At 65.5% G+C, this 55,750-nt stretch carries 53 protein-coding genes, 1 tRNA gene and 2 pseudogenes (2 of these 56 only partly in view); 29 read left to right on the top strand and 27 right to left on the bottom strand.

What is annotated here, in order from left to right; genetic code table 11:
• From J3489_RS09225 to J3489_RS09245, 5 genes are all read right to left on the bottom strand, one after another.
• Positions 1-1,015: the 5' portion of a DEAD/DEAH box helicase gene (locus J3489_RS09225; RefSeq protein ID WP_206997416.1), read on the bottom strand. 614 nt of this gene lie to the left of the window's left edge; the window shows 1,015 of its 1,629 coding nt (coding positions 1-1,015); it begins with the start codon at positions 1,013-1,015; its stop codon lies off the left edge, out of view.
• Between the two features lie 189 nt (positions 1,016-1,204).
• On the bottom strand, positions 1,205-1,825 hold the full coding sequence (trhA, locus tag J3489_RS09230) for a PAQR family membrane homeostasis protein TrhA (protein WP_206997417.1): 621 nt from the start codon (positions 1,823-1,825) through the stop codon (positions 1,205-1,207).
• 140 nt (positions 1,826-1,965) lie between these two features.
• The gene (locus J3489_RS09235) at positions 1,966-3,264 is read right to left on the bottom strand and encodes a c-type cytochrome (RefSeq protein WP_206997418.1); all 1,299 of its coding nucleotides are present in this window, start codon (positions 3,262-3,264) and stop codon (positions 1,966-1,968) included.
• 21 nt (positions 3,265-3,285) lie between these two features.
• Entirely contained in the window at positions 3,286-4,020 is a 735-nt protein-coding gene (locus J3489_RS09240) for a c-type cytochrome (RefSeq protein ID WP_206997419.1), read from the bottom strand.
• A 219-nt stretch (positions 4,021-4,239) separates the two neighbouring features.
• Positions 4,240-4,497, bottom strand: coding sequence for a BufA1 family periplasmic bufferin-type metallophore (locus tag J3489_RS09245; RefSeq protein WP_206997420.1), 258 nt, complete (start codon positions 4,495-4,497; stop codon positions 4,240-4,242).
• Positions 4,498-4,875: 378 nt separating this feature from the next.
• On the opposite strand from J3489_RS09245, the gene J3489_RS09250 reads away from it, so the two are divergent.
• Positions 4,876-5,808, top strand: a complete 933-nt coding sequence (locus J3489_RS09250; protein ID WP_206997421.1) for a CopD family protein — start codon at positions 4,876-4,878, stop codon at positions 5,806-5,808.
• Here the strand turns inward: J3489_RS09250 and J3489_RS38550 are convergent.
• The 3 genes from J3489_RS38550 to dgoD form a co-directional block, all read right to left on the bottom strand.
• Positions 5,753-6,139 (bottom strand): YodC family protein, encoded by a 387-nt coding sequence (locus J3489_RS38550; protein ID WP_206997422.1) that lies wholly within the window; start codon positions 6,137-6,139, stop codon positions 5,753-5,755. The genes J3489_RS09250 and J3489_RS38550 overlap by 56 nt on opposite strands.
• Before the next feature lie 58 nt (positions 6,140-6,197).
• A complete protein-coding gene (locus J3489_RS09260; protein ID WP_206997423.1) occupies positions 6,198-6,500 on the bottom strand; it encodes a hypothetical protein in 303 nt (100 codons plus the stop codon).
• A gap of 221 nt (positions 6,501-6,721) precedes the next feature.
• The gene (gene dgoD, locus J3489_RS09265; protein WP_206997424.1) at positions 6,722-7,870 is read right to left on the bottom strand and encodes a galactonate dehydratase; all 1,149 of its coding nucleotides are present in this window, start codon (positions 7,868-7,870) and stop codon (positions 6,722-6,724) included.
• 216 nt (positions 7,871-8,086) lie between these two features.
• Between dgoD and J3489_RS09270 the strand changes: the two genes are divergently transcribed.
• Complete coding sequence (locus tag J3489_RS09270; protein ID WP_206997585.1) at positions 8,087-8,764, top strand: FadR/GntR family transcriptional regulator; 678 nt, start codon at positions 8,087-8,089, stop codon at positions 8,762-8,764.
• Positions 8,764-8,937, top strand: coding sequence for a hypothetical protein (locus tag J3489_RS09275; protein ID WP_206997425.1), 174 nt, complete (start codon positions 8,764-8,766; stop codon positions 8,935-8,937). The genes J3489_RS09270 and J3489_RS09275 overlap by 1 nt, the downstream gene beginning before the upstream one ends.
• A 372-nt stretch (positions 8,938-9,309) precedes the next feature.
• Here the strand turns inward: J3489_RS09275 and J3489_RS09280 are convergent, their stop codons facing one another.
• The 7 genes from J3489_RS09280 to J3489_RS09310 form a co-directional block, all read right to left on the bottom strand.
• Complete coding sequence (locus J3489_RS09280) at positions 9,310-9,837, bottom strand: hypothetical protein (protein WP_206997426.1); 528 nt, start codon at positions 9,835-9,837, stop codon at positions 9,310-9,312.
• Positions 9,838-9,996: 159 nt separating this feature from the next.
• Positions 9,997-10,434: a hypothetical protein gene (locus J3489_RS09285; RefSeq protein ID WP_206997427.1), complete on the bottom strand. Its 438-nt coding sequence runs from the start codon at positions 10,432-10,434 to the stop codon at positions 9,997-9,999.
• A gap of 29 nt (positions 10,435-10,463) precedes the next feature.
• Positions 10,464-11,246, bottom strand: coding sequence for a COG4705 family protein (locus J3489_RS09290; RefSeq protein WP_206997428.1), 783 nt, complete (start codon positions 11,244-11,246; stop codon positions 10,464-10,466).
• Between the two features lie 259 nt (positions 11,247-11,505).
• A tRNA-Met gene (locus J3489_RS09295) sits at positions 11,506-11,582 on the bottom strand.
• Between the two features lie 110 nt (positions 11,583-11,692).
• Positions 11,693-13,351 carry an MFS transporter gene (locus J3489_RS09300; protein WP_206997429.1) on the bottom strand — a complete coding sequence of 553 codons (1,659 nt, stop codon included), beginning with the start codon at positions 13,349-13,351 and terminating at the stop codon, positions 11,693-11,695.
• A 226-nt stretch (positions 13,352-13,577) separates the two neighbouring features.
• Positions 13,578-15,218 carry a sensor histidine kinase gene (locus tag J3489_RS09305; protein WP_206997430.1) on the bottom strand — a complete coding sequence of 547 codons (1,641 nt, stop codon included), beginning with the start codon at positions 15,216-15,218 and terminating at the stop codon, positions 13,578-13,580.
• A gap of 9 nt (positions 15,219-15,227) precedes the next feature.
• Complete coding sequence (locus J3489_RS09310; protein ID WP_206997431.1) at positions 15,228-15,980, bottom strand: response regulator transcription factor; 753 nt, start codon at positions 15,978-15,980, stop codon at positions 15,228-15,230.
• A gap of 273 nt (positions 15,981-16,253) precedes the next feature.
• On the opposite strand from J3489_RS09310, the gene recA reads away from it, so the two are divergent.
• From recA to J3489_RS09350, 8 genes are all read left to right on the top strand, one after another.
• Positions 16,254-17,327 (top strand): recombinase RecA, encoded by a 1,074-nt coding sequence (gene recA / locus J3489_RS09315; RefSeq protein ID WP_206997432.1) that lies wholly within the window; start codon positions 16,254-16,256, stop codon positions 17,325-17,327.
• A 10-nt stretch (positions 17,328-17,337) separates the two neighbouring features.
• Complete coding sequence (gene recX / locus J3489_RS09320; RefSeq protein ID WP_206997586.1) at positions 17,338-17,997, top strand: recombination regulator RecX; 660 nt, start codon at positions 17,338-17,340, stop codon at positions 17,995-17,997.
• A gap of 226 nt (positions 17,998-18,223) precedes the next feature.
• Entirely contained in the window at positions 18,224-18,898 is a 675-nt protein-coding gene (locus J3489_RS09325; RefSeq protein ID WP_206997433.1) for a DUF2889 domain-containing protein, read from the top strand.
• A 50-nt stretch (positions 18,899-18,948) separates the two neighbouring features.
• The gene (gene sucC / locus J3489_RS09330) at positions 18,949-20,115 is read left to right on the top strand and encodes an ADP-forming succinate--CoA ligase subunit beta (RefSeq protein WP_206997434.1); all 1,167 of its coding nucleotides are present in this window, start codon (positions 18,949-18,951) and stop codon (positions 20,113-20,115) included.
• A 214-nt stretch (positions 20,116-20,329) separates the two neighbouring features.
• Positions 20,330-21,211: a succinate--CoA ligase subunit alpha gene (gene sucD / locus J3489_RS09335; RefSeq protein ID WP_136894786.1), complete on the top strand. Its 882-nt coding sequence runs from the start codon at positions 20,330-20,332 to the stop codon at positions 21,209-21,211.
• A 187-nt stretch (positions 21,212-21,398) separates the two neighbouring features.
• Positions 21,399-22,136, top strand: coding sequence for a TerC family protein (locus J3489_RS09340; protein ID WP_206997435.1), 738 nt, complete (start codon positions 21,399-21,401; stop codon positions 22,134-22,136).
• Between the two features lie 154 nt (positions 22,137-22,290).
• Complete coding sequence (locus J3489_RS09345; RefSeq protein WP_206997587.1) at positions 22,291-22,857, top strand: pilin; 567 nt, start codon at positions 22,291-22,293, stop codon at positions 22,855-22,857.
• Positions 22,858-23,079: 222 nt separating this feature from the next.
• A complete protein-coding gene (locus J3489_RS09350) occupies positions 23,080-24,867 on the top strand; it encodes a Wzy polymerase domain-containing protein (protein WP_206997436.1) in 1,788 nt (595 codons plus the stop codon).
• A gap of 189 nt (positions 24,868-25,056) precedes the next feature.
• On the opposite strand, the gene moaC is transcribed toward J3489_RS09350, so the two are convergent.
• The 7 genes from moaC to J3489_RS09385 all read right to left on the bottom strand — a co-directional run bounded on the left by moaC (position 25,057) and on the right by J3489_RS09385 (position 30,193).
• Positions 25,057-25,533 carry a cyclic pyranopterin monophosphate synthase MoaC gene (gene moaC, locus J3489_RS09355; RefSeq protein WP_206997437.1) on the bottom strand — a complete coding sequence of 159 codons (477 nt, stop codon included), beginning with the start codon at positions 25,531-25,533 and terminating at the stop codon, positions 25,057-25,059.
• Positions 25,534-25,650: 117 nt separating this feature from the next.
• The gene (locus J3489_RS09360; protein ID WP_206997438.1) at positions 25,651-26,223 is read right to left on the bottom strand and encodes a DUF2946 family protein; all 573 of its coding nucleotides are present in this window, start codon (positions 26,221-26,223) and stop codon (positions 25,651-25,653) included.
• Positions 26,216-27,268 carry a YheT family hydrolase gene (locus tag J3489_RS09365; RefSeq protein WP_206997439.1) on the bottom strand — a complete coding sequence of 351 codons (1,053 nt, stop codon included), beginning with the start codon at positions 27,266-27,268 and terminating at the stop codon, positions 26,216-26,218. Before J3489_RS09365 ends, J3489_RS09360 begins: the two co-directional genes overlap by 8 nt.
• 59 nt (positions 27,269-27,327) lie before the next feature.
• Complete coding sequence (locus J3489_RS09370; RefSeq protein ID WP_206997440.1) at positions 27,328-27,780, bottom strand: nuclear transport factor 2 family protein; 453 nt, start codon at positions 27,778-27,780, stop codon at positions 27,328-27,330.
• A gap of 82 nt (positions 27,781-27,862) precedes the next feature.
• Positions 27,863-28,897: a lipopolysaccharide heptosyltransferase II gene (waaF, locus tag J3489_RS09375; protein WP_206997441.1), complete on the bottom strand. Its 1,035-nt coding sequence runs from the start codon at positions 28,895-28,897 to the stop codon at positions 27,863-27,865.
• 121 nt (positions 28,898-29,018) lie between these two features.
• Positions 29,019-29,213, bottom strand: coding sequence for a zinc-finger domain-containing protein (locus J3489_RS09380; protein ID WP_206997442.1), 195 nt, complete (start codon positions 29,211-29,213; stop codon positions 29,019-29,021).
• A 59-nt stretch (positions 29,214-29,272) separates the two neighbouring features.
• Positions 29,273-30,193: a branched-chain amino acid transaminase gene (locus J3489_RS09385; protein ID WP_206997443.1), complete on the bottom strand. Its 921-nt coding sequence runs from the start codon at positions 30,191-30,193 to the stop codon at positions 29,273-29,275.
• A 212-nt stretch (positions 30,194-30,405) separates the two neighbouring features.
• On the opposite strand from J3489_RS09385, the gene J3489_RS09390 reads away from it, so the two are divergent.
• The 9 genes from J3489_RS09390 (at position 30,406) to J3489_RS09430 (ending at position 40,325) form a co-directional block, all read left to right on the top strand.
• Positions 30,406-31,194, top strand: coding sequence for an AzlC family ABC transporter permease (locus J3489_RS09390; RefSeq protein ID WP_206997588.1), 789 nt, complete (start codon positions 30,406-30,408; stop codon positions 31,192-31,194).
• Complete coding sequence (locus tag J3489_RS09395) at positions 31,191-31,514, top strand: AzlD domain-containing protein (RefSeq protein WP_206997444.1); 324 nt, start codon at positions 31,191-31,193, stop codon at positions 31,512-31,514. The genes J3489_RS09390 and J3489_RS09395 overlap by 4 nt, the downstream gene beginning before the upstream one ends.
• A 307-nt stretch (positions 31,515-31,821) precedes the next feature.
• Positions 31,822-33,015: a phosphoglycerate kinase gene (locus J3489_RS09400; protein ID WP_206997445.1), complete on the top strand. Its 1,194-nt coding sequence runs from the start codon at positions 31,822-31,824 to the stop codon at positions 33,013-33,015.
• Between the two features lie 446 nt (positions 33,016-33,461).
• On the top strand, positions 33,462-34,898 hold the full coding sequence (pyk, locus tag J3489_RS09405) for a pyruvate kinase (protein ID WP_206997446.1): 1,437 nt from the start codon (positions 33,462-33,464) through the stop codon (positions 34,896-34,898).
• A 194-nt stretch (positions 34,899-35,092) separates the two neighbouring features.
• Complete coding sequence (gene fba / locus J3489_RS09410; protein ID WP_206997447.1) at positions 35,093-36,157, top strand: class II fructose-bisphosphate aldolase; 1,065 nt, start codon at positions 35,093-35,095, stop codon at positions 36,155-36,157.
• A 204-nt stretch (positions 36,158-36,361) separates the two neighbouring features.
• Positions 36,362-37,252 carry a phosphoribosylaminoimidazolesuccinocarboxamide synthase gene (locus J3489_RS09415; protein ID WP_206997448.1) on the top strand — a complete coding sequence of 297 codons (891 nt, stop codon included), beginning with the start codon at positions 36,362-36,364 and terminating at the stop codon, positions 37,250-37,252.
• Positions 37,253-37,355: 103 nt separating this feature from the next.
• Entirely contained in the window at positions 37,356-37,877 is a 522-nt protein-coding gene (purE, locus tag J3489_RS09420; RefSeq protein WP_206997449.1) for a 5-(carboxyamino)imidazole ribonucleotide mutase, read from the top strand.
• Positions 37,878-38,035: 158 nt separating this feature from the next.
• Positions 38,036-39,256, top strand: a complete 1,221-nt coding sequence (locus tag J3489_RS09425; RefSeq protein WP_206997450.1) for a 5-(carboxyamino)imidazole ribonucleotide synthase — start codon at positions 38,036-38,038, stop codon at positions 39,254-39,256.
• 16 nt (positions 39,257-39,272) lie between these two features.
• A complete protein-coding gene (locus tag J3489_RS09430) occupies positions 39,273-40,325 on the top strand; it encodes an L-threonylcarbamoyladenylate synthase (RefSeq protein ID WP_206997451.1) in 1,053 nt (350 codons plus the stop codon).
• 89 nt (positions 40,326-40,414) lie between these two features.
• Here J3489_RS09430 and J3489_RS09435 read toward each other — a convergent pair whose 3' ends face one another.
• The 3 genes and pseudogenes from J3489_RS09435 to dacB all read right to left on the bottom strand — a co-directional run bounded on the left by J3489_RS09435 (position 40,415) and on the right by dacB (position 43,850).
• Complete coding sequence (locus tag J3489_RS09435) at positions 40,415-41,563, bottom strand: SGNH/GDSL hydrolase family protein (RefSeq protein WP_206997452.1); 1,149 nt, start codon at positions 41,561-41,563, stop codon at positions 40,415-40,417.
• Between the two features lie 199 nt (positions 41,564-41,762).
• A pseudogene (locus tag J3489_RS09440) lies at positions 41,763-41,966 on the bottom strand (sterol desaturase family protein); the annotation flags it as partial.
• A 282-nt stretch (positions 41,967-42,248) separates the two neighbouring features.
• On the bottom strand, positions 42,249-43,850 hold the full coding sequence (gene dacB / locus J3489_RS09445; protein ID WP_206997453.1) for a D-alanyl-D-alanine carboxypeptidase/D-alanyl-D-alanine endopeptidase: 1,602 nt from the start codon (positions 43,848-43,850) through the stop codon (positions 42,249-42,251).
• 274 nt (positions 43,851-44,124) lie between these two features.
• Here dacB and J3489_RS09450 point away from each other — a divergent pair, with 274 nt between their 5' ends.
• The 6 genes from J3489_RS09450 (at position 44,125) to J3489_RS09475 (ending at position 49,739) form a co-directional block, all read left to right on the top strand.
• Positions 44,125-44,787 (top strand): response regulator, encoded by a 663-nt coding sequence (locus J3489_RS09450; RefSeq protein WP_206997454.1) that lies wholly within the window; start codon positions 44,125-44,127, stop codon positions 44,785-44,787.
• A 13-nt stretch (positions 44,788-44,800) separates the two neighbouring features.
• On the top strand, positions 44,801-46,099 hold the full coding sequence (locus J3489_RS09455) for an ATP-binding protein (RefSeq protein WP_206997455.1): 1,299 nt from the start codon (positions 44,801-44,803) through the stop codon (positions 46,097-46,099).
• A 174-nt stretch (positions 46,100-46,273) separates the two neighbouring features.
• Positions 46,274-47,761, top strand: coding sequence for a DegQ family serine endoprotease (locus J3489_RS09460; RefSeq protein ID WP_206997456.1), 1,488 nt, complete (start codon positions 46,274-46,276; stop codon positions 47,759-47,761).
• Between the two features lie 115 nt (positions 47,762-47,876).
• The gene (locus J3489_RS09465; RefSeq protein ID WP_206997457.1) at positions 47,877-48,365 is read left to right on the top strand and encodes a carboxypeptidase-like regulatory domain-containing protein; all 489 of its coding nucleotides are present in this window, start codon (positions 47,877-47,879) and stop codon (positions 48,363-48,365) included.
• Between the two features lie 215 nt (positions 48,366-48,580).
• Complete coding sequence (locus J3489_RS09470; RefSeq protein WP_206997589.1) at positions 48,581-48,940, top strand: DUF427 domain-containing protein; 360 nt, start codon at positions 48,581-48,583, stop codon at positions 48,938-48,940.
• Positions 48,941-48,974: 34 nt separating this feature from the next.
• On the top strand, positions 48,975-49,739 hold the full coding sequence (locus tag J3489_RS09475; protein ID WP_206997458.1) for an SRPBCC family protein: 765 nt from the start codon (positions 48,975-48,977) through the stop codon (positions 49,737-49,739).
• Between the two features lie 61 nt (positions 49,740-49,800).
• On the opposite strand, the pseudogene J3489_RS37520 reads toward J3489_RS09475, so the two are convergent.
• Together J3489_RS37520 and J3489_RS09485 are read right to left on the bottom strand one after the other, a co-directional pair.
• Positions 49,801-49,962 (bottom strand): annotated as a pseudogene (locus J3489_RS37520) (helix-turn-helix domain-containing protein); the annotation flags it as partial.
• A 4-nt stretch (positions 49,963-49,966) separates the two neighbouring features.
• The gene (locus tag J3489_RS09485; RefSeq protein WP_206997459.1) at positions 49,967-50,632 is read right to left on the bottom strand and encodes a TetR family transcriptional regulator; all 666 of its coding nucleotides are present in this window, start codon (positions 50,630-50,632) and stop codon (positions 49,967-49,969) included.
• Positions 50,633-51,046: 414 nt separating this feature from the next.
• On the opposite strand from J3489_RS09485, the gene J3489_RS09490 reads away from it, so the two are divergent.
• The 3 genes in view from J3489_RS09490 to J3489_RS09500 are tightly spaced (at most 18 nt apart) and all read left to right on the top strand, a layout consistent with a single transcriptional unit that may run on beyond the window.
• Entirely contained in the window at positions 51,047-52,267 is a 1,221-nt protein-coding gene (locus tag J3489_RS09490) for an efflux RND transporter periplasmic adaptor subunit (RefSeq protein WP_206997460.1), read from the top strand.
• An 18-nt stretch (positions 52,268-52,285) separates the two neighbouring features.
• On the top strand, positions 52,286-55,483 hold the full coding sequence (locus J3489_RS09495) for an efflux RND transporter permease subunit (protein WP_206997461.1): 3,198 nt from the start codon (positions 52,286-52,288) through the stop codon (positions 55,481-55,483).
• 1 nt (position 55,484) lies between these two features.
• Positions 55,485-55,750, top strand: partial view of an efflux transporter outer membrane subunit gene (locus J3489_RS09500; protein WP_206997462.1) — the start only. It continues 1,354 nt past the right edge of the window; only the first 266 of its 1,620 coding nucleotides appear in the window; the start codon lies at positions 55,485-55,487; the stop codon falls past the right edge of the window.

Genomic DNA, 55,750 nt, shown 5'->3' on the forward strand with positions numbered 1-55,750 from the left:
CTGTGCGGCCGATCCGGTGCACGTAGTCTTCGGGCACGTTCGGCAAGTCGTAGTTGACGACGTGCGGGAGCTGATCGATGTCGATGCCGCGCGCGGCGATGTCGGTCGCGACGAGCACTTGCAGCGTGTTGTTCTTGAACTCCGCGAGCGCGCGCGTCCGCGCCGACTGGCTCTTGTTGCCGTGGATCGCGAGCGCGCTGATGCCGTCTTTCGTCAATTGCTCGGCGAGCCGGTTCGCACCGTGCTTCGTGCGCGTGAAGACGAGCACCTGAAACCAGTTGTGCTGATGGATCAGATGCGTGAGCAGCTCGCGCTTGCGGTCGCGATCGACCGGATAGATTTTCTGCGCGACCGTTTCCGCTGTCGTATTGCGGCGCGCGACTTCGATCAGCGCGGGCGAGTCGAGCAGGCTGTCGGCGAGCGTCTTGATCTCGTCGGAGAAGGTCGCCGAAAAGAGCAGGTTCTGCCGCTTCGGCGGGAGCTTCGCGAGCACGCGCTTGATGTCGTGAATGAAGCCCATGTCGAGCATGCGGTCGGCTTCGTCGAGCACGAGGATTTCGAGCTGCGACACGTCGATCGTCTTTTGCTGCATGTGATCGAGCAGCCGCCCCGGCGTCGCGACGACGATATCGACACCGCGCTTCAACGCATCGATTTGCGGATTGATGCCGACGCCGCCGAACATCACCGTCGACTTCAGCTTCAGATACTTGCCGTACGCACGCACGCTTTCTTCGACTTGCGCGGCGAGCTCGCGGGTCGGCGTGAGGATCAGCGCGCGCACCGCCACGCGCTTCGCGTGCTGCGCGCCGGCTGGCATCGAAGCCAGGCGCTGCAGGATCGGGAGCGTGAAGCCGGCCGTCTTGCCGGTGCCGGTCTGCGCGCCGGCGAGCAGGTCGCCGCCGTTGAGCACGGCAGGGATCGCTTGTTTCTGGATCGGAGTGGGGGACGTGTAGCCGAGTTCATGAACGGCTCGCACCAACGGTTCGGACAAGCCGAGAGAATCAAAAGACATAGCGTTTCTTCTAGCAATTCGGTAATGACGACCGTCGCTTCACGCAGCCCTTGGGCGCGGACAGTCGACGGCCGGGTAAATCGGCGGCGCAGATGCGCACCGCATAGCAAGCACGTGCATTCAAGACACGGTGCTGCGCGTTAAGTTGCATTCGCCGGCGAGCACGCTGCGACGGGTTGACCGGACGCGTTACGCGACATACGCCGCGACGCTGACGAATTGACACAGGCTGCCGGCCAGCACGAACAGATGCCAGATGCCGTGACCGTGTCGAATGCGCTCGTCGTTGATGAAAAAATAGATGCCGACGCTATAAATGACTCCGCCGGCAACGAGCCATGCCGTGCCCGCGGGCGGCAATGCCTCGACGAGCGGACGGACGGCGACGAGCGCAAGCCATCCCATCAGCACATAGAGCACCATCGATACGCTGCGGGTTCGGCGCCCGAGCGTCAGTTCCTGCACGATGCCGACCGCCGCCAGCCCCCAGCTCACGCCGAACAGCGACCACCCCCACGGCCCGCGCAGCGTGACGAGCGTGAACGGCGTATAGCTGCCCGCGATCAGCAAATAGATCGCCGCATGATCGCATTTTTGTAGGATTGCCTTGACGCGCGGATGACGGATGCTGTGATAGAGCGTCGAGATCGTGTACAGCACGAACAGCATCGAGCCGTAGACGCTGAAGCTGACCACCTTGTACGCATCGCCGTCGAGCGCGCCCATCGTGACGAGCGCCGCCAGCCCCGCCACCGCCAGCACGGCGCCGACCAGGTGACTGATGCTGTTGAAACGCTCACCGATATGCACGGCAAAACCCCCTAAATGCCTTCATGCGCGGGTGGCGCAAAAGGCAGGCCAGACCGGTCCGGTAAAACCGCCAGCCCTGAAAAAACGAAAGGCGCAGCCGCGGTTTCCCGCAGGCCGCGCCCGGTTGCGTCAGGCCGCGCTTAGTCGAGCGGCGCCGAACGCAGGTCGCTCACTTGTTGCGGCGATACCGCGGTGCCGTGGTTGCCCCACGTCTTCCGGATGTACGTCACAACTGCAGCCACTTCCTGATTCGACAGCGATTGAGCGAACGGCGGCATGCCGTGCGGCTTCGAATTGCCTTCCGTGCTCGGCGGATAACCGCCGTTCAGCACCATGCGGATCGGATTGACCGCCGACGGCATCTGAATCGACTGGTTGTTCGCGAGCGGCGGGAACGCCGGCGGGAAGCCGAGACCGTTTTCCGCGTGGCACTTCGCACACTGATTGGTATAAATCTTATGACCCTGGTCCAACAGTTCGCTGCCGAACTGTTCAGACGTTTCCAATTGCAACGATTCCGGCGCTTCCTGCTTCTGCGGGATCGTCTTCAGGTACGTCGCCATCGCCTTGACGTCGTCGTCGGACATATATTGCATGCTGTTGTGCACGACTTCGGCCATCGGGCCGAACACCGCGCCGCGCTGCGATACGCCGGTCTTCAGGAGATCGGTGATGTCCTTCGTTTCCCACTCTCCGAGGCCGGCTTCCTTGTTCGACGTCAGCGACGGCGCATACCAGTTCTGCAGCGGGATCAGGCCGCCGGCGAAGGCCGCCGAGTTGACCGGGCCGCCCATCGCGTTGATCGACGTATGGCACATGCTGCAGTGGCCGAGACCTTCGATGAGGTAAGCGCCGCGATTCCATTCGACCGACTTCGTCGGATCAGGCTTGTACTCGCCTTCGCGGAAGAACAGCGTGCGCCACCCGATCAGCAGGTTGCGGTTGTTGAACGGGAACTTGAGCTCTTGCGGATGGCTCGGCACGGAGGCCGGCGGAACCGAGCGCAAGTACGCGTAGATCGCGTCGGAATCGGCGCGCGTGACCTTTGTGTAGCTCGCGAACGGGAACGCCGGGTAAAGCAGGCTGCCGTCCTTCGAGCGGCCCGTGTGCAGCGCGCGATAGAAGTCGTCCGACGACCACTTGCCGATGCCGTATTGGTCATCCGGCGTGATGTTCGGCGTGTACAGCGTGCCGAACGGCGTCAGCATCGGCAGGCCGCCGGCGAAGGTCTGGCCGCCGCGCACCGTGTGGCACGCGATACAGTCGCCGGCGCGGGCGAGGTACTCGCCGCGCTTGATCAGCGCAGCCTGGTCTTCCGGCGTCGCTGCCATGGCCGCGCCGTTGTGCAGGTTGTCGCCGCCCGACCACAAGACGGGAACGAGCGCGGCCGCCGCCACGATGACGACAGCAGAAAGTGCGAACAGGGACTTGCGTTTCATTTGAATCTCTCTCCTCGCGCCTTATTGCGGTTCGCTGCCGCAGGCAAGCGGAGTCTTCAACGAGCGGGCCGGAGCCGGCACGGGGTTTTGCGGAGCCGGCTGCGTGGAAAGCCACGAAGCGACGGCGTTCACGTCGTCGTCGGTCAGGCGCGTGGCGACTTCGTGCATGCAATCCGGCGCGATCGCGTGACGCGAGCCCGAACGCCATGCGCCGAGCTGGGCGCTGATGTAATCGCTATGCAGGCCGACGAGACCCGGAATAGCCGGTTGCATGCCGGTCAACTGCGAGCCGTGGCAGGCCGCGCAGGCCGGCACGTTCTTCGACGGGATGCCGTGCAGAACAATATCCTTGCCGCGCGCGAGCGTGGCCGGCGAGACCGTCGGCTTCGACGGCGGCGGGTACGGCGGGCGCTGCTGGGAGAAGTACGTCGCGATCTCGTGAAGGTAGTCGTCCGAGAGGTACGTCACGAGGTAGTTCATCGGCGGGTACTTCCGGCGGGCTTCGCGGAAGTTGACGAGCTGATTGTACAGATAGTCGGCCGGCTTGCCCGCGAGGCGCGGGAAGTAGTCATTGTCGGTGCCCTGCCCGTGCGTGCCGTGGCATGCGGTGCAGCCTTGCACTCGCGATTCCATCGTGTCGACCGGAGGATTGGGTTGAGTCTGCGCTTTCGCAGCGCTATAGACGCCTGCTGTGCCGATCAGCAAAAGGGCGAGCAGCGGGCGGAAAATGCGTCTTGAAGACACGCGTAACTCCATGTTATTCGGGGACCTGACCGGGCTTCGATCGGCTCGGTGTATGTAATGAGGCAGCCGAGCGCTGCGACGCAGCATTCTATCATCGATGGGTGATGCCGGCTATTTGGCCTACATCGATCCGGTTCCCGTGCGTTCGGCGCTGCGACAATATGCCACGCGGCGGTTTTTCTCAGGCGAATGGGGTGCGCCCGGCCGAGGGGGATCAGTGATTGGTGAGAGTCAGGTCTTGATCTTGCCGCCCAGCTTTTCGCAGGTGCCGCGGGGCATCGTCTTGAAGTCGGCAGGATCGTTGCTTTTCGTGGACTGGCCGGCGCAGCTGTGCGCGTCGGTGCCGCAGTCGTTCTGGCCGGCCTTCGCGACGCCGTAGCACTGGACCTGCGCGTTGGCGTCGCCGGCGTGCGCGGCGAGCGGTGCGGCGCTCGTGGCGGCGGCGAGTGCAGCGGCGAACAGGGCATGGCGCGATACGGATTTGTTCATGATCGTTTCCTCTCGGTGGCGAAGTGACCGAGGTGGCTGCGCGGCGGTCCTTTCGCGTTCGGCAACAAAGCGATTCAGATTCATTGTGCAGCATGGACGGGCATTCGCCAACGCCGGTTGACCCGTCGCGAGCGAGGGGCATCGAAGCGTACACTCTCGCCTGCGCATGCGGCCGGACCGTGCCGTGACGGCGCGCGCCGTGCATCCGCTGCGCAGTTTCCGACTACTTCCTTTCGATTGCCTGCCGATGAATTATTTCGATCTGTCCGATCCCTTGGTGCGCGCGCCGTCGATGCGCGCAGCCGCCGCGAGCTTCGACGCTTCTCCGTCTACTTCGGCGCCACGCCTTGCGCCGGACGCAGCGGAGCGGGTGGTCCGATGAGGCTCGACGGACAGTGGATCGGCCAGGTCGCGATGGCCGCGCTGATGAACGTCGCGTTCGCGTTTGCCATCGGCTCGGCGCTGCTCGAAACGTGGCTCGCGAAAGAAGGCGGGCGCGCGATCGCTGCGCCATCGCATCACGCATGGCTGCGCGCACAGCGATCTCTCGTTGCAGCGGCCATCGTGCTCGTGCTGACCGATGCGGGCTGGCTCGTGTATCAGGCCGCTTCGATGAGCGGCTCGGACTTGCTCTCCGCGCTCGGCGTCGTGCCTACCGTGCTTGCGCAGACCCACGTGGGCCAGGCGTGGTGCGTGGCGTTCGGCGGGGCGGTGCTGGTGCTGCTCGCGGCGCTCTTGGGGCGAGCCGGCACGCTCGGTCATGCGCTGTTCTGGCTCGCGGTCATCGTTGTCGCGGCAGGCAAGGCGCTGCTCGGACACGCCGCCGACGCGGGCATGTGGTCGGCGGCTGCCGCCATCCATACGCTCCATATCCTTGCGACGGGCGCATGGGGCGGCCTGGTGCTGGCCGGCGGTTTCGGCGTCCTCCCCGCGCTCGATTCGTCGGTGGCGCGCGGCGTGCTGATTCGCGTGGCGAGGCAGGTGTCGCAGGGGTCGCTCGTTGCGCTCGGGTTCGTCGTGATTACGGGCGCGCTCAACGCGGAGCGCGGACTCGGCGGTTCGCTCTCGCCGCTTCGGTCGAGCACGTGGGGGCATGTGCTGATGCTCAAGCTCGCGCTGGTTGCGCTTGCGATCGTGCTGGGCGGATTGAATCGCATGTCGGCGCTGCCGCGTCTGCGCCGCACGGCGTCGACGATGGACGCGCATACGTTCAACAACGTGCTGCATCTCGAAGCGCTTGCGATGATCGGCGTGTTCATCGCGGCGGCGGCTTTGGCGCACAGCGCGCCGGGATATCCCGCGGCAGGCTGAAGCGCGCGCTCGGCTTGCGCCATGGCAGCTGCGCAGCCGCTGCGGCGCGCAGCGCCCGCCGCGTATTGCATGCGCACGGTGCTGCCGCGGTCGTGAGCCGCCCGTTGCCCGGCTTGGTCTTCAGCCGGCGCGCATGCTGCGCGCGTTCCAGGGTCGCCTCGGGAAACATCCCTTGCTGCAAGTCCCCGCGTTGATCGGCCCATTGGCAAATCAGCCAGGTCCCCGGCGCGAATACGACCGGGCCGACGTAGGTCGCGGTCATCGGCATGCTGCCCGATTTGAGCGTCAGCACGTCGCCGACCCGGTAGCGCGTACGCGATCGATTGAGCATGAAGCGGTTTGGCTCCGGTATTGTCGTTGTGCGGGCGGCGATGTTCCAGTTCCGAGATTCATTCGTAGCCGAGCTTGTGACTGAGGATCGGCGCGCAGAACAGCGCGATCGCGCAGCCGGTGACTTTGCCCTCGAGTTCAGCCGACGCGACGCGCGCGTGATACGCGTGGACCAGCAAATCGAAGAGCTGCGGCGAGCAGTAGATAAGCGCTGCGCCAAGGCAGCACTGCCCGATCGCCGATATGCGCCAACCGCGTCCGTAGCCGATCGCCGCGGCGATCACGCGCAGCACGCCGAAAACGACGAGCGTGCCCACGGCTGTTTGTTCCCGAATCAGATAGTCCGGCAGGAACTCGCCCATTTGCTGCTCCCTGTTTGTCGTTTGCAGAGAGCACTGCAAGGAGCGGGCCAAGCGTGCCGCGAGCGCGGCACGCGGGTGCGCGAGCCCCGGACGGCAAGGCTTGCGCGATATTTCCATGCGTCGCGTACGCGCCGCTTGCGCGGGCGCGCGCGACCCATCCGCCCGTAACGTTGCGTAACTGAGACACCGCCCGCGTCACGCGGGCGCGCGTCAGGCCGGGCTCACCACTCCGCGACGCTGCCGTCCGCGTGACGCCACACCGGGTTGCGCCAGCGATGGCCGGTCTTCGCCATCTCGCGCGCCTTCTCTTCGTTGACTTCGATGCCTAGCCCGGCGCCTTGCGGAATCGAGACGAAGCCGCCTTCGTATTTGAAGACCTCAGGGTTCTTGATGTAGTCGAGCAGGTCGTTGCCCTTGTTGTAGTGGATGCCGAGACTCTGTTCCTGGATGAACGCGTTGTAGCTGACCGCGTCGATCTGCAGACAGGTTGCGAGCGCAATCGGACCGAGCGGGCAGTGCAGCGCGACGGCAACGTCGTAGGCCTCCGCCATCGACGCGATCTTGCGGCACTCGGTAATGCCGCCCGCGTGCGAGGCGTCCGGCTGGATGATGTCGACGTAGCCGCCCGCGAGAATGTGCTTGAAGTCCCAGCGCGAGTAGAGCCGCTCGCCGAGCGCGATCGGCGTGCTCGTCTGGTTGACGATGTCGCGCAGCGCCTCGAGGTTTTCCGACAGCACCGGCTCCTCGATGAACATCAGCTTGTACGGATCGAGCGCCTTCGCGAGCACCTTCGCCATCGGCTTGTGCACGCGTCCGTGGAAGTCCACGCCGATCCCGACGTGCGGCCCGACCGCTTCGCGCACGGCGGCGACGTTCTCGATCACTTTTTCGACTTTGTCGAACGTGTCGACGATCTGCAGCTCCTCCGAGCCGTTCATCTTGACCGCTTTGAACCCGCGCTCGACCACCGCGCGCGCGTTGTTCGCGACGTCGCTCGGACGGTCGCCGCCGATCCACGAATAGACCTTGATGCGCTCGCGCACCTGGCCGCCGAGCAGCGCGTGCACGGGCACGCCGTGGTGTTTGCCTTTGATGTCCCAGAGCGCCTGATCGACGCCGGCGATCGCGCTCATCGAGATCGGACCGCCGCGGTAGAAGCCCGCGCGGTACATGACCTGCCAGTGGTCTTCGATCAGGAGCGGATCCTTGCCGATCAGGTAGTCGGCGAGCTCGTGGACGGCGGCTTCGACGGTGTGCGCGCGTCCCTCGACGATCGGCTCGCCCCAGCCGGCCACGCCTTCGTCCGTTTCGATCTTGAGAAAGAGCCAGCGCGGCGGAACGATGAAGGTTTCGAGCTTGGTGATTTTCATGGGCCGATGCCTCCTTGATCTTGGCCTTGGGCGGTGCGAAAGCCGTATCCTAACTCATTGCGGGCTTGTAATACTATTAATAGTATTATTCGATGATGAATCTTCGTTAGGCGAACGCGGGCGCCCCAGGGCGATGCGTGATAATCGCGCTCGTTTTCAGCGCGCGCAGCGCCCGAACGACAGGGCGCGAGCCCACCACAGGAACAGGAGGACACCATTCAGCACGATCTGCACGGGCGCGTCGCCCATCTGCTCGCCACGGCGATCCTGCGCGGCGACTACGCGCCCGAATCGACGCTGCCGCGCGAAGCCGAACTGATGGAATCGTTCGGCGTGAGCCGCACCGTGCTGCGCGAGGCGCTGCGCACGCTGACGTCGAAGGGGCTCGTCGAATCGCGTCCGAAGGTTGGCACGCGCGTGCGGCCGCGCGTCGCGTGGAACCTGCTCGATGCCGACTTGCTCGATTGGTACGCGCGCGTCGCCGAGCCGATGACGTTCGCGCTGAAGCTCCAGGCGATGCGCGAGATGATCGAGCCGTTTGCGGCCGAACTCGCGGCGCGCGTGCATACCGGCGAGACGCTGGGCCTCATCGAAGACGCTCACGCGGCGATGGCGGCGGCGCAGAACGTCGACGAATGGGTGCGCGCGGATCTGCGTTTTCATTTGAGCGTGCTGAACGCGTGCAGCAACGAGTTGCTGCTGCCGCTCGGCACGTTGATCGAGCGCACGCTCGAAGGGCAGTTGCGGTTGAATGCGAAGCGAGCGGACGTGTTCAACGCGTCGCTTGCCGAGCACACGGCCGTATTCGATGCGATCAGGGCACGCGACGCGCAGGGCGCGCGGCGCGCGATGGCCGATTTGCTCGGCACGACGCGCGGACGGATCGAAAGGTGATGTCCGCAGCGCAACACGAGGCCGCGTCGTGCGCGGCAAATCGAGTTCGCCGAGAATCCGCCGAGATCCCTCACGACAGTCCGACGATGGATGAGAAAACCCTGGCGGCCTACGACCAGGCCGCAGCGTCGTTCGCCGACGATTGGATCGGCGGTTCGATCGCGAGGCAGTGAGCGCGTCGTCGGGCAAGCGGATTCATCGCCTCGTCGTGAAGAAGGCGGAGAGTTGAGCCGGCGTCTGGCAGTGCCGTTTACGCGCGGCCTGCTCTAGTTCGTTTGACTTACAGCATTCGTACGTACGCTTGGCAACTGCGCGATGTTCGCCGTTCGTGAAAGGATGCGTGCAATCGCGAACAGACCTCGGCACGTTAAAACTGCTGAACCACGAGCGCAGACGCGCGATAGGAAGCAGACGATGGACCCTCGATCAATCGAACCCCAAACGGCGAAGGCGCCGGCGAAGAAGGGCCCGTCCAAGCGGATGCTGAACATGCTTTCGGTCCTGGTCGGGCTGGCGACGTTTGCCGGTGGATTGGCGTGGATTATTTACGCCGAGTTGCCGATCTTCGCGATTCCGCTGGTTAGCTGCGTGCCGGTGATCGCGGCGGTGGCGTTTCGCAATTGCTGGGACTGAGCGGGTTCGAACGGGGCAGGCTTGCCGAAGTGATAGCCCTGCATGAACGTGCGTCCGAGCAGGACCGTCAGCCAGATGGTGTTAGCCAGACGCTGGGCGATCTGATGGTCGGTCAGGGTGGCAATCATCTTCCTGCGTCTCGACCAGATCCACAGGCGCACCACGCATGCGGCGCAGAGCGTGAAGGGGAGGTATTCGCAGAGCAGTGTGGGCGCTTTTCCGATGTGGGTGATGGCGACCGCGACGCTGTTGATGACGAGAATCAGATAAAGCAGCGGCAACTGCCTCGAAAATGCCTCGAACTGGGAGCGCATGAGCAAGCGGTGCTCCCCTCGGGCTTTCGGCATCAATCTGGTAAGACGCATTTTGGTCATCCGGCTTGAACCCGATCTTGTGCGACGCGGCTGAAATCGGATGAGCGCGAGGTCGCGCTTGCGCAAAATCTTTTCCCGCCTTTTTTTCGCTGGCGGGAAGTTTCGAGTGCGGGGCTTGCGTGAGGCTCGTCACATGGCGTGTCCGTCACATGCCCGCGCAGACGTTACGGGGCCGGAAATGACGAAAGGGTTACAAGCTTCCGCTTGTAACCCTTTGATCGCGTATCAGACGGAGTCGAAGGTCTTCAGCAGATCCGACATGGCCTTCTTGCAGTTGCTCTGAGTGGGGGCGTCGGCGCGCAGCGCGGCCAATGCGCGGTCGATGGCCTTGTCGACGGTGTGCCAGTCCTGCGGCGAGCGCGGCTTCAAGCCGGCTTCGGCCGAGTCCCATGCGACTTCCAAGTCCTTGATCCGTGCTTTCGCTGCCGGAAGGTCGCCCTTGTCCACGGTGGCGGCGACGTCGGCCGCAATGCTGCGAAAGGCGGTCAAGTCGCCCAGCCGGGATGCTGTCTTTGCCTGGACTGGCGAGTTGGCTTCAGGCGCCGCCGAAGCCGTGCTTGCTGCAGCCGTGCCGGCTGGCTTGGAGCATCCGGCCGCAAGGGCCAGGACGGCGATGGCCGATGTTGCGGCTACAGGGCGGACGAGTGAAAGTAGGTCGCGCATGATTTTTTCCTTGAATTGCGGCGGGGAGGTTATTGGACGGCTTGCGCGTTGCGGCGGCCGCCCGCACTGAACTGCTCGACGGCCACCAGCATCACGATCACGGTCAGGAAGAGGACGCTGGTCCACATGGCGCCCATGCCGATGCCGCCGTAGGTCCTGGCCTGCGTCAGCAAATCGCCGAGCGCGGCGCCAAAGGGGCGCGTCAGGATGTACCCGAGCCAGAAGGTCAGCACGGCATTGCCGCCCATGCGCCAGGCCGCGTACGTGACGGCAATCAGCGCGCCGAACGACACGGCGCCCCACGCGAAGCCAAGACTGAGCGCTTCGGTTGCCAGATCGCCTGCCGCGGTGCCGAGCGCAAACGTGCAGAGGATGGCGGCCCAATAAAACAGCTCGCGGCTGCGCGTGACGATTTCGTGAATGGAGAGGGTGCGCTCCACGCGATACCAGACCGCGAAAATCGCGGCGAGCGCCACGGCAAACGCCGATGTGCTGACGTACAAGCTGATGCCGAGTCCATCGGTGAGCAAGTCGGTGATCTGGGTGCCGACAATGCTCACCAGGACGACCGACAGCCAGTAAAGCCAAGGCGTGTAGCGCCGCGTGCGCAACTGCGCAACGAGGGCGGCTGCCAGCAGCGCGCCCATGACCGCGCGGGTCGCGCCTTGGCCCCAGCCGGCATCGACCGCCAGAAAGTCGGCGCCCGTTTCGCCGACCGTGGTCGACATGATCTTGATGATCCAAAACGACAGGGCGATTTCGGGGACTTTGCTGAGCCAGCTTGTCGATGTGGGTGTCGGCAGTGCATTCATCGTGGTCTCTCAGTCGAGGTGAACGGGATGTGCGCTAGTCTGGCAAGTCAGGCTTAGGGCAGTCATAGGCCGTTTGCCTGCGCATGCGTTGGCCGATTGACGGGACGAGGACGCGCCGACGATGTCGAATGGAAGGCGGATGCGGGGGGATGTGCTGTGATTGGCTGCCGCTCGGAGACCGGTCACCCAATTTCTGGCCGCGCGGTTCGAGCGCAAAGAAAAAGCCGCTGAACCTTGCGGACCAGCGGCTTTTTGCATTTGGTGGCGAATCAGGGACTCGAACCCCGGACCTGCGGATTATGATTCCGTCGCTCTAACCGACTGAGCTAATTCGCCAAAGAAAACGAATTATGATGGCGGCTGGGCGGCCTGTCAACCCCTCCCTCGCAATTTTCTGCCGCCGCGCCATCTGGCGGCCTGAGAGCCGCCTCCGAGCCCACGCCCGCTCAATCGCGCGAATAAATATTCGAGTCCTTGGTCTCCTTGACGAACAGCATGCCGATCACGAACGTGATCAGCGCCACCACGATCGGATACCAGAGCCCCGAGTAGATGTCGCCCCGCGCCGCGACGATCGCGAACGCCGTCGCCGGCAGGAAGCCGCCGAACCAGCCATTGCCGATGTGATACGGCAGCGACATCGACGTGTATCGAATCCGCGTCGGGAACATCTCCACGAGCATCGCCGCGATCGGGCCGTACACCATCGTCACCAGGATCACGAGGATCGTCAGGATCACGACCGTCATCGGCCAGTTCAACTGCGCCGGGTTGGCCTTCGCCGGGTAGCCGGCGCTCTTGAGCGTCGTACCGAGCGCCTTGTCGAACGCCTTGCCCTTGTCCTTCGCGTCGGCGGCCTTGCCGTCGTAGGTGTCGATCACCGTATCGCCAACCTTGATCTGCGCGAGCGAACCGGCCGGCGCCGCCACGTTCGTGTAGTTCAAGCCGGCCTTCGAGAGCGCGCCCTTCGCGATGTCGCACGAGCTCGTGAACTTCGCCGTGCCAACCGGGTTGAACTGGAACGAGCACTCGTCAGGATTGGCGATGACCACGATCGGCGACTTCTGCGTCGCGGCTTCGAGCGCCGGGTTCGCGAAGTGCGTGAGCGCCTTGAAGAGCGGGAAGTACACGAGCGCCGCGATCAGGCAGCCGGCCATGATGATCGGCTTGCGGCCGATCCGGTCCGACAGCGAGCCGAAGAACACGAAGAACGGCGTGCCGATCAACAGCGCCAGCGCGATCAGGATGTTGGCGCTCGTGCCGTCCACCTTCAGCGTCTGCGTCAGGAAGAAGAGCGCATAGAACTGGCCCGTGTACCACACCACGGCCTGTCCGGCCGTCAAGCCGACCAGCGCCAGAATCACGATCTTCAGGTTCTTCCACTGGCCGAACGCTTCGGTCAGCGGCGCCTTCGAGGTCTTGCCTTGCGACTTGATGCGCAGGAACGCCGGCGATTCGTTGAGCTGCAGCCGGATCCAGACGGACACCGCAAGCAGGATCAGTGACGCGACGAACGGCACGCGCCAGCCCCAGGTACCGAACGCTTCCTCGCCGATCGACGTGCGCACGCCTAGGATGACGAGCAGCGACAGGAACAGGCCGAGCGTCGCGGTCGTTTGGATCCACGACGTGTAGTAGCCGCGCCGGTTGGCCGGTGCGTGTTCGGCGACATAGGTCGCCGCACCGCCGTACTCGCCGCCGAGCGCGAGGCCCTGCAAGAGCCGCATCGCGATGAAGATCACCGGCGACGCGAAGCCGATCGCCGCATAGCCGGGCAGGAAGCCGACGATGAACGTCGACAGGCCCATGATGACGATCGTGATCAGGAACGTGTACTTGCGGCCGACGAGGTCGCCGAGGCGTCCGAACACGATCGCGCCGAACGGCCGCACCGCGAAGCCGGCGGCGAAGCCGAGCAGCGTGAAGATGAACGCCGCGGTTGGGTTGACGCCGGAAAAGAAGCTCTTGCTGATGTAGATGGCCAGCGAGCCGGCCAGGTAGAAGTCGTACCACTCGAAAACGGTGCCGAGCGACGAGGCGAAGATCACCCGCTTTTCGTCGCTTGTCATCGGCGCGTGCGAAATTTGACCGCCAACGGTTGCCATGTGTTGTCTCCAATTTTGATATACGCGCAGGGAGCGCTGGGTAACGCGTCCCGTCGATGATTATTGGAGCGGAAACTTACGGCGCACTGACGCGAAATCTCAAAATGGGGTCCGTTGCGTGAAGGTGCGATCTGCGTCGTTTTTCATCTAATTTCGTGTATTTTCTCAGCAACGTCGCCCATATGGGGTTTTTGCTGTGCTTGGCGGCAGGCGAAAACGGACGTGCTCAGGGTAAGTCCTGAATCGGCGCCGAGGTCCTCAAGCTGACTCGCACGAGTGTTCCGGCCAAGCGCGGCTCGGATTGATAGACGTTGTCGTCGATTGTGAGCGCGCCGCCGTGCATCGTCGCGATCTCGCGGACGATCGCGAGCCCGAGCCCGCTGCCGTCGCCTTCGCGGCCCAGTATCCGATAGAACCGCTCGAGCACCCGGGTGCGCTCGGCGGGCGGAATGCCCGGCCCGGTGTCTTCGACTTCGAGGTGCACTTCCTGATTCGGCCCGTCGAGCCGTACGCGAACCGTAATGCGGCCGCCTTCGGGCGTATAGCGGATCGCGTTGTCGAGCAGGTTCGACAACATCTCGCGCAGCATGACCGCATTGCCGTCCACCGTGACCGGCGCGTCCGGCCCCTCGTAGCCGAGATCCATTTGCTTGGCGAGCGCGGGCTGCACCCAGTCGCGCACGGCGAGCCGCGCCAGCTCGGACACCTCGACCGGCGCGAACGCCTGCCCTGACATCCGGTTCTCGGCGCGCGCGAGCGCGAGCAATTGCGTGACGAGGCGGGCGGCATGCTCCGAGCTCGTCGCGATCTGTTCGAGCGAGCGACGCACCTCGGCCGACACGTCTTGCCGCAGCGCCAGTTCTGCCTGCGTGCGCAGGCCGGCGAGCGGCGTCTTCATCTGATGCGCGGCGTCCGCGATGAAGCGTTTTTGCAGCTCCATGTTCTGCGCGAGACGCGTGAGCAAGTCGTTGAACGAGGTGACGAGCGGCTCGATTTCGGGCGGCGCGCGCCGCGCTTCGAGCGGCGAAAGGTCGTCGAGCCGCCGCGCGCGCAGGTTCGATTGCAGCGCGGTGAGCGGCGCGAGGCCGCGCGACAGCCCGAACCAGACGAGGACGATCGCAAGCGGCAGGATCACGAACTGCGGGAGGATCACGCCTTTGATGATGTCGTTGGCGAGTTGGCTGCGCTTGTCGAGCGTCTCGGCCACCTGCACGAGCACGGGCGCGCCGCAGCCCGCCCCGTGGGTGCGGGCCAGGAAGTCCTCGCAGGGGGACTGCGCGCCGGATGCGTGCGGAAACTCGACGGTCGTGTAGGCGACGCGGATGTCGTTGCCGTGCAGCATGTCGTCGCGGAACTCGACGATGCCCGGCTGCGGGCGGTCGTCTTCGTGCGGCAGCGGCAGGTCGGCATCGCCGCCGACCAGCTCGCCGCGCGTGCCGAGCACCTGGTAGTAGAGCTTGTCGACGTTGTCGGCGGAGAGGAAGTCGCGCGTCGACGCGGGCAGCGACAGCTCGGCCACGCCGTTGACGGGCTGGATCTGCCGGGCGAGCACATACACGTCGGTTTCGAGCGCGCGGTCGAACGGGCCGTTGGCGATCGTCTTCGCGACGAGATACGTGACGGCGATGCTCATCGGCCACAGCAGCAAGAGCGGCGCGAGCATCCAGTCGAGAATCTCGCCGAAGAGCGAGCGCGGGCGCGCTTGCTCTTCGGCCTCGGTTTCGTCGGGCGGCGCGAACGGGTTCGCGTAGGTGGCGTCGCGGAGCTCGTCGGGATCCGCCGCGCGCGCGGCCGCAGGCTCCAGCGGCGGGAGCGCCGGACGCTCTGCGGGTGCCGCGGCGCGCTCCGCGGAAGCTGGGGAGGCCATGTGACGCCTCTACTTGGACGAGTGATTCGCCGGCGACTTGGCCAAGCCGTTCGAGGCCGCGTCCGAAGCGCCGGATGACGGTGCCGCGGCCGCCGGCGCGGCTTTCTCGAGGCAGTAGCCGAGGCCGCGCACGGTGATGATGCGCACGCCGCTCGGCTCGATCTTCTTGCGCAGCCGGTGCACGTAGACTTCGATCGCGTTGTTGCTGACTTCCTCGCCCCATTCGCAGAGATGGTCGACGAGCTGTTCCTTCGACACGAGCCTGCCGATCCGTTGCAGCAGCACTTCGAGCAAGCCGAGCTCGCGCGCGGAAAGGTCGATCACCTGATCGTTCACGGTCGCGATGCGGCCGACCTGGTCGAACGCGAGCGAGCCGTGCCGCACGACAGTCGGCCCGCCGCCCGCGCCGCGGCGCGTGAGCGCGCGCACGCGCGCTTCGAGCTCGTTCAAGTCGAACGGTTTTGCCATGTAGTCGTCGGCGCCGAGGTCGAGGCCTTTCACGCGTTCGTCGACGCTGTCGGCGGCGGTGAGGATCAGCACCGGCAGGTTCGAATTGCGCGCGCGCAGCCGGCGCAGCACTTCGAGGCCCGACAGCCGCGGCAGCCCGAGATCGAGGATCAGCAGGTCGAAGGTTTGCACCGAGAGAGCGGCGTCGGCTTCGGCGCCGCCCTTCACGTGATCGACGGCATAGCCCGATTGGCGGAGTGATCTGACGAGACCGTCCGCGAGTATGCTGTCATCTTCTGCAATGAGAATTCGCATGATGTGCCGCTGCCGCGTTGCAGTCACCGCGGCACCGCGCTGTGCCACAGCTTTGCCCGGCGCACGGCGGTCTCCGAATATCGTGTGGTTTTGGCTGTCCGATCGTACCCGGTTGTCAATACGCAAAGGCGATGCAGATGCGCGTTGGCTCGGGCTTGCAAAAACCACTGTTTTTTTATACAGTGTCTGCGTTTCGTGCGCTGGTTTGGCGGTATGCCGCTCAAGGCTTGCGCACCCACCTCAGACGCCGTTCATCATAGCAAAGGACGATTCATGGAAGAAAGCAAGAAAGGCTCGGCTGGACTGACTGCTGAAAAGAGCAAGGCACTCGCTGCGGCGCTCGCGCAGATCGAAAAGCAGTTCGGCAAGGGGTCGGTCATGCGGCTCGGCGACGGCGAGGTGGCCGAAGATATTCAAGTCGTGTCGACGGGCTCGCTCGGTCTCGATATCGCGCTCGGCGTCGGCGGCCTGCCGCGTGGCCGCGTGGTCGAAATCTACGGGCCGGAATCGTCGGGCAAGACCACGCTGACGCTGCAAGTCATCGCCGAAATGCAGAAGCTCGGCGGCACCGCGGCGTTCATCGACGCGGAACACGCGCTCGACATCAACTATGCCAGCAAGCTTGGCGTGAACGTGTCCGATCTGCTGGTCTCGCAGCCGGATACGGGCGAACAGGCGCTGGAAATTGCCGACGCGCTGGTGCGCTCGGGCTCGATCGACATGATCGTGATCGACTCGGTCGCGGCGCTCGTGCCGAAGGCCGAAATCGAAGGCGAGATGGGCGATTCTCTGCCGGGTCTGCAAGCGCGCCTGATGTCGCAGGCGCTGCGCAAGCTCACCGGCACGATCAAGCGCACGAACTGCCTCGTGATCTTCATCAACCAGATCCGCATGAAGATCGGCGTGATGTTCGGCAACCCGGAAACCACCACGGGCGGCAACGCGCTGAAATTCTACGCGTCGGTGCGACTCGACATCCGCCGCGTCGGTTCGATCAAGAAGAACGACGAAGTGATCGGCAACGAAACGCGCGTGAAGGTCGTCAAGAACAAGGTGGCGCCGCCGTTCCGCGAAGCGATCTTCGATATTCTTTATGGCGAAGGCATTTCGCGCCAAGGCGAAGTCATCGATCTCGGCGTGCAGGCGAAGATCGTCGACAAGGCGGGTGCGTGGTACAGCTATAACGGCGAGCGCATCGGCCAGGGCAAGGACAACGCACGCGAATTCCTGCGCGAGAATCCCGATATCGCGCTCGAAATCGAAAACCGCATCCGCGAGTCGCTTGGCGTGAACGCGATGCCGGCGGGCGCTGCGGAAGGCGCCGAAGTCGCGGACGAAAAGGAGTAAGCATCGCGTGATGCGCAAGGGCCGGGCGGCGTCGAATGCAGGGCGCGGTAGAGCAGGGCGCGAAGCGACCGGCGACTCGGCTGGCCCTGGCCCCCGTGATGGTTCCGACGCGGCGAATACTGGGCCCGCAACCGGTCAAGCGACTGAAAGCACCTATACGCGTTCGCGTCGAGAGCCTTCTGCCTCATCTGATCAGTCTTCCGGGCGTTCGAAGAAGCCCGCCCGCTCTTTGAAGGCTCGCGCCCTCGACTATCTGTCGCGACGCGAATACAGCCGCTCCGAGCTTTCGCGCAAGCTCGCCCCCTTTGCCGAAGAGGCAGACGCGCTCGAAACGCTGCTCGATTCGCTCGAGAGCGAAGGCTGGCTATCCGATTCGCGCTTTGCCGAAAGCCTCGTGCATCGCCGCGCGGCGCGCATGGGCACGAGCCGGATCGTCGGCGAACTGCGGCGCCACGCGGTGGGCGACGCCTTGATCGAAGAAGTCGGCGCGCAACTTCGCGAAACCGAGCTGGCTCGCGCGCAAGCCGTCTGGCGCAAGAAGTACGGACAGTGTCCCGAGACGCCGGCCGAGCGCGCAAAGCAGGCGCGCTTTTTGGCCATGCGCGGTTTCTCCCGCGCGACGATCGTCAAAATCCTGAAGGGTGACGACGACGAATGGGACGACGAGTAACGGGGGCGTGTAATTGCGACCTGTGACGTGGGCGTCCTACACCGACGCATAACTGGGACGACCAACGGCGGCGCGTCAATGCGGCGCGTAACCGCGACGACTAACGGTTGCGATCGGTGCAACCGTCCGTACCCGCCACGGCCTCGGCTTATGGGGACCTCGGTCTATCACAAATACCCAGTATGCTAAAATTCGCGGGTTTTCCCACTCAGCCGTTTCCTCTCGCATGCCGCTTTCCCCGCCCGTGTCGCGCAAGTTGCGCCATCGCCGCGCAATTCGAGCGGAAGCGTTCGAGCGTGAAGACGGCTTGTGGGACATCGAGGCGTGCTTGACCGACCACAAGCCGCGTGACGTGGCGCTTGCGCCCGGTGTCCGGCCCAACGGCCTGCCGATCCATGAACTCTGGCTTCGCATCACGATCGATCGCAAGCTCAACGTCGTCGACGCCGAAGCGTCGTCCGACTGGGTGCCCTATCCCGGTCACTGCGAAGCCGCCAATCCCGCCTATCGCGCCCTCATCGGGCTTAACCTGTTGCAGAATTTCCGTCGCGAAGCGAACCGTCTCCTGGGCGGTACCGCGGGATGCACGCACCTCACCGAACTATGCGCCGTCCTGCCGACCGCTGCGATTCAGGCCTTCGCGGGTGACGTCTGGAACACGCGCGGCGATTCGCCGGATGAGGCAAGCCAGCACGGCACGAGCGACGCCGCGAACGCCAAGCCGCCGTTTCAGCTCGATCGCTGTCAGGCTTTGCGGTTCGACGGCGAAGCGGTACGCCAGTTTTATCCCCGCTGGTACGGCCAAGCGCCGCGCGCAGCCGAACGCCGCGATGCGGCGCTAGCTGCCGGCAGCGGAGAAGGCAGCACAGATACCAAAGTCGAGGCGCTCGCCTCGAAATAAAATTAGCGTAATCGAAGTTCAATCCCACTCTCAGACTGAAGGAATCACGCATGAAGATTCACGAGTACCAGGGTAAGGAAATCCTGCGGAAATTCGGGGTCGCGGTACCGCGCGGCAAGCCGGTGTTCTCGGTGGAAGATGCGGTCAAGGCCGCTGAAGAGTTGGGCGGCCCGGTGTGGGTCGTCAAGGCTCAGATCCACGCGGGCGGACGTGGCAAGGGCGGCGGCGTGAAGGTCGCCAAGTCGCTGGATCAGGTGCGTGAATATGCGAACCAGATCCTCGGCATGCAGCTCGTCACGCACCAGACCAGCCCGGAAGGCCAGAGGGTAAATCGTCTCTTGATCGAAGAAGGCGCCGACATCAAGAAGGAGCTGTACGTTGGCCTCGTGATCGATCGCGTGTCGCAGAAGGTCGTCGTGATGGCTTCGAGCGAAGGCGGGATGGACATCGAAGAAGTCGCCGCGAAGACGCCGGAGGCGATCCACAAGGTGGCAGTCGACCCGTCGAAGGGCCTGCTGGATTCGGAAGCCGACGATCTCGCGAAGAAGATCGGCGTGCCCGACGCCTCGATCCCGCAAGCGCGCGCGATCCTGCAAGGCCTCTACAAGGCCACGTGGGAAACCGACGCATCGCTCGCCGAAATCAATCCGCTGATCCTGACGGGCGACGGCAAGGTGATCGCACTCGACGCCAAGTTCAACTTCGATTCGAACGCGCTCTTCCGTCATCCGGAAATCGTCGCGTACCGCGATCTGGACGAAGAGGATCCGGCTGAAATCGAAGCGTCGAAGTTCGACCTCGCGTACATCTCGCTCGACGGCAACATCGGCTGCCTCGTGAACGGCGCCGGCCTCGCGATGGCGACGATGGACACCATCAAGCTGTTCGGCGGCGAGCCGGCCAACTTCCTCGACGTCGGCGGCGGCGCGACGACCGAGAAAGTGACCGAAGCGTTCAAGCTGATGCTCAAGAACCCGGGCCTGAAGGCGATCCTCGTGAACATCTTCGGCGGCATCATGCGCTGCGACGTGATCGCGGAAGGCGTAATCGCCGGTTCGAAGGCGGTGAACCTGAACGTGCCGCTCGTCGTGCGCATGAAGGGCACCAACGAAGACCTGGGCAAGAAGATGCTCGCCGAGTCCGGCCTGCCGATCATTTCGGCGGACAGCATGGAAGAAGCGGCGCAGAAGGTCGTCGCGGCTGCCGCGGGCAAATAAGGGCGCTTCCAAGAAAACGCCGGGCCGCCCCAAGTTTTCCGCCCCGGAGGAAGTCCCCTTGGGGGATTGACCCACTCGGGGGGCTTGGCGCGCAGCGCCAGGTTTGGGGGCGCCTTAATGGATACGCATGGCGGCGCGAGTGCGTCCGCGTCGGAGGGCTCAAGGCCGCGACGAGGACGCAGCAACGCGAGGCCAAACGAACAGAGGTCAATACATGTCGATTCTGATCAACAAAGACACCAAGGTCATCACGCAGGGCATCACCGGCAAGACCGGCCAGTTCCACACGCGCGCATGCCGCGAATACGCGAACGGCCGCGAAGCGTACGTCGCGGGCGTGAACCCGAAGAAGGCCGGCGAAGATTTCGAAGGCATTCCGATCTACGCGAGCGTCAAGGAAGCGAAGGCTGAAACGGGCGCGACCGTGTCGGTCATCTACGTGCCGCCGGCAGGCGCCGCTGCGGCGATCTGGGAAGCGGTGGAAGCCGATCTCGATCTCGCGATCTGCATCACCGAAGGCATTCCGGTTCGCGACATGATCGAAGTGCGCGACCGCATGCGCCGCGAAAACCGCAAGACGCTCTTGCTCGGACCGAACTGCCCGGGCACGATCACGCCGGACGAGCTCAAGATCGGCATCATGCCGGGCCACATCCACCGCAAGGGCCGCATCGGCGTCGTGTCGCGTTCGGGCACGCTGACGTATGAAGCCGTGGCGCAACTGACGGCGCTCGGCCTCGGCCAATCGTCGGCGGTCGGCATCGGCGGCGACCCGATCAATGGCCTCAAGCACATCGACGTGATGAAGATGTTCAACGACGATCCGGATACGGACGCCGTCATCATGATCGGCGAAATCGGCGGCCCGGACGAAGCGAACGCGGCGTACTGGATCAAGGACAACATGAAGAAGCCGGTGGTCGGCTTCATCGCGGGCGTGACGGCGCCTCCGGGCAAGCGCATGGGCCACGCCGGCGCGCTGATCTCGGGCGGTGCCGATACGGCCGATGCGAAGCTCGAAATCATGGACGGCTGCGGCATCAAGGTGACGCGCAACCCGTCGGAAATGGGCCGCCTGTTGAAGTCGATTCTGTAATCGACAGCCGTCCCAAGACGGGACTCAAGCCTCAAGCAAAAAACGCCGGTTCGCCGGCGTTTTTTGTTATTCTTGCGAAATCCTTTCGTAAGATGGCGGACCCGAAGCGAGGGAGCAAACATTGCTTCCTCGCTTTTTCGTTGGCCGCTTGATCGTCGCCGGCAGGCGGCATTTTTACCGACTCTCCATGCTCGAATTCTTTGCAACGCTCCATTGGGGCGCGGTTATCCAGATCGTCGTCATCGACATCCTGCTCGGCGGCGACAACGCGGTCGTGATCGCGCTTGCCTGCCGCAACCTGCCGCAGCAGCAGCGTGTGCGCGGCGTGCTGTGGGGCACCGCGGGCGCGATCGTCTTGCGGGTCGCGCTGATTTCGTTTGCCGTGGTGCTGCTCGACGTGCCGCTCTTGAAGTTCGCGGGCGGCTTGCTGCTCTTGTGGATCGGCGTGCGTCTGATGGCGCCCGCGCACGATGTGCACGAAAACATCAAGCCTGCCGACAAGCTGCTGTCCGCGATCAAGACCATCGTGATTGCCGATGCGGTGATGAGCCTTGACAACGTGATCGCCATCGCCGGCGCGGCAGAAGCCGCCGATCCGCAGCACCGGATCGCGCTCGTGATCTTCGGCCTCGTGTTCAGCATTCCGCTGATCGTGTGGGGGAGCACGCTGGTGCTGAAGCTGCTCGATCGCTTCCCGGTCATCGTCACGCTTGGCGCGGCGCTGCTCGGCTGGATCGCGGGCGGTCTCATCATCAACGATCCGGCAGGCGACCGCTGGCCGCTGCTCGATACGCCCGCCGCCGAATACGGCGCGCACATTGCGGGCGCGCTGTTCGTGGTCGTCGTCGGGTATTGTTTCAAGCGGCGAGCCGTGCGACGTGAAAGCGCCGGTGCCTCCGGCTCGGGCTCTTCCGGCGCGCGCTAGCGGGCCGCGCATTGGCCGTCCGGCCGAATGCCGCGTGCTACCCCCGCTGGCTACGATGAAGACGCCTGCCCAGTTTCCGGGCAGGCGTCTTCATTTAGGGAGCCTGCCGATGTTCGTTTTTTCTCTCCTCCGTTTTTCGGGCCGCGCTGGCGGCATGCCTGTGTTTCTTTCCGAGCCATGGGGTGCACGCGTCGTCCGAGCTTGCCGCAAGGCCGGTTTTACGCTGATCGAATTGATGATCGTGCTCGCGATCGTCGGGGTCATTGCGGCGTACGCGATCCCCGCTTACCAGGACTATCTGGCGCGCAGCCGCGTGGGCGAGGGCTTGTCGCTGGCGTCGTCGGCGCGCCTTGCGGTCGCCGAGAACGCAGCTAGCGGCAATGCGCTCGCCGGCGGCTACTCGGTGCCCCCGGCCACGCGCAACGTCGAATCGGTTCGAATCGACGACGATACCGGCCAGATCACCGTGAGCTATACGACGCGCGTTGCTCCGGAAGGCTCCAATACGCTCGTGCTGGTGCCGTCGCTGCCCGACAACGCGGAGACGCCGACGGCGCGCGTCGCGCTATCGAAGGGCGTGGCGCTCGCCGGTTCGGTGACGTGGGAGTGCTTCGCGGGCGGCAAGAGCGCGTCTTCGTTGCCGGCGCCTGGGGCGGGTCCGACGCCGTCCGATGCGCCGACGCTGCCGGCGAATCTGGCGCCGCCCGAGTGCCGCGCGTGAAGGCGATGGGGCAGGGTGGCCGCCCGGCGGGGCGGGGGCGTAGTTCCGCTCCGGGCGAAATTGGGGGCGAGCGGGCGGTCGCTCGCGCGGTGCGTCTGTTGACACTTCGGATGGGGCCGCCGCAACACGCGGCTCCCGAATTAGCCGATATTCCCGCCGTCCGGCGCACAGTGAAAGGTTTTTTTTGTATAGTGCGCCGGTTGCAGACGCCTCCGGTTCCTCATGCCCTCCCCCTTTGCACGTTATTTGTCGCTGGCTTTGCTGGCTTTCGCGTTGATTCTTCCCTACGCGGTCACCAACCATACCTATCCGATTCCGACTTTCTATGCGGAATTCACGGCGCTCGCGCTGTACCTGCTGGTCGGCGCCGGCGTCCTGTTCCTCGTGAACAGCGCGCGGCCGCGTATTCCGTATGCCTCGCCCGTTGTCTCGCTCGTGCCGCTCGCGTTCGGCCTATTGCTCGTCGCGCAGACTTTCTTGTTGCCTGTCGCGCAGCCGTCGATGAACTGGCTTGGCGCCGGCTTCCTGCTCGCTGCCTTCTTGGCTGTGCATGCGGGCTATGGGTTTGCCCGCGCGGGCTTGTCCGAAGACGCGTTGCGCTGGGCCGCCGGCGCGTTGATCGTCGGCGCGCTCTTCGCCGTGTTTAGCCAGCTCGTCCAGCTCTTTCACGCGGAGGTGCGTTTCTCGCCTTTCGTCGTCGCCTACAACATCACCGTCGAGCGCCGGCCGTTCGGCAACATGGCGCAGGCGAATCACCTCGCCACCGTGATCGCGTTCGGCATGGCCGGCGCGATGTTCCTCGCGCAAACGCGCCGGCTCAACCTGCTCGTGTGGGCGTCGGTGTCGGCGATCTGCGCGGTGGGACAGGCGCTCACCGTATCGCGCGGGCCCTGGCTGCAGACCGCGGTGATCGTCGTCGCGGGGTTCTGGATGGCGGCGGCCGAATCGCGCCGGCACGGCGGCGCGCGGCGCAATACGCGCGAATGGCTGATCCCGTTCGCGCTCGCCGTGATCTTTCTCGCCGTGAACGTGGCGGTGCGCTGGGCGAATGTGCACTACCACCTCGATCTTGCCGTATCGGCGGCGGACCGCTTCAAGGACCAAGGCCAGATCGCGCCGCGCATCGCGTTGTGGAAATACGGCCTGACGATGTTCAAGTCGCATCCGCTTCTCGGTGTCGGCTGGGGTGAGTTTCCGCGCTTTCAGTTCGCGTTCGCGAAGGCGCTCGGCGGCGTCGAGATCGCGAACAACTCGCACGACATTTTCATCGACCTGCTCGCAAAGTCCGGCCTGATCGGCCTGGGCATCCTCTTGATCGGCCTTCTGGCGTGGCTCGTGCGCGTGCTCGTCGCGCCGCAATGCGCGCCTCGCGTCTTCGGTCTTGCGCTGATTGGCGTGTTGCTGATGCATGCGCTCGTCGAATATCCGCAGCAATACATGTTCTTCCTGCTGCCGGCGATGTTCGTCTTCGGGCTGCTCGAGAGCAGGCCGCTGCGCTTCGTGCCGGGCGGATTGTCGCTCGGCATCCAGGTGGTGCTCGTGGTCGGCGGTCTGGCTGCGCTGTATCCGATCTTGCGCGACTACCAGCGCGCCGAAGTGCTGTACTACGGCGCGCGTCCCGCGGAAGAATATCGCGCCGATCCGTCGTTCCTGTTTGGCGCGTGGGGCGAGTACGGCATGGCGACGCTGCTGCCGATCGACCGCAACGATCTGCCGGTGAAGCTCGCCATGCACAAGCAGGCGATTGCGCTATTGCCGGGCGAGACCGTGTTGCGCCGCTACGCCGTGCTTCAGGCGCTCGACGGGCAGCAGAGCGCCGCCTTCGATACGGTGGACCGTCTGAAGATCTTCGCGGAGGAACTGCACGACTGGCCGTCGCAACTCGCTTCGCTCTACGCGTTGAGCGACGAGCAGCAGGCGGTGCTGGCCGGCTTCAAGGCCGAGCTGGTGAAGAAGTACGGCGTGCCGCCGAAGGACGCCAACCAGGACGAAGACGATAGCGACGATTGATCGTATCGCCGCAACTGCTCTTGAAATGCGCCGGCGCAAGCACGCCGGCGCGATCCCCGCAATCGTGCCGAACCGGCCGGGGGGCGGCCCCAACCGGTACCTGCGCGCGATAGCCGCGTTACTGCGAAGCCTCTGGCACGGACACGTAGGTGCCCGTCAGCGTCTTTTCGAATTCGGCGCTTCCGGCCATTACGGCGCGACCCAAACCCCCGACTTACCACCGTGCTTCTCCAGCACCTTCACATCGGTGATCGTCATCCCGCGGTCCACCGCCTTGCACATGTCGTAGACCGTCAGCAAGCCGACCTGCACGGCCGTCAGCGCCTCCATTTCGACGCCGGTGCGGCCAAGTGTCTCGACCTGCGCGGTGCAGACGACGCCCGGCAGCGCGTCGTCGAGCGCGAAATCCACGGTGACGCGCGTCAACGCGAGCGGATGGCACAGCGGGATCAGATCGGCCGTGCGCTTCGCGCCCTGGATTGCGGCGATGCGCGCGACGCCGAGCACGTCGCCCTTCTTGGCGTTGCCGCTCCGGATCAGCGCGAGCGTTTCGGGCAGCATGCGGATCGAGCCGCGCGCCAGCGCCACGCGCTTCGTTTCCTGCTTGCCGCCGACGTCGACCATATGGGCCTGGCCGGCTGCGTCGAAATGGGTGAGTTCTGGCATGTCGGGCTCCTTCAGAGGGCGCCTATCTTAGCAGCGACTGCGTTTGCGGCAGGCCGCTTCGCGTCATGTCCGGCTACCAGGAAGAGCGGGAAGACAAAAAGGACGGTGAGCGTCCGGTTACTGTGACGCCGGGCTCGCGACGAACCCGAAGCGCGCTTCTACCTCCGAGCGCTGCACCGCCTGCAGCGGCAAGTCGACGCCCGCGCGCCAGTGGAACTGCCCGCCGAGCCCTTCGGCGGACGGCGTCGACGAGTCCGCGAACAAATCGAGGTCATGGTCGTGCAGTACCGCGACGCGTGCCGGGCTTGACGTGTCGGCGAATAGAATCCCGCCTTCGTCGTCCGCGAACACGGCCGAAGGCTCGAACGCGCCGCCCGTCTGATCGGTCAGCGTCAGCGCGCCGCCATTCCCGCCGGCGGCGAGCCGCACGATCCACGGCGTATAGGCCAGCTCGACGTACACGCGCTGCGGTCCGTTCTGAAAGAACCATTGGCCGCGTGGGTCGCACTCGTAGTTGCGGCAGATGAAGCCGATCAGCGCCGGATGGCGGATCGGCGTGCCGCTCGCGCCGGCGGCTTGCGCCGCTTCGTCGCGCATGCGCCAGTTGCCGCGCCTGTCGAGCAGAAGCCAGCCGGTGCAGTGCGGCACGTTCGGCCATTTGGCGAGCGCCTGTTTGACGATTTCATCCATCGATAGCGAAGGGCGTGAGGTAAGAGAAGACTCGGCGCGACAGCCAGTCGATGCGGCCCGGGAATGGTCCCGTCATGAACCCGACGTGACCGCCTGCGTCGGGCTGGTCGAGTTCGATCGCAGCGGAAACATCGGCGCGCGTCGGCAGCGACGCGCAGGGCAGGAACGGGTCGTTGCGCGCGTTCAGGACGAGCGTCGGCACGGCGACGTGCGGCAGGAGCGGCCGCGTGGTCGCGGACGTCCAATAGTCGTCGGTATTGCGAAAGCCGTGCAGTGGCGCGGTGACGACGTTATCGTACTCGTACATCGTGCGGCACGCGAGCACCGCGTCGCGATCGAAGAGACCCGGGTATTGGTCCAGCTTCAAGAGCGCCTTGCGCTTGAGCGTCTTGAGGAAGCTCTTCGTGTAGACCATCGAAAAGCCCTGCGACAGCGCGCGCCCGCCCGCGTGGACATCGAGCGGCGCCGAGATGGCGGCCGCCGCCGCGACGAACGACGCGTCCTCGCGCCGCTCGCCGAGCCAGCGCAGCAACACATTGCCGCCGAGCGACACACCCGCGACGACGATCGGCCCCTGGTGCACGCGGCGCAGGCGGCGCAGCACCCAGTCGACTTCGTTGCTGTCCGCGAGGTGATAGAAGCGCGGCAGCAGATTGAGCGGTCCGCTGCAACTGCGAAAGTGGGGAACGACGCCGTGCCAGCCGTGCGCGCAGGCCGCCGACATCAGCGTGCGCGCGTAGTGCGAATCCGAATTGCCTTCGAGGCCATGGAACAGCACGAAGAGCGGCGCATTTGCCGCGGGGGCAGCGCTGCCGCGTGCGCGGTAGTCGAGCCAGTCGAGTTCGATGAAGTCGCCGTCGGGCGTGTCCCAGCGCTCGCGCCGGTAGTCGACGGCGGGGCGGCGCCCGAAGAGCGCGGGAACGATGGTCTGCGCGTGGCTCGTCGGGAGCCAGAGCGGCGGGGTGTACAGCATGTCGACCAGCGTATCGCGGGCCGCCCGGCCCGCCGCCGGCATCGACGCTGAGTTCTTATGCGCCGTACTCATGCCATCCCCCCCACAAACTCAATCTCTATCTATCGAGCGCAGCCGCGCGTGCGGTGCGCTCAGTGCAGCGGCCCCTGCCCGTGCCGCAGCTTCGCGGCAAAGTGCGTGGCCGTTTCTTCCGGCATCGGGCTCGCGTGAATGTGCGCGATGCGCCATTCGCCGCGCTCGTGAACCATCACGTACGTCGAGAACACCATGCGCGGCGTGTCGAGCGGGCCGGCCGGCTGGTGCGCTTCGGCGATCGCGTAGACGACGGTGCCGAGACTGTCGTAGACGCGGATGTCGAGCGGCTCGATCGACGCCGGCGACGCCCCCGCTTCCAGTTGAGCCGCGAGCCCCGCACGAATGCTTTCGAGACCGTGCCAGTGCGAGCCGTCCGCGCAGATATAGCTCGCGAAGTCTTCGTCGATCCACAGGCTCATCATGCTGTCGATGCTGCCATCCGTGACGGCCTGGTAGAACGCGTTGAGGGAATCGGCTGCGGCTTCGAAGAGGCGGGCAAAACGTGGCATGGCTCGTTAGTCTCTTGCGCGCGGCGGCGCGCCGTTTCGGTCAGTGATATTGAACGCACAAACGATTCATGGCTTCCGTGCGTCAGCGCTCGCCGAGCAGCATCCCGCGCAGGTCGCCGAATACCTGCTCCGCGCTCAGTTCGCGCAGGCAATTCAAATGGCCCAGCGGACATTCGCGCTGAAAACAGGGACTGCATTCGAGATGCAGCCATTGTACCTTTGCGAGTTCGGACAATGGCGGCGTGTGGCGCGGATCAGTCGAGCCGTAGACGGCCACGAGCGGGCGCCGCAAGGCGGCCGCGACGTGCATGAGACCGGAATCGTTGGTGACGACGGCGCTTGCCCGCGAGATCAGCGCGCAGGCTTCGCCGAGCGACGTTTGTCCGCAGAGGTTGCGCACGTTCGGCGCCCGTTCGGAGATCGCTTGCGCAATGGGGGCGTCCTTGCCCGAGCCGAGCGCGACGATCTGGGTGTACGGAAACGACTGTCCGACGATCTGCGCGAGCGCCGCGAAGTGCTCGGGCGGCCAGCGCTTCGCGCTGCCGTACTCGGCGCCGGGACAGAACACGACGAGCGGCACGCGGGTATCGAGATTGAAGCGCGCCGATGCGCGCGCGGCCTCGTTCAGATCGGACTCGAGCCGCGGCGCCGGCAGGCTTTCCTGCAGCTTCGGAACATTGGCGCCGGGCGCGTAGGCGAGCGCGGCGTAATGGCCGCTCATCGGCGGACGCTCGTCCTTGCGCGGATTCGCGTGGCGCACGTTCAAGAGGCCGTAGCGTTTTTCGCCCGTGTAGCCGATGCGCAGCGAGATGCCCGCCAGCCAGGGGATCAGCGCCGATTTGAGCGAATTCGGCAGCACGTAGGCGGCGTCGTAGCCGACGTCGCGCAGGTCGCTCGCGAGCTGCCAGCGGCGCAGCAGTTGCAGCTTGCCGTGGGCGAGATCGGTCGCGTAGACATCGTGGATTTCCGGCATCCGTTCGAGCACGGGCGCGACCCAGCCGGGCGCGACCGCATCGATGACGATGCGCGGATGAAGCTTCTTCAGCAGCGCAAACAGCGGTTGCGCCATCAATGCGTCACCGATCCAATTCGGTGCGATAACCAACGCGCGACGCATCAGTAGGGATTCCGATGTCGTGTGAAAACGCGGCGCGCGGAGCGCGTCGCGTTTGGATTGTGAGGGGGAGAGGGGCCGCGCTGCGGCCGGTCGGTGCGCCGCGCTCGCGCGCCGCGCCGGCTCAATGGCCCTTGATGACTTCGCCGTCGCGCAGCTTGTAGCGCGTGCTGCAGTACGGGCAACGCGCTTCGCCGTGCGTGACGTCGATGAACACGCGCGGATGCGTCATCTTGCGGTCCATGTTCGGGTTCGGGCAGTACGCCGGCAGATCCTTGGCCGTCAGTTCGACCAGCGGCATTTCCTTGATTTCGCTCATGAGGACAAATTCTCGTGGTATGCGTGTGGGCGCCGCCTGCGTTCCGGGCGGCGCCAGAATTAGATTTTAGTCAGCCAATGCGCGTATTTCGGGTTCTTGCCGGCGACCACATCGAAGAACGCCGATTGCAGCTTCTCGGTGACGGGGCCGCGCGCGCCGCTGCCGATCGTGCGGTTGTCGAGCTCGCGGATCGGCGTGACTTCGGCGGCGGTGCCGGTGAAGAACGCTTCGTCGGCCGTATAGACTTCGTCGCGCGTGATGCGCTTTTCGATCACTTCGATGCCGGCGTCCTTCGCGAGCGTGATGACGGTGTCGCGCGTGATGCCGTCGAGGCACGACGACAGATCGGGCGTGTAGAGCTTGCCGTTGTTCACGAGGAAGAAGTTTTCGCCGGAGCCTTCCGAGACGTAGCCGTCGACGTCGAGCAGCAGCGCTTCGTCGTAGCCGTCGGCGGTGGCTTCCTGGTTCGCGAGAATCGAGTTCACATACCAGCCGGACGCCTTGGCGCGCACCATCGACACGTTCACGTGGTGGCGCGTGAACGACGAGGTCTTCACGCGGATGCCCTTCGCGAGCCCGTCTTCGCCGAGATAGGCGCCCCACGGCCACGCGGCGATGGCGACGTGGATCGTGTTGCCCTTCGCGGACACGCCGAGCTTTTCCGAGCCGACCCAGACGATCGGGCGCAGGTAGCACGATTCGAGCTTGTTCTCGCGGACCACTTCGCGCTGTGCGCCTTCGATCGTTTCGCGGTCGAACGGCACGTCCATCTGGAAGATCTTGGCGGAATTGAAGAGGCGCTTCGTATGTTCCTTGAGACGGAAGATCGCGGTGCCGCTGTCCGTCTGGTAAGCGCGCACGCCTTCGAAGACGCCCATGCCGTAGTGCAGGGTATGAGTCAGGACGTGGATCTTGGCATCGCGCCAGTCGATCAGCTTGCCGTCCATCCAGATCTTGCCGTCGCGATCGGCCATTGACATACGTTTCTCCTAACGGTGGGGGGCGTTCAAGGCGATAAGGGGCACATTTTAGCGTCTTTTGCACCGCGACCGGGCGTTTGGCCGCCGCCTCGTCTTATAATTTGCCGCTCGCCCAAACCGGCGGGCTCGAGCGGCGACGCGGCCCGAGACACGCGCAGACCGCCGGTCTGGTCCCGATTTCCGCTCCCACGGTGTCCCGCCACTGCCACGCTATGCTCCCCCGCCTGTCCGACACCGATCGCGCCGCCTTCAAGCAGGGCGTCCGCACGATTTCGCCGACCCTGACGGCGATGTTCTCCTGGGGGCTCGTCACCGGAATCGCGATGAGCAAATCGGTGCTGACCGTGCCGCAGGCGCTGGCCATGTCGCTCCTGGTCTACGCCGGGTCGTCGCAACTCGCGGTGTTGCCGCTGCTCGCCGCCAAGCTGCCGGTCTGGACCGTGCTTCTCACGGCGGCGATGGTGAACCTGCGCTTCGTGATCTTCAGCGTCGGGCTCGCGCCGCATTTCTCCTACCTGTCGCTGCCGCGACGCCTGGTGCTCGGGTACTTCAACGGCGACGTCGTCTACTTGCTGTTTCAGAAGAAGAACTTCGCGCCGGGCCTGGTGCCGGGAAAGCAAGCCTATTTCTGGGGGATGGCGCTGATGTGCTGGGCGGCCTGGCAGGTGTCGTCGATCGCCGGCATCCTGCTCGCGAGCCTCTTTCCCGATAACTGGGGCCTGAGCCTCGCCGGCACGCTCGCGCTGGTTCCGATCATGGTCTCGGCGATCGTGAGCCGCTCGACGCTCGTCGCGGTCAGCGTGGCCGGCGTCGTCGCGCTGCTCGCCGACGCGCTGCCGTACCGGCTCGCGCTGCCGCTCGCCGTGGTCGCCGCGCTCGCCGCCGGCAGCGCCGCCGATCTGATCGCCGAGCGCGCCGACTTGAAACGCATCCGCGCCGAGGGCAAGGCCGGCGATCGCAACGCTCGCCATCCTCGCAACCGTCAGGAAGATCCGCAATGACGACGACGCAAATCTGGCTCGCCATCTTCGGGATGCTGGTCGTGACCGCGCTCACGCGGGCGTTCTTCCTGATCGGCGGGGAGCGCACGGTGCTGCCCGAGCGCGTGCAGCGCGCGCTGCGCTGCGCGCCGGCCGCCGCGCTCGTCGCCGTCGTGCTGCCGGACGTGCTGGTGACGTCCGGGGGCATTTCGTTCGGCACCGCGAACCACGCGTTCTACGGCACGCTGGCCGGTCTCGCGTGGTTTTTGTGGCGCCGCAGCATGCTTGGGACGATCGTCGTCGGCATGCTGGTTTTTACCGCAATGCGGTTCCTGGTCTAGCAGACCGGGGTTCGCGCGGCGCGCGGGCGCCGTCCGCGATGCTGCGACGCAGCATCGCGGCGTTGCCGCCAAATACGGGACATTCGCTCCTGGACGGGTCAGTCCGACATGGGGATCGGCTAAAATGCACGCTTTCTGTTGCGGTGCGCTCGTGGTGCCGCGGCGCAGTCGAAGCTGCGGCGCGCACGGCGGGCCAAGCCTTTCGGGCGCTTGGCAGTCCGGAATGGAGGCCGGTCCTGGAGTCAAGCAAGCCGGCGGCGCACCGCGCGCGAATCGCCTTTCAATCAACCCGCATGAATCGATTCCCATGAGCCAAGTACTGCGTCTCTCCGATTTGATCTCCGAAGGCAAGCTATCCGGCAAACGCGTGTTCATCCGCGCCGACCTCAACGTGCCGCAGGACGACGACGGCAACATCACCGAAGACACCCGCATCCGCGCCTCCGTGCCGGCCATCAAGGTCGCGCTCGACGCCGGCGCCGCCGTGATGGTCACGTCGCACCTCGGCCGTCCGACCGAGGGCGAGTTCAAGCCGGAAGACTCGCTCGCGCCGGTGGCGAAGCGCCTCGCCGAACTGCTCGGCCGCGACGTGCCGCTCGTCGCCAATTGGGTCGAGAACGGCGTGAACGTCGCGCCCGGCTCGGTCGTGCTGCTCGAAAACTGCCGCGTGAACAAGGGCGAGAAGCAGAATTCCGACGAGCTCGCGCAGAAAATGGCGAAGCTCTGCGATGTCTACGTGAACGACGCGTTCGGCACCGCGCACCGCGCCGAGGCGACCACGCACGGCATCGCGAAGTACGCGCCCGTCGCCTGCGCCGGGCCGCTGCTCGCGGCCGAGCTCGACGCGCTCGGCCGCGCGCTCGGCAACCCGAAGCGCCCGCTCGTGGCGATCGTCGCGGGCTCGAAGGTGTCCACCAAGCTCACCATCCTGAAGTCGCTTGCCGAGAAGGTCGATCAGCTGATCGTCGGCGGCGGCATCGCGAACACGTTCATGCTCGCGGCCGGCCTCAAGATCGGCAAGTCGCTCGCTGAAAGCGACCTGGTCGACGAGGCGAAGGCGATCATCGAAGCGGCCCGCGCGCGCGGCGCGTCGGTGCCGATCCCGAGCGACGTCGTCACCGCGAAGGAATTCGCGCCGACCGCCGCGGCCGTGACCAAGCCCGTCAGCCAGATCGAAGCCGACGACATGATCCTCGACATCGGGCCGGAAACCGCCAAGGCGCTCGCAACCCAGTTCGGCAGCGCGGGCACGATCGTCTGGAACGGCCCGGTCGGCGTGTTCGAGTTCGACCAGTTCGGCAACGGCACGAAGACGCTCGCCGAGGCGATCGCGAAGTCGCCCGCGTTCTCGATCGCAGGCGGCGGCGACACGCTCGCGGCGATCGCCAAGTACGGCATTCAGGACAAGGTGAGCTACATCTCGACGGGCGGCGGCGCGTTCCTCGAATTCCTCGAGGGCAAGAAGCTGCCCGCGGTCGAAGTGCTCGAAGCGCGAGCCTGATCGTGACGGCGCGCGCACCCTCCGGCAAGCCGGTGAAACCGGCTAAGGCGAAGTCCGGCGCGCGCGTCGCGCCGGGCGGCAAAGCCACCGCAAACGCGTCTGCCGCGGCGTCAGCCCGCCCGGCCGATGCGTCGGCAAAACCCACCCCAGTTCCGGCGATTGACCTCCCCACCGCGCGCCCCCGCGGTCAGTCCGCCGGGCAAGCAGTCGAGCCAGCAGCCATCCCGGCAACCGCGCAAGCCGATGCCGGTGCAGTGTCTCAACCGGCGGCGCAGCCCGGCGCGAAAGCACCGGCTGCGCCCGCTGGCGCAGCAACTCCGATTCTGACCGACCAAGAGACGCCGGCCCAAACCGGCGCACAGCCGGCTGCGTCCGCCCCGGACCAGCCTTCGCACCCGACTCGCAGCGTTGTCAATCCCAGCGATTCCACTCAGACGAGGAGACTCATGCATCGCGCCACCAAGATTGTCGCCACCATCGGCCCGGCCTCCAGCACGCCGGAAATTTTGCTTCAGATGATTCAAGCCGGGGCCGACGTGGTGCGGCTCAATTTTTCGCACGGCACGGCCGACGATCACCGCCAGCGCGCCGAATTCGTGCGCGAGGCCGCGCGCATCGCGGGCCGCGAAGTCGGCATCATGGCCGACTTGCAAGGGCCGAAGATCCGTGTCGGCAAGTTCGAGAACGGCAAGACCTTGCTCGTGCCGGGCAACCCGTTCGTCCTCGACGCCGGCTGCGAGCTCGGCAACGACGACCGCGTCGGCCTCGATTACAAGGATCTCCCGCGCGACCTGAAGGCCGGCGACGTGCTGCTCCTGAACGACGGCCTCATCGTGCTGACGGTCACGCACGTGATCGGCGAAGAGATCCACACGGTCGTGAAGGTCGGCGGCGAGCTGTCGAACAACAAGGGCATCAATCGCCAGGGCGGCGGCCTGACCGCGCCGGCGCTGACTGCGAAGGACATGGAGGACATCAAGACGGCGCTGGCGATCGGCGTCGAGTTCATCGCGGTGTCGTTCCCGAAGAACGCGACCGACATGGAAATGGCGCGCCAGCTCGCGAACATCGCGGGCGCGCCTTACGGCATCAAGCCGAAGATGATCGCCAAGATCGAGCGCGCCGAGGCGATTCCGGCGCTGCAGGGCATTCTCGACGCGTCGGACGGGATCATGGTCGCGCGCGGCGATTTGGCCGTGGAAGTCGGCAATGCGGCCGTGCCCGCGCTGCAAAAGCGCATGATCCGCATGGCGCGCGATTCGAACAAGTTCGTGATCACGGCGACGCAGATGATGGAGTCGATGATCCACGCGCCGGTGCCGACGCGCGCCGAAGTGTCGGACGTCGCCAACGCGGTGCTCGACGGCACCGATGCGGTGATGCTGTCGGCGGAATCGGCGGCGGGCAAATACCCGGTGCAGACGATCGAGACGATGGCGGCGATCTGCGTCGAAGCGGAAAAGTCCGAGCACGTCGAGCTCGACAAGGACTTCCTCGACCGCACGTTCACGCGCATCGACCAGTCGATCGCGATGGGCGCGCTCTTCACCGCGTACCACCTCGGCGCGAAGGCGATCGTCGCGCTCACGGAGTCGGGATCGACCGCGCTGTGGATGTCGCGCCACTGGACGCACGTGCCGATCTTCGCGCTCACGCCGCGCATCAACAGCCAGCGCGCGATGGCGCTCTACCGCAACGTGACGCCGCTGCCCGTCGAGTCGAACAACGACCGCGACGCGGCGCTGCAGCGCGCGCTCGAAGTCGTCGTGTCGAAGGGCTATGCGTCGCGCGGCGACATGGTCGTCTTGACCGTCGGCGAGCCGATGGGGCAGGCCGGCGGGACGAATACGCTGAAGATCGTGCGGGTCGGCGAGGCGTTCTGAGCGCGGCTCGACCGCCGCCGCTCCAGCCGCCGTTCCAGCTGTAGGAACGAACTTTGCGGCGCCGGTCACGAGCCGGCGTTCGCCAACGCACCGGAGCGCGACGCGCTTCGCGATAAAATTGCGCCTAACCGCACCGGCGCCGCACCTCGGCCGCCGTCAAGCAAAAAGATTCGTTCAATCCAAGGAGTACAAGCATGCCTCTCGTATCAATGCGTCAACTGCTGGATCACGCAGCCGAAAACGGCTACGGGCTGCCCGCGTTCAACGTGAACAACTTGGAGCAGGTGCAGGCGATCATGGCCGCCGCGGATCAAGTCGGCGCGCCCGTCATCATGCAGGCTTCGGCCGGCGCGCGGAAATACGCGGGCGAGCCGTTCCTGCGTCACCTGATCGAAGCGGCGATCGAGTCGTATCCGCACATTCCGGTCGTGATGCACCAGGACCACGGCCAGTCCCCGGCCGTGTGCATGGCGGCGGTCCGCAGCGGTTTCACGAGCGTGATGATGGACGGCTCGCTGGAAGCCGACGGTAAGACAGTGGCGTCGTACGAGTACAACGTCGACGTGTCGCGCAAGGTCGTCGAGATGGCGCACTCGATCGGCGTGACGGTCGAGGCGGAGCTCGGCGTGCTCGGCTCGCTCGAAACGATGAAGGGCGACAAGGAAGACGGCCACGGCGCGGAAGGCACGATGACGCGCGAGCAGCTGCTGACCGACGTCGAGCAGGCCGCCGACTTCGTGCGCGCAACGCAATGCGACGCGCTCGCGATCGCGATCGGCACCTCGCACGGCGCCTACAAGTTCACGAAGAAGCCGACGGGCGACATCCTCGCGATCGACCGCATCAAGGAAATCCACGCGCGCATTCCGAATACGCACCTGGTGATGCATGGTTCGTCGTCGGTGCCGCAGGAGCTGCTCGCGGAAATCCGCGAATTCGGCGGCGACATGAAGGAAACCTACGGCGTGCCGGTCGAGGAAATTCAGGAAGGCATCAAGCACGGCGTGCGCAAGGTCAACATCGACACCGACCTGCGCCTCGCGATCACCGGTGCGATTCGCCGCTATCTGGCGGAAAATCCCGGCAAGTTCGACCCGCGCGACTATCTGAAGCCGGCACGCGAAGCTGCGAAGAAGATCTGTGTCGACCGCTATCTCGCGTTCGGCTGTGAAGGCCAGGCCGCGAAGATCAAGCCGCTGCCGCTCGACAAGATCGCCGAGAAGTACAAGTCGGGCGAACTCGCACAGATCGTGCGCTAAGCCTGGCGGACCGCTCGCGCCGCTCAAGGCCTGGCCAGGCGGCCGAGTTGTGGACCGATCGCCGTTCCCGCATGATCTGGGGAACGGCGTTTGGCTTTTGTTTTGGACAGTTTTTCAGCCCTGTTTTGCCCGCTTTTGGTTCGGCGATGCTGCGTCGGATTACGTTTGTTTTTCACCCCAATTCACCTCACACGGCCCACGACGATGTCTACCCTCTACGAATCCACGCTCCGCTCGCTGCCTCTGCTTGGCCGCGGCAAGGTCCGCGACAACTACGCGGTGGGCAACGACCGCCTCCTGATCGTCACGACCGATCGTCTGTCCGCGTTCGACGTCATCATGGGCGAGCCGATTCCCGCTAAAGGCCGTGTGCTGAACCAGTTGGCGAACTTCTGGTTCGACAAGCTCAAGCACATCGTCCCGAATCACCTGACGGGCGTCCCGCCCGAAACGGTCGTCGCAGCGGACGAAGTCGAGCAGGTGAAGGGCCGGGCAGTGGTCGTGAAGCGCCTCGAGCCGATCCTCGTCGAAGCGGTGGTGCGCGGCTATCTGGCCGGCAGCGGCTGGAAGGATTACCAGGCGACGGGCGCCGTCTGCGGCGTGCAACTGCCGCCGGGCCTGCAGAACGCGCAGAAGCTGCCCGAGCCGATCTTCACGCCGGCCGCGAAGGCCGAGATGGGCCATCACGACGAAAACATCACCTACGACGAGATGGAGCGTCGCATCGGCACCGAGCTGTCGGCCACGATCCGCGACATCTCGATCAGGCTGTACCAGGAAGCCGCCGAATACGCGGCGACGCGCGGCATCATCATCGCCGACACGAAGTTCGAATTCGGCCTCGACAATCACGGCGAGCTCTACCTGATGGACGAGGCGCTGACCGCCGATTCGTCGCGCTTCTGGCCGGCGGATCAATACCAGGTCGGCACGAATCCGCCGTCGTTCGACAAGCAGTTCGTCCGCGACTGGCTCGAAACGCAAGACTGGAAAAAGGAGCCCCCCGCACCGAAGCTGCCGGACGACGTGATCGCGAAGACGAGCGAAAAGTATCAGGAAGCGCTCGAACGCCTCACCGGGCAAAAGCTTGTGTGATTTTCGGCGCGGAGCGCTTCCTCCGGGTTTCGTTTGTGCCTCGCGAAATGCACATTGCCCGCCTACAGTCTTATAGTCCGTCCCGCAGAAGGAAATTTGCCCAATGACCGAAGCAGTCCAGACCGCCCACACGCATAGCGCGCCGCTCGTCGGCGTCCTGATGGGATCCAGTTCCGATTGGGACGTGATGAAGCACGCGGTCGCGATCTTGCAGGAGTTCGGCGTGCCGTACGAAGCCAAGGTCGTGTCCGCGCACCGCATGCCCGACGAGATGTTCGACTACGCCGAGCGCGCGCGCGAGCGCGGCCTGCGCGCGATCATCGCCGGCGCGGGCGGCGCGGCGCATCTGCCCGGCATGCTGGCCGCGAAGACGACGGTGCCCGTGCTCGGCGTGCCGGTCGCGAGCAAGTACCTGAAGGGCGTCGATTCGCTGCATTCGATCGTGCAGATGCCCAAGGGCGTGCCGGTCGCCACGTTTGCGATCGGCGAGGCGGGTGCGGCGAATGCGGCGCTGTTTGCGGTCGCGCTGTTGAGCACGACGTCGTCGGACTACGCGAACCGGCTGGCAGCGTTCCGCGTGCGGCAGAACGAAGCCGCGCATGCGATGGTGTTGCCCGCGCTCTGAGGCCTTTCGGCCTTCGCGCGGGAATCTGTTTGACCCCGGCCCGATGCTTGCGCGTCGGGCGCGACCGACCACTGAGATGAAACAGCCCCCACGCTCTTTGCGTTCGCCGCCCCCGAGGGGGTGGTCAGTGCGCTTGGGGCGGCACGGCACGCACTGACATGAATTCAGACAACACACCGGTTTCTCCGATTCTGCCCGGCGCCTGGCTCGGCATGATCGGCGGCGGCCAGCTCGGCCGCATGTTCTGCTTCGCTGCCCAGGCGATGGGCTATCGCGTTGCAGTCCTCGATCCCGACGAGGCCAGCCCGGCCGGCGCGGTGGCGGACAAGCACCTGCGCGCCGCCTATACCGACGAAGCCGCGCTCACCGAGCTCGCGCGCCTGTGCGCGGCGGTCTCGACCGAGTTCGAGAACGTGCCAGCGGCAAGCCTCGATTTTCTCGCGCGCACCACCTTCGTGAGCCCGGCGGGGCGCTGCGTCGCGATCGCGCAAGACCGGGTCGCGGAGAAACGCTTTATCGCGGCGTCGGGCGTAGCGGTGGCGCCGCACGTGGCGATCGAGTCGTCCGATGCGCTGTCGGCTATCGGCGACGGCGAGCTCGAAGCCGTGTTGCCCGGCATTTTGAAGACCGCGCAGCTCGGCTACGACGGCAAGGGCCAGGTGAGCGTGCGCAACGCAGACGAAGTGCGCGAGGCGCATGCGTCGCTCGGCGGCGTGCCTTGCGTGCTCGAAAAGCGCTTGCCGCTGAAGTTCGAGGTGTCGGCGCTGATCGCGCGCGGCGCGAACGGCGCGTCGGCGGTCTTTCCGCTCGCGCAGAACGCGCACCGCAACGGCGTGCTCGCGCAGACGATGGTCCCGGCGCCCGATGCGAGCCCGGCCCTCGTCGAGCAGGCCCAGCAGGCCGCATTGCGGATCGCCGACGCGCTCGGCTATGTCGGCGTGCTGTGCGTCGAATTCTTCGTTCTGGAAGACGGCTCGCTCGTTGCGAACGAAATGGCGCCGCGTCCGCACAATTCCGGGCATTACACCGTCGACGCGTGCGCGGCGAGCCAGTTCGAGCAGCAAGTGCGCGCGATGACCGCGATGCCTCTCGGCGATACGCGCCAGCACTCGCCCGCCGTCATGCTCAACATCCTCGGCGACGTGTGGTTCAAGGAAGGGCCGAAAGGGGCACCGGGCGCGGCGCCGAAGGCCGTTCCCGTGACGCCGCCGTGGCATGAAGTCGCTGCGATGCCGGCCGCGCGCCTGCATCTGTACGGCAAGGAGGACGCGCGCCCGGGCCGCAAGATGGGGCACGTGAACTTCACCGCAGCGACGCTCGACGAAGCGCGCACGGCCGCGCGCGACTGCGCGCGGCTGCTGCATATTCCGCTCGGCTGACGCCGGCTGCCGATCGATGTCCATTCGCTCGAATTTCCCTTCGGCGCCCGCCGTGACAGCAGAGCAGATCGCGCATGCCGCCGAGCTGCTCGATGCCGGCCAGCTCGTCGCATTTCCGACCGAGACGGTCTACGGCCTCGGCGGCGACGCCGAGAACCCGGAGGCCGTCGCGCGCATTTATGCGGCGAAGGGGCGTCCCGCGAATCATCCGGTGATCGTCCATCTCGCGCCGCATGGCGACCCGAACTACTGGGTCGAGCATTTGCCTGCCGATGCGCAAAAACTCATCGACGCGTTCTGGCCCGGACCGCTCACGCTGATCCTGAAGCGCGCCGCGCATATCCCCTCGGCGGTGAGCGGCGGGCAGGATTCGGTCGGGCTGCGCTGCCCGTCGCATCCGGTCGCGCAGGCGCTCCTCGACGTATTCGGCGCGCGGCGCGGCGGACATGGCGGCGTCGCGGCGCCGTCCGCGAACCGCTTCGGTCATGTGAGCCCGACCACGGCCCAGCACGTGCGCGACGAATTCGGCGATACGATTCACGTGCTCGACGGCGGCTCGTCGGATGTCGGGATCGAATCGACGATTCTCGATTTGTCGCGCGGCTTTCCGGCGCTGCTGCGCCCGGGGCATGTGACACCGCAGGATCTCGCCGGCGTGCTGGGTGTCGCTCCGCGCTTGCCCGACGGCAGCGACGCCACGGCGCCGCGCGCGTCGGGCACGCTGAAAGCGCACTACGCGCCGCGCACGCCGCTCGCGCTGCTGCCGTTCGACGCGCTGGAGCCGATCTTGAGCGCCGCGCGCGATGCCGGCGAGCGCGTGGCGCTCGTCGCGCGCAAGTCGCGTGGGGGCAGGTGGGCGAGCGCAGACGGCGTGCATTTCGTCGCGGCGCCCGAAGATCCGCATGCTTACGCACGCGAGCTGTACGGCTTGCTGCGCGCGCTCGATCGCGCGGACGTCTCGCGTATCCTGATCGAGAAGCTCCCGGACACGCTCGAGTGGATCGCGGTGAACGACCGCCTCGGGCGCGCTGCGGCCGCATTCGAAGCGCGGGACGCAAGCGCGCCTTAGCTGGCCGCATCCTCTCAAAAGCACAACGCCCGGCTTGGTTCAAGCCGGGCGTTGTCGCGTGCCCGATCAAAACGGGCGTCAACGTCAAATCAATGCCCGATGCCCTTCGCGGCGAGCGTCTGCTCGACAGCCTGCGCGAAGAGCGCATGCAAATGGGTGGTCGGGTGGATCGTATCCGCGAACATATAGGTCTGGTCGGCGCCCGCTACCGTCAACGTCTGCGGCGAGCAGAACAGGGACTGGCCAAACGCGGTCCCGAACTCGGCTGCCGTCTCTCCGGGGCTGAGCACGCTCGGATTCTGCTCGGCGTATGCGGTCGCGTTCGTCACCATCGCCTGCAGGTTGCAGGCGGTGCCGGTGTTCGATACGGAGAACCCGTTCGATGCGTAGTTGGCGACTGCGCTGTCGATGAACTGGAACGTATTGAGCTGGATGAGGCTGCTGCTGTTGGCGAGGCCGCCAGCCGTCAGGGCGGTCGAAAGCGCCGTGTTGAAGCCGGCGCTCAGCGACGTGAGCAATGCGCCTCCGTCCGATGAACTGATGCCTTGCGGCGTCTTGCCGATATCAGGCAGGTTCGCGAGCACGACCTTGGTGGCCCCATTCTGGATGATCTGGCCGACGATGCCGGCCAGCGCCACCGCGGCATTCACTACGTTCGCCTCTTGTTGCGCGATGACGGTCGGATTGGTCGGGTTGGCGGCGATGGCAGCGGCCGCGAGCAGGACGTCGTTCGGGCCGCCTTCGATCACGACGAGCTGATTCGAATTGAAGCTGCCGTGCGCGCTCAGGTATTGCTGGACTTGCCAGCTGATGGGCATCGCTGTCGCTTGCGGCGTGCCGATGCCGGGCGTCTGGTTGACGCGGGCGCCACCCTGCCCGTAACCGAGCCCGGTCGACGCCGTGAGCGGCTGGCCGAAGCCGCCGAGATAGGCCGGCGTCACCGTGCCGCCGTAGTAGTTGGCAATGTCCTGGACCCAGATCTGACCGGGGTTCGTCGTGAACTTGCCGCCGCCGAACGAAGGCAAGATGACCGGGGAGTAGGTGCCGACATCCGAGAGGCTGTCGCCGAACGACACGACCAGCAGCGAAACGCCGCCCGGCGGCGTGCTGCTGCTGGTCGACGAACTGCTGCTGCCCCCGCCGCCGCATGCCGCGAGAAGCGCGAGCGCGGCGCAGGCGGCGGCCGTTTGTGCAACGCGCAGCAGGCTCTTCGGCTGAGTTTTTTTGCTTTGTTTCATCTATCTCATCTCCTCGAATGTGCGGCTTGGCCGTGTGTTGCAGGCAGCGCCCGCCGCTTGTGCCGCGCGGCGGAGCGACAGCTTACAGAACCTGTCATGTCTTGCGCGATGCTGGAAATGCCAGGGTTTCGGGTTCGCACAACCTGGGGTCTTGCGCGCTTGAGCCCGCGTGGGCGTCACGCGCGGCGTGCAAGGCGGTGGCCCATTCGGGCGGCCCGAACAGGGCGCGCAGCTTGTCGGCGGCCTGGTGCATCAGGGCGAGCGACGCGTTGCACAGCGTGTCGGCCCGTTTGTAGATTTGCGCGTGCGGCCGTGCGCGCCGCAGGTGCCGCGCCTCCCAGCCGATGCATGTGAGAAAGACGGGCGCCATCGCGAGCAGGAGCAATTCGGCATCGAACCGCATGGGCGTCTCCCTCCGTGTCTCGAGTTGGTCTTGTTGCAGCGTGTACGCTGTCGTGTTGGGCCGAGTCGCGCGTCACGCAATTGAGCGCCATTCCGCGCTTCGGACATTGCCCGACAGCGTACACGGTCGCGTCTCGCGCCGCGCCATTCTTCGTAGAAGGATTATTCGATGCAGGCGCCGTCTGGCAAGGCGCGTGAGGGTTTTTCCCAGCACGCGGGGGCGGCCGGGAGACAGCCGGATGGAGGCAGGCGCGAGGGCGCGCCCGGCGCCCCGAACCGGCGCTTAGCGAGCGCCCTGATACACCCATTCAAGCAGCGCATCGTGCGCCGCGCGCGCGGCTTCCGCGTGCGCGTCGTTGATGATGCTGACGACCACATAGCTCTGGCCGTCCGCCCCCGCCACGTAGCCCGCGATCGCACGCACGTCGCGCAGCGTGCCGGTCTTGATGTGAGCGTTGCCGAGCACGGGCGCGGTTTTCAGGCGGTTGCGCATCGTGCCGTCGACGCCCGCCACCGGCAGCGATTCGACGAACACCTGCGCGACGGGGCTCGCATTCGCGTGCTGCAGCAAGTCTGCGAGCGACAGCGCCGAGATATGTTCGTCGCGCGACAACCCCGAGCCGTTTTCGAGCGTGAGCTCCGGCATCGGCAGACCGTTCGCGTTCAGGAACGAGCGGATCGTGTTCGCCGATTTCTCGGGCGTCGCGGGCGGCTTCTCCTTGACCGCGCCGATCGTCAGGAACAGGTTGCGCGCCATCACGTTGTTGCTGAACTTGTTGATGTCGCGAACGATGTCCGACAGCACCGGGCCCTGGTGAATCGCGACGAGGCGGGCAGTGGCGGGCACCGGGCCTTCGCGCGTCGTGCCGTTGAAGGTGCCGCCCGTCTGTTGCCACAGTGCGAGGAAGCCGCCCGCGAAGAACTGCGAGTGGTCGAGCACGGCGAGGTTGATCGAGCGCATGCCGCAGCGCGCCGGGTAGTCGCCCGAGAACAGCGCGGCGACCGTGCCGTTCGCTTGCGGCGTGACGGTCGGCGTCACAGCCGTTTCCGCGCCGACGCACGCGCCGCGCGTCGCGTGCAGTTCGTTGTCGACTTGCAGTTGCGAGAGCGCCGGCAGCACGTCGATCGCGACAGTGCCGTCGGCCGACGGCGTCAGCGTGAACGTCAGCGATTTGAAGGCGTACAGCAGCGGGTCGGGGCCGACGTTATAGGGCGCGGTGGTGTCGTCGTCGAACGGCGGGAGATCGCGCGTCGACGGATCGAAGAAGCGCTTGTCGAGCACCAGCGCGCCGTCGATGCCGGTGATCCCGGCCTTGTGAATCTTGTCGACGAGATCGATCAGCTCTTCCGGCACGAGCTTCGGATCTCCCGTGCCCTGGATGTACAGGTTGCCGTGCAGAACGCCGTGCTCGTCGACGGTGCTGTCCGCATAGGCGTTGGTGCGCCAGCGGTAATCGGGCCCGAGGATCGAAAGACCGGCGAAGGTCGTGACGAGCTTCATCGTCGAGGCGGGCATCATCGGCTTGCCTGCGTTCACCGCGAGGATCGGCGAGCGCTCGCCGATCTTCTCGACGACCACGCTCACCGACGTCAGCGGCACGTGCGCGCGCTCGAGTCCTTTCATCACGGGCGCGGGCAGGACCGTCGTGACGCTGACGGCCGGACGATGTGTCTTCTTGCGCGCTTCGGCTGGCGCGGCGAACGCGAGCGCCGTACAGGCGAGCAGCGCAACGGCGGTGCGGGCAAGCGTCCCCGGCCGATGAAAACGATTCGGCTGTTGCGATTCGTTGCGCGATGACGTGAATGATGACGAAGGCGAGGCGGGGTGAACTACGCGCCGTGACAACGCGCGGCGTGCAACAGAAGAGAGAAATGCGTTCGTCATGGACGGCTGGTTCTGTGAATCAAGTCGATCGATGCAATGACGGCAAGCGCCGTGGCGGCATCGATCGCGACAAGCGGGCAGGCTATGCGTTTAGCGCCTGCGCAATAACGGGGCAATCGCGGCGCGGCTAGCGGGCAATTCCATCACGCCGCGCCAAAAGCGCTCATTGTAGAGACATGCTGCGGCGCTGCGGAAAAAAGCACGTGCGCCGCGTGGTGCCGGCGAGACGTTAAAATGCGTTCGTGACACACCTTTGCCGCAGGATCAAACAGCGATGCGCATATTGCTTGTCGAAGACGACCGGATGATTGCCGAAGGCGTACGCAAAGCGCTGCGCGGCGAGGGTTTTGCCGTCGATTGGGTGCAGGACGGCGAGGCTGCGCTGACCGCTGCGACCGGCGAATCTTACGATCTCATGCTGCTCGACCTGGGCTTGCCGAAGCGCGACGGCCTCGACGTGCTGCGCACGCTGCGCGCCCGCGGCCATGCATGCCCGGTGCTGATCCTCACCGCGCGCGACGCGGTGGCGGACCGCGTCAAGGGCCTCGACGCCGGCGCTGACGACTACCTCGTCAAGCCATTCGATCTCGACGAACTCGGCGCGCGGATGCGCGCGCTGATCCGCCGCCAGTCGGGGCGCAGCGAATCGGTGATGCGGCACGGCGCGCTGACGCTCGATCCTGCTTCTCATCAGGTGACGCTCGACGGCGCGCCGGTCGCGCTGTCCGCGCGCGAGTTCGCGCTGCTCGAAGCGCTGCTCGCGCGCCCGGGGGCGGTGCTCTCGAAGAGCCAGCTCGAAGACAAGATGTACGGCTGGGGTGAGGAGATCGGCAGCAACACGGTCGAGGTCTACATCCACGCGCTGCGCAAGAAGCTCGGCGCCGATCTGATCCGCAACGTGCGCGGCCTCGGCTACATGATCGCGAAGGAAGCGTGAGACCGCTCTCTCCATGAGTTCCATTCGACGTCAATTGCTGTTCTGGCTCGTTGCGATCGTCGTCGCGAGCGTGAGCCTCGCGGGCTGGCTGATCTACCGGCAGGCCCTCGCCGAAGCCAACGAGCTGTTCGATTACCAGTTGCAGGAGATCGCTGCGGCGCTGCCCTCCGAGCCGTTCGCGCAAATCCTCGGCGCGCATTCCAATGCGGACGAGGGTGTCGTGATCCAGATCTGGAATCGCAACGGCGGGCTCATGTACTACTCGCATCCGCGCGCGCCGCTCGCACCGCGCGCCGAACTCGGCTTTTCGACGGAACGCACCGAGCGCGGCGAATGGCGCGTGTACGGCGCGATCGTCGGCGACAACGTCGTGCAGCTCGCGCAGCCGCTTTCCGTGCGCAACCGCCTCGCCGCAAACGTCGCGCTGCGCACGCTGTGGCCGCTGATCGTCGTATTGCCGTTTCTCGGTCTCGCGGTATGGGGGATCGTCGGACGCGGCCTCGCGCCGTTGCGGCGCGTGACGCGTGCCCTCGAAACGCGCCGCCCCGAGGCGCTCGAGCCGCTGCCGGACGAGCGCCTGCCGCTCGAAGTGCGGCCGCTCGTGCGCGCGTTGAACGGGCTGCTCGCGCGCCTTGCGGCCGCGCTCGACACGCAGAAGGCCTTCGTCGCCGACGCCGCGCATGAGTTGCGCACGCCGCTCGCGGCCGTGCAGATCCAGTCGCAGCTGGTCGCGCGCGCGCACGACGACGAAGCGCGCCGCGAAGCGCTCGCCGATTTGCAGGCGGGCGTGACGCGCGCAACGCGCCTTGCCGAGCAGCTTCTCGCGCTCGCACGCGCCGAGCCGGACGGCGCGGCGGCAAAAGACGCGCTCGACCTGCGCGCGCTCCTCGCCGACTGCGTCGCCGCGCACGCGCCGCTCGCGCAGCGGCGCGCGATCGATCTTGGCTTCGAGGAGGCGCAGTCGGCAACGGTGGCGGCCGATGCCGACGCGCTGCGCGTGATGTTCGGCAACCTGCTCGATAACGCCGTCAAATACACGCCGCAGGGGGGGCGGATCGACGTATCGCTCGCGCTCGATCCGGACGGCCGCCCGCGCGTGAACATCGCCGACAGCGGCCCAGGCATCCCGGAGGACGAGCGCGAGCGCGTGTTCGACCGCTTCTACCGCGACACCTCGGCGCGGGCGCGCACCGACGTGTCCGGCAGCGGCCTCGGGCTCGCGATCGTCAAGCGCATCGCCGTCCAGCACGGCGTCGAGATCGAACTGGACGACGCGCCGCTCGGCGGCTTGCGCGTCAGCGTGCGGTTCTAGGCGGGCCGGTGGGCGGGCGCCGCCCACCGCGCTCGAGGCGCGGGATTTTGGCCGTAGCGCCGCCGAAATTCGTTGTTAAGAATCCTATTCCACTGTTAAGAATCCCCTTTCGCTGTTAAGACTCCTTTAAGACAGCGCACTTACTCTGCGTACGTCACCCAGGAGGTTCCTTCGATGAATACCAAGATTCTGTCTCGCAGCGCAATCGCCGTCGCGGTCGCCGTTGCGTTGTCGGCGGGATACGTCGCCGGCACCCGCCATACCGACCCGCAGCTCATCCAGTCCGCCCAGGCCGCGGCGTTGATGCCTGCCGAAGCCGCCGCGAAGACCGGCATCCCCGATTTCTCCGGCTTGGTCGAAACCTACGGCCCGGCCGTCGTGAACATCAGCGCCAAGCACGTCGTGAAGCAGGTGTCGCAGCGCCAATCGATGCAGCAGCTGCCGATCGATCCGAGCGACCCGTTCTACCAGTTCTTCCGCCACTTCTACGGCCAGTTCCCGGGCCAGGGCGGCGATGACGGCGGCCAGAACGACCAGCCGAGCGCGAGCCTCGGCTCTGGCTTCATCATCAGCCCCGACGGCTACATCCTGACCAATGCGCACGTCGTGGACGGCGCGAACGTCGTCACCGTCAAGCTGACCGACAAGCGCGAGCTCCGCGCGAAGGTCGTCGGCGCCGACAAGGATTCGGACGTCGCGGTGCTGAAGATCAACGCGTCCGACCTGCCCACCGTGAAGATCGGCGATCCGCGCCAGAGCAAGGTCGGCCAGTGGGTCGTCGCGATCGGCTCGCCGTACGGTTTCGACAACACCGTGACCTCGGGCATCATCAGCGCGAAGGCGCGCTCGCTGCCTGACGAGAACTACACGCCGTTCATCCAGACCGACGTGCCGGTGAACCCGGGCAACTCGGGCGGCCCGCTCTTCAACCTGCAGGGTGAAGTGATCGGCATCAACTCGATGATCTACTCGCAGACGGGCGGCTTCCAGGGCCTGTCGTTCGCGATTCCGATCAATGAGGCGATGAAGGTCAAGGACGAGCTCGTGAAGACGGGCCACGTGAACCGCGGGCGCCTAGGCGTCGCGGTGCAGAGCCTCAATCAGACGCTCGCCGACTCGTTCGGGCTGCAAAAGCCGAACGGCGCGCTCGTGAGCTCGGTCGATCCGGGCGGTCCGGCCGCGAAGGCGGGCCTGCAGGCGGGAGACGTGATCCTCGCGGTGGACGGTACGCAGATCAGCGATTCGACCGATCTGCCGTCGATGATCGCGGGCATCAAGCCGGGCAGCAAGGCCGACGTCGAGGTCTGGCGCGACAAGGCCAAGAAGGACGTCACCGTGACGATCGGCGCGCTCACGGATACGAAGGTGGCCTCCAACGACACGCAGTCGCAGGAGCAAGGGCGCCTCGGCGTGGCGGTTCGTTCGTTGACGCCGCAGGAAAGGAGCGGCGCGTCGCTCACGCACGGCCTGCTCGTGCAGCAGTCGTCGGGGCCGGCGGCGAGCGCGGGCATCCAGCCGGGCGACGTGATTCTCGCGGTCAACGGCCGTCCGGTGTCGAACCCGGATCAACTGCGGGAGATGATCGCGAAGGCCGGCAACAGCATCGCGCTCCTGATCCAGCGCGACAACGCGCAAATCTTCGTGCCAGTCGAACTGGGCTGATCTTTCGGACCGTTGCCCGCAGGCATCGGAGGCTGTTCCAAACGCGCCGCGCCGTCCTAACATGGACGGTGCGGCGCTGTTGTTTCAGGATTCAGTCACGACGAAAGGAGAGGCAATGAACACGCCAAGCAACAAGCGGACGGTGTTCGCGGCGGTTGCCGCGGCGCTCGCACTCGGGGCGGCGGGCGGCGCGTTTGCGCAGTCGGGCGCGGTCGGCGGCACGGAGACCGACAACACCAGCGCCGGCAACGCGAACGGCGGCGGCATGCCCCAGATCCAGCAACAAGGCGATGTGTCGTTCGTGTCGGGCGGGGTGGGCAGCGATGAGTCGTCGGCGCTCAAGCGGGCGCAGCACGACTGGCCGCTCGCGATGCGCTTCACCGGGCCGGGCACGGAATATCTGGCGGATGTGCATGTGCGGATCGTGAACGCACATGACGGCGAGGTGCTCAACGTGCAATCGCGCGGGCCGTATATGCTCGTCAGGCTGCGTCCCGGCCGGTATACCGTGCACGCGACGTACAACGGCCAGGATCAGAAGAAAACGGTGACGATCTCGGGCAGCGGCAGCACCAAAGCGGATTTCTATTGGAACGCCCTATAGGCGATTTCCAGCAGCGATCGGAAGGCCACACAAGCGGTGCGAGTTTCGCCGATAATGAAAGCCACGGACGCCGTGGCTTTTTTGTGCGCTGCAAAATCGCCCCTGGCTACGCACCGGCACTATCCGAACACACGCCTTTGGCCGTCGCGCAAGCGGCGACACATCGGCGGCACATCGGCGGCACAGGCCGCGCACGACGTGTACTGGGGAAAGCAATGACGAACGTCGACGACCATCGAATTGAGATCGTGCCGAACCGCCATCGGGTGCGGGTGATCCACTATGGCGTCACGGTTGCCGATACCCACCGCGCACTCACGCTTCGAGAAACGGGTCTTCCCGAGGTCACCTATTTTCCGCGCGAAGATGTCAACATGGCGCGGCTCAAGCCCTCCGGCCATACATCGGTCTGTCCCTACAAGGGGCACGCATCGTATTTCCATTTGCAAACCGAGGACGGCCTCGTTGAAAACGCGGCTTGGAGCTATGAAGAACCGCTCGATACGGCCGCCAGAATCAAAGGGTATTTGGCGTTTTATGCATCGCGAGTCGATCGCATCGATCAGACGTCCTGATCTCGCGGCCGCGCGTTCATAGGGAGAATTCGCCATGGAACTGAACGACGCGTTACGCATTCCGCTTGCACCGTCCGCGGTCTGGGACGCGTTGCAGGACATCCCGCTGTTGCGCGCAAGTCTCGAAAACTGTGAATCGTTGGCGCGCCTCGCGGGCGGCGAGTACGCGCTGACGCTGACCGTACCGCTCGGCCCGCTCAGGGCGCGGTACGACGTGCGCGCGCACGTCGCGAGCCAGAACGGGGCGGCCGTCGAGGCGCCGCATCGCACGCTCAACTTCAAGGCGCGCGCGCCGGGTGTCGGTTCGTTGCGCGGGCAGATCGATGTCGCGCTGCGCGCGGATGCGGGTAGCGGCGCTTCGTCCGCGGACGAAGCGCAAGCCGAACCCGCCACGCGGATCGACTACTCGGTCTGGGCGACGCTCACCGGGCCGCTCGCCGAACTGCCGCCGCGCCAGATCGAAAACGCGATGCACGAGCTGGCCGACGACTTTTTCACGGAGTTCTGCGCGGTCGTGCAGGCGAAGCACGGGCAGGGGCCGAACCGCGCGCGCGGCGCTCAAAGTCGGCGTCAGCACGTCTTTCTGCGGCCGATCAATTTGGCCGGCATTGCACGCCGAGCCTATCCGCACGGCGCGGGCGGGACACTGACGGGCCGCGCGGCCGGCACGCTGGTCAGCACCCGAGGCGCACATGGGTTGCATCGCGGACACGAGCCGCACGCGATGCCCGCCTGGGCCTGGGCGGCGATGGTCTTCTTCGTCGCCGTGCTGCTGTATGCGTCCCGATGGATTGGCTGACGCGCCGGCAAGCCTCTTTCAGCGCGCCGGGCGGTCAAGCCGGCGCGTTTCCCCTGCAGTTTCAAGCACCGCGAAACTCTCGACGGTAGGCCGATGGCGACGCCTTGAGCGCGTCGGCGAAATGCTGGCGCATCGACACCGCTGGGCCGAAACCCGCCGCATCGGCAATCGCGTCTACCGATTGCTTCGTCATCTCCAGCATCTGTTGCGCCCGGGCGAGCCGCGCGTTAGCTAGCCGCTGCCGGGGGCGGTTCCGGCGCCGGCCCGCGCAAGGCGGGGCTATAACGCAGCATGTCGAAGCACGCGTCGACGAGCTGCTCCGAGTGAGCGGCGATATCGATCTTGTCGGGCAGGATCAGCATGTCGCGCAGGAATCCGCCGACGAACGCATGCAGGATGGTCGCCGCCTTTTGCGTGTCGAGGTCGGCGGGCAATTGGCCTTTCGACACGGCGTTCTTCAGGCCGCCTTCGATTTTCTGGAGGCCGTCGCGCATGTTCGTCTGATGGCGCGCCATGACCGGCCCCATGTCCTCGACGAATTCGCACTTCAGAAACAGGATGTCGAACACGCGGCGGCGCTGCGGGTCGGTTGCCGTGCTGCGCAGGCACCAGTTGACGATTTCCTTCAGCCGGCCGAGCGGATCGGGTTCCTGCGGGTCGAGCGACGCCGCGCCGAGCTCGTCGAGCGGCAGCAGCACGCGGTCGAACATTTCCGTGAACAGGTCGCCCTTGTTGGCGAAGTGCCAATAGATGGCGCCGCGCGTCACGCTGGCCTGCTGCGCGATGTCGCCCAGCGATGTGCGCGATACGCCCTTCTCGAAGAACACGTGCTCCGCGGCATCGAGGATCCGATGACGCGTCTCCTGAGCTTCTTCCTTGGTTCGTCTGACCATTTGATATTGGCCCTTCACAGGGCGAGGAGGGCGGCGCCCTGGCGGGCCGCTCTTAAATTAACAATGGGGAACGGTCTGTGAGCAGTTTCTGCTCGTGTTCGTCGTCCCAGCATGCGACCGTACTTTTACCTACATTCGTGATTGTATATATAATCATGCCTACGATTGAATAGCCTAGCTGTGAACCCGGGTAATATCCGTCACTGTTGCCTGCCCCAAGGCGATGCACCGCGCATTTCCGACAGCGGTGCCATGCGGCGCTTTTTGGCGCGGCGCGCTGCGCTGCGCCTTCCGTCTTGCCGACCGCATCCGGGCTATCAATTCAACGTCTCACGATGTATTTGTGCTGCGTGTTCCGCCGGGGTAGAAACGCGGGCACACATTTCATTCTCAGTCATTGACAGAGGTCGCTCCATGCGCGTCGAACGGGTTCCATACCGCTTAATCAATGTCGCGACGGCTGCCGTGTTTCTTGCCGCGTGCGGACAAAAACAATCGGCACCGCCGCAGCAAACGCCGGAAGTCGGCGTCGTCACCATTCAGCAATCCGCCGTGCCGGTCGTGACCGAATTGCCGGGCCGCACCAACGCTTTCCTCGTCGCGCAGGTGCGCGCGCGGGTCGACGGCATCGTGCTGTCGCGCGACTTCACCGAAGGCAGCGAAGTGAAGGCCGGCCAGCGCCTGTACAAGATCGATCCGGCGCCATACATCGCCGCGCTCAACAACGCGAAGGCCACACTTGCCAAGGCGCAGGCGAACCTCGTGTCCACCACTGCGCAGGCCAATCGCTTCAAGGTGCTGGTGGCGGCCAACGCGGTCAGCAAGCAGGACTACGACAACGCCGTCGCCGCGCAAGGCCAGGCCGAGGCCGACGTCGCTGCCGGCCGCGCGCAGGTCGAAACCGCGCAGATCAACCTTGGCTATACCGACGTCATTTCGCCGATCACCGGCCGCACCGGCGTGTCGCAAGTCACGCCGGGCGCGTATGTGCAGGCGAGCCAGGCGACCCTGATGGACACGATCCAGCAGATCGACCCGGTCTACGTCGACTTGACGCAATCGAGCCTCGAAGGCCTCAAGCTGCGCCAGGACGTTCAGGAAGGGCGCTTGAAGACGAGCGGCCCGGGCGCAGCGAAGGTCTCGCTGATTCTCGAGGACGGCCGCACGTACTCGGAGCCGGGCAAGCTGCAGTTCTCCGACGTCACGGTCGATCAGACGACCGGCTCGGTCACGGTCCGCGCGATTTTCCCGAACCCGAACCGCGTGCTGCTGCCGGGCATGTTCGTGCGTGCGCACATCGAAGAGGGCGTGAACGAGAACGCGATGCTCGTGCCGCAGATCGGCGTTACGCACGACCCGAAGGGCGACGCGGTTGCGATGATCGTGGGCCAGGACAACAAGGTGACGCCGCGCGTGATCGTCACGTCCGGCATGCATGGCCCGGACTGGATCGTCGACAGCGGCTTGCAGCCGGGTGACCGCGTGATCGTGCAGGGCACCGAGAAGGTCCGTCCGGGCATGGAAGTGAAGGCGGTGCCGGCGCAGCTGGCAGCCAGCCCCGCATCCGGCGCGGCGGCCGGCGCGGCCCCCGCGGCAAGCGGCGCGCATCCGGCGCAAGGCGCATCGGGCGCGTAACAACAGGGAGCCTGCTTCATGGCAAAGTTCTTTATCGATCGCCCTATTTTTGCGTGGGTGATCGCGATTATTTTGATGCTCGCGGGTATCGCGTCGATCTTCAATTTGCCGATCTCGCAGTATCCGACCATCGCGCCGCCGTCCATCCAGATCAGCGCAAGCTATCCGGGGGCGTCGGCGACGACGGTGGAAGACACCGTCACGCAGGTGATCGAGCAGCAGATGAGCGGTCTCGACCACTTGCTGTATCTGTCGTCGACCTCCGATGACTCCGGCACCGCAACGATCACGCTGACGTTCGCCGCCGGCACGAACCCGGACATCGCGCAGGTGCAGGTGCAGAACAAGCTGTCGCTTGCCACGCCGCTTCTGCCGCAGGTCGTGCAGCAGCTCGGCACCACGGTGACGAAGTCGAGCAGCAGCTTCTTGCTCGTGCTGGCCTTCAACTCCGAAGACGGCAGCATGGACCGCTACGACCTTGCGAACTACGTGGCCTCGCACGTCAAGGACCCGATCAGCCGTCTCGACGGCGTGGGCACGGTGACGCTGTTCGGCACGCAGTACGCGATGCGGATCTGGCTCGACGCGAACAAGCTGAACAACTTCAGCTTGACGCCCGTCGACGTGACGAACGCGATCGCGGCGCAGAACGTGCAGATCGCGGGCGGCCAGATCGGCGGCACGCCCGCGAAGCCGGGCCAATTGGTCCAGGCGACCATCACCGAAGCGACCCTTCTGCGCACGCCCGAGCAGTTCGGCAACATCCTCTTGAAGGTCAACCAGGACGGCTCGCAAGTGCGCATCAAGGACGTCGCGCGCATCGACCTGGGCGGCGAAACATACAACTTCGAGACGAAGTACAACGGGCAGTGGACCGCGGGTCTCGGCATTCAGCTCGCGACGGGCGCGAATGCGCTGCAGACGGCGAAGAACGTGAAGGCGAAGATCGACGAACTGTCGAAGTACTTCCCGCACGGCCTCGTCGTGAAGTACCCGTATGACACGACGCCGTTCGTGCGCCTGTCGATCGAGGACGTCGTCAAGACGCTGCTCGAAGGCATCGTGCTCGTGTTCCTCGTGATGTACCTGTTCCTGCAGAACCTGCGCGCCACGCTGATCCCGACGATCGCCGTGCCGGTCGTGCTGTTGGGCACGTTCGCGATCATGGGGCTCGTGGGCTTCTCGATCAACACGCTGTCGATGTTCGGCCTCGTGCTCGCCATCGGCCTGTTGGTGGACGATGCGATCGTGGTGGTCGAAAACGTCGAGCGCGTGATGAGCGAGGAGGGCTTATCGCCACGCGAGGCGACCAAGAAGGCGATGGGCCAGATCACCGGCGCGCTCGTCGGCGTGGCGCTCGTGCTGTCGGCGGTGTTCGTGCCGGTGGCGTTCTCGGGCGGCTCGGTCGGCGCGATTTACCGGCAGTTCTCGCTGACGATCGTGTCGGCGATGGTGCTGTCGGTGCTGGTCGCGTTGATTCTGACGCCGGCGCTGTGCGCGACGATTCTCAAGCCGATTCCGCAAGGCCATCACGAAGAGACGAAGGGCTTCTTCGGCTGGTTCAACCGGACCTTCGAGAAGAGCCGCGACAAGTACCACTCGGGCGTGTATCACGTGATCAAGCGCTCGGGCCGCTGGCTCATCATCTATCTTGCGGTGATCGCGGCGGTCGGCCTGCTGTTCGTGAAGCTGCCGAAGTCGTTCCTGCCTGACGAAGACCAGGGCCTCATGTTCGTGATCGTGCAAACGCCGTCGGGCTCGACCATGGAGACGACTGCGAAGACGCTCGCGAACATCAACGACTACCTGCTGACGAAGGAAAAGGACATCGTCGAATCGGCGTTCACGGTGAACGGCTTCAGCTTCGCGGGCCGCGGCCAGAACTCCGGTCTCGTGTTCGTCAAGCTGAAGGACTATTCGCAGCGGCAGCACAAGGACCAGAAGGTGCAGGCGCTCATCCAGCGGATGTTCATGCACTACGCGCGCTACAAGGACGCGCTGGTGATCCCGTTCAATCCGCCGTCGATTCCGGAACTCGGCACCGCGTCGGGCTTCGACTTCGAGCTGACCGACAACGCGGGTCTCGGCCACGAAGCGCTGATGGCCGCGCGCAACCAGCTGCTCGGCATGGCCGCGAAGGACCCGACGCTCGCACTCGTGCGTCCGAACGGCTTGAACGACACGCCGCAGTACAAGGTCAACATCGACCGCGAGAAGGCACAGGCCTTGGGCGTGACGGCGTCGGCGATCGACCAGACCTTCTCGATCGCGTGGGCGTCGCAGTACGTGAACAACTTCCTCGATACCGACAACCGGATCAAGAAGGTGTACGTGATGGCCGACGCGCCGTTCCGCGCGAACCCGGACGACCTGAACATCTGGTACGTGCGCAACGGCGCGGGCGGGATGGTGCCGTTCAGCGCGTTCGCGACCAGCCACTGGACGTACGGTTCGCCGAAGCTCGAGCGCTACAACGGCATTTCGTCGGTCGAAATCCAGGGTGCGGCCGCGCAAGGCAAGAGTACCGGCCAGGCGATGAAGGCGATGCAAGCGATCGCGGCGAAGCTGCCGCCGGGCATTGGCTACTCGTGGACCGGCTTGTCGTTCCAGGAAATCCAGTCCGGCTCGCAGGCGCCGATTCTGTATGCGATCTCGATCCTCGTCGTGTTCCTGTGCCTCGCGGCGCTCTATGAAAGCTGGTCGATTCCGTTCTCGGTGATCATGGTCGTGCCGCTCGGCGTGATCGGCGCGCTCCTGGCCGCCACGCTGCGCGGGCTCGAAAACGACGTGTTCTTCCAGGTGGGTCTGTTGACCACCGTGGGTCTGTCGGCGAAGAACGCGATTCTGATCGTCGAATTCGCGCGGGAGCTGCAGCAGGGTCAAGGGATGGGGCCGGTGGAAGCCGCGCTCGAAGCGTCCCGCCTGCGGTTGCGGCCGATTCTGATGACGTCGATGGCGTTCATTCTCGGCGTGATGCCGCTCGCGGTCAGCAACGGCGCCGGTTCGGCGAGCCAGCACGCAATCGGTACGGGCGTGATCGGCGGGATGCTGACGGCGACCTTCTTCGCCATCTTCATGATCCCGATGTTCTTCGTCGTGATCCGCTCGAAGTTCTCGGGCGAGAAGGAAGATCCGGAAGAAGCGCTGAGGCGCTCGGACGCGCTGCATGTACCGAAGGACTCGAACGGCAACGGTTCGGGCAATGAAGGACACTGATATGAGACAACCCCCACGCTCACTATGTTCGCAGCCCCCCGAGGGGGCGCTCAGTACGCTTGGGAGCGGCCCGGCGCGTACTGAGTGGCGAAAACTGTCTTTGCTTGCCGTCGCGGCCGGCCTCCTTGCCGCCGGCTGCACGATGGAGCCGCACTACCATCGTCCGGATGCGCCGGTGCCGGCGTCGTTCCCGACCGGCGGCGTCTACCAGACGCAGCCGGGCAGCGGCGCCGAGCGTTCCGCGAACGGCGCGGCCGCCACCGATAT

This window comes from Trinickia mobilis (genome assembly GCF_017315705.1).
GTDB classification, from domain to species: Bacteria; Pseudomonadota; Gammaproteobacteria; order Burkholderiales; family Burkholderiaceae; genus Trinickia_A; species Trinickia_A mobilis.

What these genes read in the sequence shown, in the direction of transcription:
- J3489_RS09435 (WP_206997452.1), bottom strand. Translation starts at nt 41,563, where the DNA reads ATGAAACAAAGCAAAAAAACTCAGCCGAAGAGCCTGCTGCGCGTTGCA.
- J3489_RS09365 (WP_206997439.1), bottom strand. Translation starts at nt 27,268, where the DNA reads ATGAGTACGGCGCATAAGAACTCAGCGTCGATGCCGGCGGCGGGCCGG.
- J3489_RS09430 (WP_206997451.1), top strand. Translation starts at nt 39,273, where the DNA reads ATGTCCATTCGCTCGAATTTCCCTTCGGCGCCCGCCGTGACAGCAGAG.
- dgoD (WP_206997424.1), bottom strand. Translation starts at nt 7,870, where the DNA reads ATGAAAATCACCAAGCTCGAAACCTTCATCGTTCCGCCGCGCTGGCTC.
- J3489_RS09470 (WP_206997589.1), top strand. Translation starts at nt 48,581, where the DNA reads ATGACGAACGTCGACGACCATCGAATTGAGATCGTGCCGAACCGCCAT.
- sucC (WP_206997434.1), top strand. Translation starts at nt 18,949, where the DNA reads ATGAAGATTCACGAGTACCAGGGTAAGGAAATCCTGCGGAAATTCGGG.
- J3489_RS09300 (WP_206997429.1), bottom strand. Translation starts at nt 13,351, where the DNA reads ATGGCAACCGTTGGCGGTCAAATTTCGCACGCGCCGATGACAAGCGAC.
- J3489_RS09460 (WP_206997456.1), top strand. Translation starts at nt 46,274, where the DNA reads ATGAATACCAAGATTCTGTCTCGCAGCGCAATCGCCGTCGCGGTCGCC.
- J3489_RS09275 (WP_206997425.1), top strand. Translation starts at nt 8,764, where the DNA reads ATGTCCGCAGCGCAACACGAGGCCGCGTCGTGCGCGGCAAATCGAGTT.
- recX (WP_206997586.1), top strand. Translation starts at nt 17,338, where the DNA reads ATGCGCAAGGGCCGGGCGGCGTCGAATGCAGGGCGCGGTAGAGCAGGG.
- J3489_RS09235 (WP_206997418.1), bottom strand. Translation starts at nt 3,264, where the DNA reads ATGAAACGCAAGTCCCTGTTCGCACTTTCTGCTGTCGTCATCGTGGCG.
- J3489_RS09380 (WP_206997442.1), bottom strand. Translation starts at nt 29,213, where the DNA reads ATGAGCGAAATCAAGGAAATGCCGCTGGTCGAACTGACGGCCAAGGAT.
- J3489_RS09450 (WP_206997454.1), top strand. Translation starts at nt 44,125, where the DNA reads ATGCGCATATTGCTTGTCGAAGACGACCGGATGATTGCCGAAGGCGTA.
- J3489_RS09305 (WP_206997430.1), bottom strand. Translation starts at nt 15,218, where the DNA reads ATGGCCTCCCCAGCTTCCGCGGAGCGCGCCGCGGCACCCGCAGAGCGT.
- J3489_RS09490 (WP_206997460.1), top strand. Translation starts at nt 51,047, where the DNA reads ATGCGCGTCGAACGGGTTCCATACCGCTTAATCAATGTCGCGACGGCT.
- J3489_RS09250 (WP_206997421.1), top strand. Translation starts at nt 4,876, where the DNA reads ATGAGGCTCGACGGACAGTGGATCGGCCAGGTCGCGATGGCCGCGCTG.
- waaF (WP_206997441.1), bottom strand. Translation starts at nt 28,897, where the DNA reads ATGCGTCGCGCGTTGGTTATCGCACCGAATTGGATCGGTGACGCATTG.
- J3489_RS09325 (WP_206997433.1), top strand. Translation starts at nt 18,224, where the DNA reads ATGCCGCTTTCCCCGCCCGTGTCGCGCAAGTTGCGCCATCGCCGCGCA.
- J3489_RS09465 (WP_206997457.1), top strand. Translation starts at nt 47,877, where the DNA reads ATGAACACGCCAAGCAACAAGCGGACGGTGTTCGCGGCGGTTGCCGCG.
- moaC (WP_206997437.1), bottom strand. Translation starts at nt 25,533, where the DNA reads ATGCCAGAACTCACCCATTTCGACGCAGCCGGCCAGGCCCATATGGTC.
- J3489_RS09395 (WP_206997444.1), top strand. Translation starts at nt 31,191, where the DNA reads ATGACGACGACGCAAATCTGGCTCGCCATCTTCGGGATGCTGGTCGTG.
- J3489_RS09400 (WP_206997445.1), top strand. Translation starts at nt 31,822, where the DNA reads ATGAGCCAAGTACTGCGTCTCTCCGATTTGATCTCCGAAGGCAAGCTA.
- J3489_RS09310 (WP_206997431.1), bottom strand. Translation starts at nt 15,980, where the DNA reads ATGCGAATTCTCATTGCAGAAGATGACAGCATACTCGCGGACGGTCTC.
- purE (WP_206997449.1), top strand. Translation starts at nt 37,356, where the DNA reads ATGACCGAAGCAGTCCAGACCGCCCACACGCATAGCGCGCCGCTCGTC.
- J3489_RS09425 (WP_206997450.1), top strand. Translation starts at nt 38,036, where the DNA reads ATGAATTCAGACAACACACCGGTTTCTCCGATTCTGCCCGGCGCCTGG.
- recA (WP_206997432.1), top strand. Translation starts at nt 16,254, where the DNA reads ATGGAAGAAAGCAAGAAAGGCTCGGCTGGACTGACTGCTGAAAAGAGC.
- fba (WP_206997447.1), top strand. Translation starts at nt 35,093, where the DNA reads ATGCCTCTCGTATCAATGCGTCAACTGCTGGATCACGCAGCCGAAAAC.
- sucD (WP_136894786.1), top strand. Translation starts at nt 20,330, where the DNA reads ATGTCGATTCTGATCAACAAAGACACCAAGGTCATCACGCAGGGCATC.
- J3489_RS09455 (WP_206997455.1), top strand. Translation starts at nt 44,801, where the DNA reads ATGAGTTCCATTCGACGTCAATTGCTGTTCTGGCTCGTTGCGATCGTC.
- J3489_RS09290 (WP_206997428.1), bottom strand. Translation starts at nt 11,246, where the DNA reads ATGAATGCACTGCCGACACCCACATCGACAAGCTGGCTCAGCAAAGTC.
- J3489_RS09285 (WP_206997427.1), bottom strand. Translation starts at nt 10,434, where the DNA reads ATGCGCGACCTACTTTCACTCGTCCGCCCTGTAGCCGCAACATCGGCC.
- J3489_RS09260 (WP_206997423.1), bottom strand. Translation starts at nt 6,500, where the DNA reads ATGGGCGAGTTCCTGCCGGACTATCTGATTCGGGAACAAACAGCCGTG.
- J3489_RS09495 (WP_206997461.1), top strand. Translation starts at nt 52,286, where the DNA reads ATGGCAAAGTTCTTTATCGATCGCCCTATTTTTGCGTGGGTGATCGCG.
- dacB (WP_206997453.1), bottom strand. Translation starts at nt 43,850, where the DNA reads ATGACGAACGCATTTCTCTCTTCTGTTGCACGCCGCGCGTTGTCACGG.
- pyk (WP_206997446.1), top strand. Translation starts at nt 33,462, where the DNA reads ATGCATCGCGCCACCAAGATTGTCGCCACCATCGGCCCGGCCTCCAGC.
- J3489_RS09475 (WP_206997458.1), top strand. Translation starts at nt 48,975, where the DNA reads ATGGAACTGAACGACGCGTTACGCATTCCGCTTGCACCGTCCGCGGTC.
- J3489_RS09385 (WP_206997443.1), bottom strand. Translation starts at nt 30,193, where the DNA reads ATGTCAATGGCCGATCGCGACGGCAAGATCTGGATGGACGGCAAGCTG.
- J3489_RS09370 (WP_206997440.1), bottom strand. Translation starts at nt 27,780, where the DNA reads ATGCCACGTTTTGCCCGCCTCTTCGAAGCCGCAGCCGATTCCCTCAAC.
- J3489_RS09240 (WP_206997419.1), bottom strand. Translation starts at nt 4,020, where the DNA reads ATGGAGTTACGCGTGTCTTCAAGACGCATTTTCCGCCCGCTGCTCGCC.
- J3489_RS09340 (WP_206997435.1), top strand. Translation starts at nt 21,399, where the DNA reads ATGCTCGAATTCTTTGCAACGCTCCATTGGGGCGCGGTTATCCAGATC.
- J3489_RS09390 (WP_206997588.1), top strand. Translation starts at nt 30,406, where the DNA reads ATGCTCCCCCGCCTGTCCGACACCGATCGCGCCGCCTTCAAGCAGGGC.
- J3489_RS09245 (WP_206997420.1), bottom strand. Translation starts at nt 4,497, where the DNA reads ATGAACAAATCCGTATCGCGCCATGCCCTGTTCGCCGCTGCACTCGCC.
- J3489_RS09350 (WP_206997436.1), top strand. Translation starts at nt 23,080, where the DNA reads ATGCCCTCCCCCTTTGCACGTTATTTGTCGCTGGCTTTGCTGGCTTTC.
- J3489_RS09345 (WP_206997587.1), top strand. Translation starts at nt 22,291, where the DNA reads ATGCCTGTGTTTCTTTCCGAGCCATGGGGTGCACGCGTCGTCCGAGCT.
- J3489_RS09360 (WP_206997438.1), bottom strand. Translation starts at nt 26,223, where the DNA reads ATGGATGAAATCGTCAAACAGGCGCTCGCCAAATGGCCGAACGTGCCG.
- J3489_RS09485 (WP_206997459.1), bottom strand. Translation starts at nt 50,632, where the DNA reads ATGGTCAGACGAACCAAGGAAGAAGCTCAGGAGACGCGTCATCGGATC.
- J3489_RS38550 (WP_206997422.1), bottom strand. Translation starts at nt 6,139, where the DNA reads ATGCTCAATCGATCGCGTACGCGCTACCGGGTCGGCGACGTGCTGACG.
- J3489_RS09415 (WP_206997448.1), top strand. Translation starts at nt 36,362, where the DNA reads ATGTCTACCCTCTACGAATCCACGCTCCGCTCGCTGCCTCTGCTTGGC.